The sequence below is a fragment of the Trujillonella endophytica genome (genome assembly GCF_900110555.1).
In the GTDB taxonomy this organism is placed as follows: Bacteria; Actinomycetota; Actinomycetes; order Mycobacteriales; family Geodermatophilaceae; genus Trujillonella; species Trujillonella endophytica.
In genome coordinates this window covers 1-56368 of the sequence record NZ_FOEE01000021.1, presented here as the reverse complement: position 1 = coordinate 56368, position 56368 = coordinate 1, and the positions used below count along the sequence as shown (strand labels likewise).

Annotated in this window: 49 protein-coding genes, 1 tRNA gene, 1 pseudogene and 1 riboswitch; of the genes and pseudogenes, 23 read left to right on the top strand and 28 right to left on the bottom strand. The window is 76.2% G+C overall.

Going from position 1 to position 56368, the window contains the following annotated elements; all coding sequences use genetic code 11:
- From BMY88_RS22180 to tmk, 5 genes are all read right to left on the bottom strand, one after another.
- Positions 1-959 (bottom strand): amidohydrolase family protein (locus BMY88_RS22180; protein WP_091949182.1); only part of this gene is annotated, 959 nt, incomplete at its 3' end.
- A 73-nt stretch (positions 960-1032) separates the two neighbouring features.
- On the bottom strand, positions 1033-1902 hold the full coding sequence (locus BMY88_RS22175) for a TIGR03560 family F420-dependent LLM class oxidoreductase (RefSeq protein WP_091949179.1): 870 nt from the start codon (positions 1900-1902) through the stop codon (positions 1033-1035).
- Positions 1903-2141: 239 nt separating this feature from the next.
- Positions 2142-2214: transfer RNA gene (locus BMY88_RS22170), tRNA-Thr, on the bottom strand.
- A gap of 50 nt (positions 2215-2264) precedes the next feature.
- A complete protein-coding gene (locus BMY88_RS22165; RefSeq protein WP_091949176.1) occupies positions 2265-3440 on the bottom strand; it encodes a DNA polymerase III subunit delta' in 1176 nt (391 codons plus the stop codon).
- Positions 3437-4087, bottom strand: coding sequence for a dTMP kinase (tmk, locus tag BMY88_RS22160; RefSeq protein WP_244524861.1), 651 nt, complete (start codon positions 4085-4087; stop codon positions 3437-3439). Before tmk ends, BMY88_RS22165 begins: the two co-directional genes overlap by 4 nt.
- A 114-nt stretch (positions 4088-4201) precedes the next feature.
- Between tmk and BMY88_RS22155 the strand changes: the two genes are divergently transcribed.
- Positions 4202-5005 carry a methyltransferase domain-containing protein gene (locus BMY88_RS22155; RefSeq protein WP_244524860.1) on the top strand — a complete coding sequence of 268 codons (804 nt, stop codon included), beginning with the start codon at positions 4202-4204 and terminating at the stop codon, positions 5003-5005.
- Between the two features lie 15 nt (positions 5006-5020).
- Here the strand turns inward: BMY88_RS22155 and BMY88_RS22150 are convergent, their stop codons facing one another.
- The 5 genes from BMY88_RS22150 to BMY88_RS22135 all read right to left on the bottom strand — a co-directional run bounded on the left by BMY88_RS22150 (position 5021) and on the right by BMY88_RS22135 (position 13149).
- On the bottom strand, positions 5021-5782 hold the full coding sequence (locus BMY88_RS22150) for a class I SAM-dependent methyltransferase (RefSeq protein ID WP_244524859.1): 762 nt from the start codon (positions 5780-5782) through the stop codon (positions 5021-5023).
- Positions 5783-5789: 7 nt separating this feature from the next.
- On the bottom strand, positions 5790-8678 hold the full coding sequence (topA, locus tag BMY88_RS22145; RefSeq protein WP_091949170.1) for a type I DNA topoisomerase: 2889 nt from the start codon (positions 8676-8678) through the stop codon (positions 5790-5792).
- Positions 8679-8865: 187 nt separating this feature from the next.
- Positions 8866-10401, bottom strand: a complete 1536-nt coding sequence (locus tag BMY88_RS22140; RefSeq protein ID WP_170861243.1) for an alpha/beta hydrolase — start codon at positions 10399-10401, stop codon at positions 8866-8868.
- A complete protein-coding gene (locus BMY88_RS24010; protein ID WP_170861242.1) occupies positions 10398-10715 on the bottom strand; it encodes a hypothetical protein in 318 nt (105 codons plus the stop codon). Before BMY88_RS24010 ends, BMY88_RS22140 begins: the two co-directional genes overlap by 4 nt.
- A gap of 169 nt (positions 10716-10884) precedes the next feature.
- On the bottom strand, positions 10885-13149 hold the full coding sequence (locus BMY88_RS22135; protein ID WP_091949164.1) for a sodium-translocating pyrophosphatase: 2265 nt from the start codon (positions 13147-13149) through the stop codon (positions 10885-10887).
- Positions 13150-13370: 221 nt separating this feature from the next.
- Between BMY88_RS22135 and BMY88_RS22130 the strand changes: the two genes are divergently transcribed.
- Positions 13371-15932: a DEAD/DEAH box helicase gene (locus BMY88_RS22130; protein ID WP_091949160.1), complete on the top strand. Its 2562-nt coding sequence runs from the start codon at positions 13371-13373 to the stop codon at positions 15930-15932.
- Positions 15933-15970: 38 nt separating this feature from the next.
- Here the strand turns inward: BMY88_RS22130 and BMY88_RS24885 are convergent.
- The 7 genes and pseudogenes from BMY88_RS24885 to ssd form a co-directional block, all read right to left on the bottom strand.
- Positions 15971-16318, bottom strand: a pseudogene (locus BMY88_RS24885) (Rv3654c family TadE-like protein); the annotation flags it as partial.
- Positions 16315-16653 carry a TadE family type IV pilus minor pilin gene (locus BMY88_RS22120; protein WP_091949157.1) on the bottom strand — a complete coding sequence of 113 codons (339 nt, stop codon included), beginning with the start codon at positions 16651-16653 and terminating at the stop codon, positions 16315-16317. The pseudogene BMY88_RS24885 and the gene BMY88_RS22120, both read right to left, overlap by 4 nt.
- A gap of 68 nt (positions 16654-16721) precedes the next feature.
- Positions 16722-16982, bottom strand: a complete 261-nt coding sequence (locus BMY88_RS22115) for a DUF4244 domain-containing protein (protein ID WP_091949153.1) — start codon at positions 16980-16982, stop codon at positions 16722-16724.
- A 133-nt stretch (positions 16983-17115) separates the two neighbouring features.
- Positions 17116-17856, bottom strand: a complete 741-nt coding sequence (locus BMY88_RS24215) for a type II secretion system F family protein (RefSeq protein ID WP_244524858.1) — start codon at positions 17854-17856, stop codon at positions 17116-17118.
- Entirely contained in the window at positions 17853-18617 is a 765-nt protein-coding gene (locus BMY88_RS24210; protein WP_091949150.1) for a type II secretion system F family protein, read from the bottom strand. The genes BMY88_RS24215 and BMY88_RS24210 overlap by 4 nt, the downstream gene beginning before the upstream one ends.
- Positions 18618-18634: 17 nt before the next feature.
- Entirely contained in the window at positions 18635-19777 is a 1143-nt protein-coding gene (locus tag BMY88_RS22100) for a TadA family conjugal transfer-associated ATPase (protein WP_091949206.1), read from the bottom strand.
- On the bottom strand, positions 19774-20835 hold the full coding sequence (gene ssd, locus BMY88_RS22095; protein WP_244524857.1) for a septum site-determining protein Ssd: 1062 nt from the start codon (positions 20833-20835) through the stop codon (positions 19774-19776). The genes BMY88_RS22100 and ssd overlap by 4 nt, the downstream gene beginning before the upstream one ends.
- A 158-nt stretch (positions 20836-20993) precedes the next feature.
- On the opposite strand from ssd, the gene BMY88_RS22090 reads away from it, so the two are divergent.
- Positions 20994-21839: an HAD family hydrolase gene (locus tag BMY88_RS22090; RefSeq protein ID WP_091949145.1), complete on the top strand. Its 846-nt coding sequence runs from the start codon at positions 20994-20996 to the stop codon at positions 21837-21839.
- Between the two features lie 63 nt (positions 21840-21902).
- Entirely contained in the window at positions 21903-22181 is a 279-nt protein-coding gene (locus tag BMY88_RS22085; RefSeq protein ID WP_091949144.1) for a hypothetical protein, read from the top strand.
- A 28-nt stretch (positions 22182-22209) separates the two neighbouring features.
- Here BMY88_RS22085 and BMY88_RS22080 read toward each other — a convergent pair whose 3' ends face one another.
- Positions 22210-22995, bottom strand: coding sequence for a Fic family protein (locus tag BMY88_RS22080; RefSeq protein ID WP_091949141.1), 786 nt, complete (start codon positions 22993-22995; stop codon positions 22210-22212).
- A 122-nt stretch (positions 22996-23117) separates the two neighbouring features.
- Between BMY88_RS22080 and BMY88_RS22075 the strand changes: the two genes are divergently transcribed.
- Genes BMY88_RS22075 through BMY88_RS22065 form a run of 3 tightly spaced genes read left to right on the top strand, consistent with a single transcriptional unit; the run spans position 23118 to position 25023 of the window.
- Positions 23118-23669 carry a histidine phosphatase family protein gene (locus tag BMY88_RS22075; RefSeq protein WP_091949139.1) on the top strand — a complete coding sequence of 184 codons (552 nt, stop codon included), beginning with the start codon at positions 23118-23120 and terminating at the stop codon, positions 23667-23669.
- Entirely contained in the window at positions 23666-24187 is a 522-nt protein-coding gene (cobU, locus tag BMY88_RS22070) for a bifunctional adenosylcobinamide kinase/adenosylcobinamide-phosphate guanylyltransferase (RefSeq protein ID WP_091949136.1), read from the top strand. The genes BMY88_RS22075 and cobU overlap by 4 nt, the downstream gene beginning before the upstream one ends.
- Before the next feature lie 2 nt (positions 24188-24189).
- The gene (locus tag BMY88_RS22065) at positions 24190-25023 is read left to right on the top strand and encodes an adenosylcobinamide-GDP ribazoletransferase (RefSeq protein ID WP_342009673.1); all 834 of its coding nucleotides are present in this window, start codon (positions 24190-24192) and stop codon (positions 25021-25023) included.
- Positions 25024-25308: 285 nt separating this feature from the next.
- On the opposite strand, the gene cobN is transcribed toward BMY88_RS22065, so the two are convergent.
- Positions 25309-28953, bottom strand: a complete 3645-nt coding sequence (cobN, locus tag BMY88_RS22055; RefSeq protein ID WP_244524855.1) for a cobaltochelatase subunit CobN — start codon at positions 28951-28953, stop codon at positions 25309-25311.
- Positions 28954-28990: 37 nt separating this feature from the next.
- Positions 28991-29057, bottom strand: a riboswitch (cobalamin riboswitch).
- Between the two features lie 191 nt (positions 29058-29248).
- On the opposite strand from cobN, the gene BMY88_RS23595 reads away from it, so the two are divergent.
- Genes BMY88_RS23595 through BMY88_RS22035 form a run of 6 tightly spaced genes read left to right on the top strand, consistent with a single transcriptional unit; the run spans position 29249 to position 37205 of the window.
- Positions 29249-30730, top strand: coding sequence for a pyridoxal phosphate-dependent decarboxylase family protein (locus BMY88_RS23595; protein ID WP_280138757.1), 1482 nt, complete (start codon positions 29249-29251; stop codon positions 30728-30730).
- Positions 30727-32088 carry a lysine N(6)-hydroxylase/L-ornithine N(5)-oxygenase family protein gene (locus BMY88_RS23590; protein ID WP_139220557.1) on the top strand — a complete coding sequence of 454 codons (1362 nt, stop codon included), beginning with the start codon at positions 30727-30729 and terminating at the stop codon, positions 32086-32088. The genes BMY88_RS23595 and BMY88_RS23590 overlap by 4 nt, the downstream gene beginning before the upstream one ends.
- Positions 32085-32672 (top strand): GNAT family N-acetyltransferase, encoded by a 588-nt coding sequence (locus tag BMY88_RS23585; protein ID WP_139220556.1) that lies wholly within the window; start codon positions 32085-32087, stop codon positions 32670-32672. Before BMY88_RS23590 ends, BMY88_RS23585 begins: the two co-directional genes overlap by 4 nt.
- A complete protein-coding gene (locus tag BMY88_RS22045; RefSeq protein ID WP_244524854.1) occupies positions 32669-34489 on the top strand; it encodes an IucA/IucC family protein in 1821 nt (606 codons plus the stop codon). The genes BMY88_RS23585 and BMY88_RS22045 overlap by 4 nt, the downstream gene beginning before the upstream one ends.
- Positions 34486-36609: a penicillin acylase family protein gene (locus BMY88_RS22040; protein ID WP_091949127.1), complete on the top strand. Its 2124-nt coding sequence runs from the start codon at positions 34486-34488 to the stop codon at positions 36607-36609. The genes BMY88_RS22045 and BMY88_RS22040 overlap by 4 nt, the downstream gene beginning before the upstream one ends.
- A complete protein-coding gene (locus tag BMY88_RS22035) occupies positions 36606-37205 on the top strand; it encodes a GNAT family N-acetyltransferase (RefSeq protein ID WP_211435779.1) in 600 nt (199 codons plus the stop codon). The genes BMY88_RS22040 and BMY88_RS22035 overlap by 4 nt, the downstream gene beginning before the upstream one ends.
- Positions 37206-37246: 41 nt before the next feature.
- On the opposite strand, the gene BMY88_RS22030 is transcribed toward BMY88_RS22035, so the two are convergent.
- Positions 37247-37813, bottom strand: a complete 567-nt coding sequence (locus tag BMY88_RS22030) for a helix-turn-helix domain-containing protein (RefSeq protein ID WP_170861241.1) — start codon at positions 37811-37813, stop codon at positions 37247-37249.
- A gap of 124 nt (positions 37814-37937) precedes the next feature.
- Here BMY88_RS22030 and BMY88_RS22025 point away from each other — a divergent pair, with 124 nt between their 5' ends.
- Together BMY88_RS22025 and BMY88_RS22020 are read left to right on the top strand one after the other, a co-directional pair.
- The gene (locus tag BMY88_RS22025) at positions 37938-38642 is read left to right on the top strand and encodes a hemerythrin domain-containing protein (RefSeq protein ID WP_091949121.1); all 705 of its coding nucleotides are present in this window, start codon (positions 37938-37940) and stop codon (positions 38640-38642) included.
- Entirely contained in the window at positions 38639-39133 is a 495-nt protein-coding gene (locus tag BMY88_RS22020; RefSeq protein WP_170861240.1) for a nitroreductase/quinone reductase family protein, read from the top strand. Before BMY88_RS22025 ends, BMY88_RS22020 begins: the two co-directional genes overlap by 4 nt.
- On the opposite strand, the gene BMY88_RS22015 is transcribed toward BMY88_RS22020, so the two are convergent.
- Together BMY88_RS22015 and BMY88_RS22010 are read right to left on the bottom strand one after the other, a co-directional pair.
- A complete protein-coding gene (locus BMY88_RS22015) occupies positions 39082-40968 on the bottom strand; it encodes an ABC transporter ATP-binding protein (protein WP_091949118.1) in 1887 nt (628 codons plus the stop codon). The two genes, BMY88_RS22020 and BMY88_RS22015, sit on opposite strands and share 52 nt — an antisense overlap.
- 243 nt (positions 40969-41211) lie before the next feature.
- Positions 41212-41541: a tetratricopeptide repeat protein gene (locus tag BMY88_RS22010; RefSeq protein ID WP_091949116.1), complete on the bottom strand. Its 330-nt coding sequence runs from the start codon at positions 41539-41541 to the stop codon at positions 41212-41214.
- Positions 41542-41665: 124 nt separating this feature from the next.
- Between BMY88_RS22010 and BMY88_RS22005 the strand changes: the two genes are divergently transcribed.
- A complete protein-coding gene (locus BMY88_RS22005; protein WP_091949111.1) occupies positions 41666-42343 on the top strand; it encodes a DUF4383 domain-containing protein in 678 nt (225 codons plus the stop codon).
- Positions 42344-42381: 38 nt separating this feature from the next.
- Positions 42382-43545, top strand: coding sequence for a precorrin-3B synthase (gene cobG / locus BMY88_RS22000; RefSeq protein ID WP_091949108.1), 1164 nt, complete (start codon positions 42382-42384; stop codon positions 43543-43545).
- Between the two features lie 11 nt (positions 43546-43556).
- Here the strand turns inward: cobG and BMY88_RS21995 are convergent, their stop codons facing one another.
- Positions 43557-44738 carry a glucose-1-phosphate adenylyltransferase family protein gene (locus BMY88_RS21995; protein ID WP_091949105.1) on the bottom strand — a complete coding sequence of 394 codons (1182 nt, stop codon included), beginning with the start codon at positions 44736-44738 and terminating at the stop codon, positions 43557-43559.
- 59 nt (positions 44739-44797) lie between these two features.
- Between BMY88_RS21995 and BMY88_RS21990 the strand changes: the two genes are divergently transcribed.
- From BMY88_RS21990 to BMY88_RS21980, 3 genes are all read left to right on the top strand, one after another.
- Complete coding sequence (locus BMY88_RS21990; RefSeq protein WP_091949102.1) at positions 44798-45418, top strand: precorrin-8X methylmutase; 621 nt, start codon at positions 44798-44800, stop codon at positions 45416-45418.
- A complete protein-coding gene (locus BMY88_RS21985) occupies positions 45415-46905 on the top strand; it encodes a precorrin-2 C(20)-methyltransferase (RefSeq protein ID WP_091949097.1) in 1491 nt (496 codons plus the stop codon). Before BMY88_RS21990 ends, BMY88_RS21985 begins: the two co-directional genes overlap by 4 nt.
- 147 nt (positions 46906-47052) lie before the next feature.
- Positions 47053-48282: an MFS transporter gene (locus BMY88_RS21980; protein WP_244524853.1), complete on the top strand. Its 1230-nt coding sequence runs from the start codon at positions 47053-47055 to the stop codon at positions 48280-48282.
- Between the two features lie 4 nt (positions 48283-48286).
- Here the strand turns inward: BMY88_RS21980 and BMY88_RS21975 are convergent, their stop codons facing one another.
- Together BMY88_RS21975 and BMY88_RS21970 are read right to left on the bottom strand one after the other, a co-directional pair.
- The gene (locus BMY88_RS21975) at positions 48287-48964 is read right to left on the bottom strand and encodes an HAD hydrolase-like protein (protein ID WP_091949089.1); all 678 of its coding nucleotides are present in this window, start codon (positions 48962-48964) and stop codon (positions 48287-48289) included.
- Positions 48951-49706, bottom strand: coding sequence for a cobalt-precorrin-6A reductase (locus BMY88_RS21970; RefSeq protein ID WP_244524852.1), 756 nt, complete (start codon positions 49704-49706; stop codon positions 48951-48953). Before BMY88_RS21970 ends, BMY88_RS21975 begins: the two co-directional genes overlap by 14 nt.
- A gap of 224 nt (positions 49707-49930) precedes the next feature.
- Here BMY88_RS21970 and BMY88_RS21965 point away from each other — a divergent pair, with 224 nt between their 5' ends.
- Complete coding sequence (locus tag BMY88_RS21965; protein ID WP_091949083.1) at positions 49931-51013, top strand: cobalt-precorrin-5B (C(1))-methyltransferase; 1083 nt, start codon at positions 49931-49933, stop codon at positions 51011-51013.
- A 44-nt stretch (positions 51014-51057) separates the two neighbouring features.
- On the opposite strand, the gene cobM is transcribed toward BMY88_RS21965, so the two are convergent.
- The 3 genes from cobM to def form a co-directional block, all read right to left on the bottom strand.
- Positions 51058-51798, bottom strand: coding sequence for a precorrin-4 C(11)-methyltransferase (gene cobM, locus BMY88_RS21960; protein ID WP_091949080.1), 741 nt, complete (start codon positions 51796-51798; stop codon positions 51058-51060).
- A 91-nt stretch (positions 51799-51889) separates the two neighbouring features.
- Positions 51890-53116: a precorrin-6y C5,15-methyltransferase (decarboxylating) subunit CbiE gene (gene cbiE, locus BMY88_RS21955; RefSeq protein WP_211435778.1), complete on the bottom strand. Its 1227-nt coding sequence runs from the start codon at positions 53114-53116 to the stop codon at positions 51890-51892.
- On the bottom strand, positions 53113-53661 hold the full coding sequence (def, locus tag BMY88_RS21950; RefSeq protein WP_091949078.1) for a peptide deformylase: 549 nt from the start codon (positions 53659-53661) through the stop codon (positions 53113-53115). The genes cbiE and def overlap by 4 nt, the downstream gene beginning before the upstream one ends.
- Positions 53662-53701: 40 nt before the next feature.
- Between def and BMY88_RS21945 the strand changes: the two genes are divergently transcribed.
- Together BMY88_RS21945 and BMY88_RS21940 are read left to right on the top strand one after the other, a co-directional pair.
- The gene (locus BMY88_RS21945) at positions 53702-54658 is read left to right on the top strand and encodes a cobalamin biosynthesis protein (RefSeq protein ID WP_091949185.1); all 957 of its coding nucleotides are present in this window, start codon (positions 53702-53704) and stop codon (positions 54656-54658) included.
- 130 nt (positions 54659-54788) lie between these two features.
- Complete coding sequence (locus tag BMY88_RS21940; RefSeq protein WP_244524851.1) at positions 54789-56153, top strand: DUF222 domain-containing protein; 1365 nt, start codon at positions 54789-54791, stop codon at positions 56151-56153.
- Positions 56154-56368 lie beyond the last annotated feature (215 nt).

Genomic DNA, 56368 nt, shown 5'->3' with positions numbered 1-56368 from the left:
CGGACCTTGAGCGCGGTCGGGTCGGTGACGTAGCAGGCCAGCGAGTGCTCGCGGAAGATCTCGCTGGGCAGCTTCCCGCCGAAGTCGTGGCCGAGCCAGCGCTGGTTGGTGTAGTGCCGGTCGCAGCGGTCCAGGTAGAACGGGATCCAGCCGATGCCGGCCTCGGACCAGGCGATCTTCAGGTCCGGGTACCTGGTCATCGCGCCGCCCCACAGGAGGTCCTGCGCGGCGAAGGTGGAGACCTGGGTGGCCAGGATGATGATGTTGTCGATGGGTGCGTCGGGGGCGCCGTTGATCGCGCCGAAGCCCTGGCCGATGTGCAGGCACATGACGACCTCGAGCTCCGAGATGGTCTCGAAGAACGGGCCCCAGTAGTCCAGGTTGTGGTAGCTGGGCAGGCCCTGCAGGTGGGGCAGCTCCGGCATCGTGACGGCCTTGACGCCCTTGGCCGCGACGCGCTTGACCTCCTCGACGAGGGCCTGCGAGTCCCACACGGGCAGGATCGCGCAGGGGATCATGCGGCCCGGGTAGGCCGTGCACCACTCGTCGATGTGCCAGTCGTTGTAGGCCTTCAGCATGATGAGGGCGAGGTCCTTGTCCTTCGCCTCCTGGAAGTACCGCGCGCTGAAGCCGGCGAAGGACGGGAAGCACATCGAGGACAGGATCCCGTTGCGGTTCATGTCCTTGATCCGCTCGTGGATGTCGTAGGCACCCGGGCGCATCTCGGCGAACGTGGCGGGGTTCAGGCCCCACTCCTCGTTGGGCCAGCCGACGACGGCGTTGAGGCCGACGGTCCCCATCGAGTTGCCCTGGAACCACCACTTCTCGTAGCCGTTCTCGTCCGGGATGGACTTGGGCGCCTCGTCCTTGTACTTCTCGGGGACGTGGTTCTTGAACATGTCGGGCGGCTCGACGACGTGGTCGTCGATACTGATCATGATCATGTCTTCGACGTTCATGCCCGTACCTCTCTCTTCTGCGACATCTCTGGAAATCCTGCTCGGGAGCTGACGTGCGACGGTGCCGGGCCGGTCACCAGGAGCCGACCTCGGGGATCACCTTGGAGCCGATGAGCTCCAGCTGGGCCTCGGACCCGAGGTCGGGGACCCATCCGTAGACGGTGGTGAAACCGGCGTCGTGCAGGCGGCGGAGCTCCCGGAGGACCCCGTCGACCCCGTCGGGGCCCTCGACGTCGAACGTGAAGAGCGCCGTCTTCTCGATCTCGTCGGGGTTGCGGCCGACCTCCGCGCACCGCTCGCGCAGGCGCGTGATCTTCTGGCCGGCCTCCTCGCCGCCCCACACGTTCATGGCGTCGGCGTACTGGGCGACGAGCTTCAGCGTGCGCAGCTCTCCGCCGCCGCCGATCATGATCCGGGGACGCGGCCGCGAGACCGGCCGCGGCTCGTTGAGCGTCTGGCCCAGCTGGAAGTGCTCGGTCACGATCGGGTCGTCGCTGTCGCTCCACATCTGCGTGCAGATGCGGACCGTCTCCTCCAGCCGCTGGTAGCGGCCGTCGTGGTGGTCGTAGGGCAGCCCCAGGCCGGTGGCCTCCTGCTCGTTCCACCCCTGACCGAGGGCCAGCCAGGTGCGGCCGCCGGAGAGCACGTCGAGGGTGGTGACCATCTTCGCGAGCAGGCCGGGCGCCCGGTAGGTGGCGGCCGTGACGAGGGGCTGCAGCTCGATCGTGGAGGTGTGGCCGGCGAGGTACGCCAGCGTCGTGTACGCCTCCAGCATCGGCTCGTTCTCCTCGCCGATGAGGCTGATCTGCCAGAGGTGGTCGGTGACGCTGAGCCGGGCGAAGCCGACGTCCTCCGCGGCGCGGGCGATGCGGGCGAGGGCCGGCCCCATGTCCTGCGGCTCGCCGAGGTGGGAGTAGTCGTTCAGGTGGAGACCGAGCTTCATGCAGCGCTCCTCGACACCCGGCGGACCTTGCGGATGATTCGACGTGTTGACATCGGTCACATCATCGCGTGCCGACGCTCGGAAGGCAATCGTACGGCTTGCGATAGCGGAGTGTGACCCAGTTCATCCGATGGCGGCAAGGATGTCCGCCGGGAGACGCCGTGTCCATGCCGGCGGCCGACCGTCGCGGGGAGGCGCCGCGGGCCTCGTCGCGGTGGACGACGGTCGAGGAGGAGGAGAGCCGCCTGTCGGAATCGAACCGACGACCTTCTCATTACGAGTGAGATGCTCTACCGACTGAGCTAAGGCGGCGGACGTGCTGGACAAGCCTACGACACCGCCTCCGCGGAGCCGCGCACCGGTCAGCGGCGATCGACGGGGAGTCGCAGCGCCACGGTGAGCGCCTCCACGGCGAACTGCGGCTTCACGTTCTGGTCCAGCGCCGTCCGGCAGGCCAGCACCGCGTCGATCCGCCGCAGCGCGCCCTCGGCGCCGACGCGGGCGGCGAGCTCCTCGGCGTCCGCCCGCCGGTCGGGGTGGGCCAGCGCCGGCGGTCCGATGTCGGAACCGCGGGCGGCCGCGAGCACGAGCGCATCGCGGTAGAGCGCGGCGAGGTCGACCAGCGCGCGGTCGAGGGAGTCCCGGCCCATCCGGGTGGCCCGCGACTTCTGCCGCTTCTCCAGCTCCTTGAGCTGGCCGGCGCCCCGGCTGGCGGCCGCGACCCCCGGGCCGCGGGCGCCCACCCCGAGGCTGGCCTTCACGGCCTCGGTCTCCACCCCGTCGAGGGCCGCGGTGGCCTGGTCGGACTCCTCCTTGGCCGCGGCCACGAGGTCGTCGGCGGCGGTGAGGCAGGCCGCGAGGGACACCAGCGACAGCGGCACGTCGAGCACGGCCTTGCGCGACAGCCGCGCGCCCTCGTCGCGCGCCAGGCGCCGGGCCCGGCCGACGTGCCCGCCCGAGGCCGCCGCGGCCCACGCCGCCATCGCCGGGTCCACCCCGTCGCGACGGGCCAGCACGTCGGCGATGGCCTCCGCCCGCGGGGTGCGCAGCGCGACGACGCGGCACCGCGAGCGGATCGTCACCATGATGTCGTCGGGGTGCAGGCTGGGCGTGCAGAGCATGAAGACCGTCCGCGGCGGCGGCTCCTCGAGCATCTTCAGCACGGTGTTGGCCGCGCGCTCGGGCATGCGGTCGGCGTCCTCGATGATGATCACCTGCCAGCGCCCCTGGGACGGCGCGCGCCCGGCGATCCGGACGATCTCCCGGACGTCGGCGACGCCGAGCGACAGGCCCTCGGGGATGACCGTCTGCACGTCGGCGTGGGTGCCGGCCAGGACCGTGCGGCAGGCGTGGCAGGTGCCGTCGCCGCCCTCGGGGCACTGCAGGGCGGCGGCGAACGCGCGGGCGGCGACCGACCGCCCGGACCCCGGCGGCCCGGTGAACAGCCACGCGTGGGTCATGGCCGTCGGGTCCTCGACGGCCCCGCGCAGGATCGCGACGACGTCGTCCTGGCCGACCAGGCCGTCCCAGACGGTCACCGCGGCAGCGCCGGGTCGAGCAGCGCCGCGACGCGGGCGCGGATGGCGGCGGCCAGGTCGTCGGCGGGGAGGGTCGCGTCCAGCACCAGGTAGCGGTGCGGCTCGGCGGCCGCCAGCTCGCGGAACGTCGCCCGGACGCGCTCGTGGAACTCCAGCGACTCGGCCTCCATCCGGTCGGCGGCGGCCCGGCCCCGGGCCCGGGCCAGCCCGGTCACCGGCGGGAGGTCCAGCAGCACGGTCAGATCGGGCACCAGCCCCCCGGTCGCCCACCGGGACAGCGCGGCCACCTCCTCGCGCGGGATCGCCCGCCCCGCGCCCTGGTAGGCCAGCGAGCTGTCCACGTAGCGGTCGGTGACCACCACCTCGCCGGCGGCCAGGGCCGGACGCAGCACCGCGTCGACGTGCTGCGCGCGGTCGGCGGCGTAGAGCAGCGCCTCCGCGCGCGGGCTCAGCGCCAGGTCGGCCCGGTCCAGCAGCAGCTGCCGGACCACCGTGCCGGCCGGGGTGTCGCCGGGCTCGAAGGTGGCGCGCACGGCGCGACCGCGCCCGGCGAGCTCCTCGGTGAGGAGCCGCACCTGCGTGGACTTGCCCGCGCCCTCCCCGCCCTCGAAGGCGAGGAAGAGCCCGCGGTGGGCGGCGTCGGACACGGGGATGGCGGGCTCCCGGGGAGGCGTGCGGCGGGTCGGGTGCGCCGGTGGGCGCGCGGGCGCCACGGTACCGGCCGGGAGCGACGGTCCCGGTCCGCTCGTAGGGTCGGCGTCGTGGCCGGCCCCGACGTGCCCGCGGGCCGCTGGGACCCGGGGCAGTACCTCCGCTTCGGCGACGAGCGGGCCCGGCCGTTCGCCGACCTCCTCGCCCGGGTGACCGTGGCCGGCCCCCGGGTCGTGGTCGACCTCGGCTGCGGCGAGGGCGGGGCGACCGCGTCGCTGGCCCGGCGCTGGCCCGGGGCGCGGGTCACCGGCGTCGACTCCTCCGCCGAGATGCTCGCCGCCGCGGCCGCGCACGCCGTCCCGGGTCGGGTGTCGTTCGTCGCCGGCGACGTCCGCGGGTGGCGACCGGACGAGCCCGTCGACGTGCTCGTCACCAACGCCGTCCTGCACTGGGTGCCCGGCCACGCGGACCTCCTGCGCCGCTGGGCCGGGGGGCTGGCCCCCGGTGGGCAGCTGGCGCTGCAGGTCCCCGGCAACGCCGGCGCGCCCACGCACCGGCTGCTCGCCGAGCTCTGCGCCTCGGGCCGGTGGGGGGCCCGGGCGGCAGCGGCCGCTCCCCCGCCCCGGCCGGTGCTGGACCCGGCCGGCTACCTGGAGGTGCTCGAGGCGGCCGGGCTGCGCGCCGAGGCCTGGGAGACGACCTACCTGCACGTGCTCACCGGCCCGGACCCGGTGCTCGGCTGGGTCGCCGGAACGGTGCTCCGGCCGGTCCTCGCCGTCCTGGACGACGCCGCGGCCGCCGACCTCACCGCGGCCTACGCGGCGGCCCTGCGAGCGGCCTACCCGCCCCGCCCGGACGGGACGACGGTGCTGCCCTTCCGCCGCGTGTTCGCCGTCGGCACCCGGGCGGCGTAGCCCGGAGCCGTCGGGTCAGCGCGGGTCGAGGCGGTAGGCGTCCGTCCGGTACGGCAGCTCGAGCTCGGCGCGGCCGCGGGTGTCGGGGTGGCGCGCCAGCAGGTCCCGCAGGCCGTCGAGGAACGCCGTCCGCGCGGCGTCGTCCATCGTGGCGACGTAGCTGCGCGTACCGATGCCGCCGACCACCTGCTCCGGGGTCACCCGCTGCACCACCGACGACCGGGCGTGGGTGACGCGGGCCGGGAGCGCGCGCGCGATCGCGTCGACGACGGTCCGGTCGGCCTCGTGCCCGCGGGCCTCGGCGGCGAGCGCCTCCCCCAGGGCCCGCACCCACGCCACCCGCTCGTCCCGGCTGTTCCAGACGAGGCCGACGACCCCGGCCGGCCGCAGCACCCGCCGCAGCTCGGCGGCGGCCCGCGCGGGGTCGAACCAGTGCGCCGCCTGGCCGGCGACCACCGCGTCGACGGAGGCCCCGGCCAGGGGGATCGCCTCGGCCGCGCCGGTGGCCGCCGCCGCCCGCGGCAGGCGCGACCGCAGCTGGGCGAGCATCGGCGGTGCGGGATCGACGGCCACCACCCGGTGGCCTGCGGCCAGCAGCGCCTCGGTCAGCAGCCCGGTGCCGGCGCCGAGGTCCAGCACCCGCCGCGGCCGCGCGCCCAGGAGGTGGCCCACCGCGTCGGCCGGATAGCCCGGCCGGAGCGCGGCGTAGTCGGCCGCGACCGACCCGAAGGACGTGCGGCGCGCCTGCCAGGCGGCCGGGTCCAGCGAGCCGGTCACGGCCGGCTCAGGCCAGCGGCACGGCGTCCGCGGAGGAGGCGGCCTTCTTCGCGGCCGGGGCCTTCTTCGCGGTCGTCTTCTTCGCGGTCGTCTTCTTGGCGGGGGTCTTCTTGGCGGGGGTCTTCTTCGCCGTCGTCTTCCTGGCGGGCTTCTTCGGGGCGCTGCGCCGGTCGGCGAGGAGCTCCGCGGCCCGCTCCAGGGTGATCGACTCGACGTCGTCGCCCTTGCGGAGGCTGGCGTTGGTCTCGCCGTCTGTCACGTAGGGGCCGAAGCGGCCCTCGCGCACCGTGATCGCGCCCTCGGTCACCGGGTCGGGACCCAGCTCCTTCAGCGGCGCCTTCGCCGCGGCCCGGCCCCGCTGCTTGGGCTGGGCGAAGATCGCCAGCGCCTCCTCGAGGGTGACGCTGAACAGCTTGTCCTCGCCCTCGATCGAGCGGGAGTCGGTGCCCTTCTTCAGGTACGGCCCGTACCGGCCGTTGAGCGCCTGGATCTCCTCGCCGTCGGGCGCCGAGCCCACGGTGCGCGGCAGGCTGAGCAGCTTGAGCGCGTCGTCGAGGGTCAGCGTCTCCGGGGACATCGAGGCGAACAGGCTCCCGGTGCGCGGCGCGTCCTTGCTGCCCTCGGGCACCACGGTGGTCACGTACGGCCCGTAGCGCCCGGCCTTGACGACGACGGGATGCCCGGACTCCGGGTCGGTGCCCAGCTCGCGGTCGCTGGACGGGGCGGCGAGCAGCTCGGTGACCTTCTCGGCGGTCAGCTCGTCGGGCGCCAGCTCCTCGGGGATGCTGACGCGCCCGCCGTCCTCACCGGCCTGCAGGTAGGGGCCGTAGCGGCCGACGCGGACGACCACGGGCTCGCCGGCGGGGCCGGTCGCCCGCAGCGGGATGGAGTTGACCCCGCGCGCGTCGATCTCCTCCAGCCGCTGCCCGATGACCTGCTTCAGCCCGCCCGACCGGGCGATCGCGCCGGCGTGCCCGCCCTCGCCGCCGAAGTAGAACTCGGTCAGCCAGGTGACCCGCTGGAGGGTGCCCCCGGCGATCTCGTCCAGCTCCTCCTCGAGGGAGGCGGTGAAGTCGTAGTCGACGAGCTGGGCGAAGTGCTGCTCCAGCAGGTTGACCACGGCGAACGCGACGAAGGAGGGCACCAGGGCGGCGCCCTTCTTCCAGACGTACCCGCGGTCCTGGATGGTCTGCATGATCGACGCGTAGGTCGACGGGCGGCCGATGCCGAGCTCCTCCAGCCGCGCGACGAGGCTCGGCTCGGTGTAGCGGGACGGCGGCGAGGTGGTGTGGCCCTTGGCGTCGAGCTGGCGGGTGTCCAGTTGCTGGCCCCGCTCGACGCGAGGCAGCCGGCGCTCGGCGTCGTCGCTGCCCTGGTCGTCGTCCGTGCTGGCGCCGTTGCCCTCGTCGCGGGACTCGACGTAGGCCCGCAGGAAGCCGGGGAAGGTGATCGTGCGGCCGCTGGCGGTGAACTCGACGGCCTCGTCGGTGGCGCTGCGGCCGGCCAGCCGGATGCTCACCGTCTGCCCGACGGCGTCGGCCATCTGCGAGGCGACCGTGCGCTGCCAGATCAGCTCGTAGAGCCGGAACTCGTCGCGGGCGAGCTGGCCGGCGAGCTGACCGGGCGTGCGGAAGCTGTCGCCGGCGGGGCGGATCGCCTCGTGGGCCTCCTGCGCGCCCTTGGCCTTCTTGGCGTAGCGCCGCGCCTCGGCCGGCACGTAGGCGTCGCCGTAGAGCTCGCGGGCCTGGGTGCGCGCGGCGTTGATCGCCTCGTTCGACAGGTTCGTCGAGTCGGTGCGCATGTAGGTGATGTGACCGTTCTCGTACAGCCGCTGCGCCACCCGCATGACCTGCGCCGAGGACCAGCCGAGCTTGCGGCCGGCGTCCATCTGCAGGCTCGAGGTGGTGAACGGCGCGTACGGCCGGCGGCGGTAGGGCTTCTCGTCGACCCGGCTGACGCCGACCTGGCGGCCCTCGAGGCGGGCTGCCAGCCCGCGGGCGCCGGCCTCGTCGAGGTGGACGACCTCGCCGGTGACCCGGCCGGTGGCCGGGTCGAAGTCGCGGCCGGTGGCGACGCGGCTGTCGTCGACGCTGACGAGCTTGGCGCGCAGCGTCGTCGGCTCGCCCTCGTCGGTACCTGCGGCCTTGCCGGGGACGGCGAAGGTGCCCTCCAGCGACCAGTAGCCGGCGGCGTGGAAGGCCATCCGCTCCCGCTCGCGCTCGACCACGATCCGGGTGGCCACGGACTGCACGCGGCCCGCCGACAGCCTCGGCAGGACCTTCTTCCACAGCACCGGGCTGACCTCGTAGCCGTAGAGGCGGTCGAGGATGCGGCGGGTCTCCTGCGCGTCGACCAGCGCGGTGTCCAGCTCGCGCGGGTTGGCGACGGCGCGGGCGATCGCCTCGGGGGTGATCTCGTGGAAGACCATGCGCCGCACGGGGACCCGCGGCTTGAGCGTGTCCACCAGGTGCCAGGCGATGGCCTCGCCCTCGCGGTCCTCATCGGTGGCGAGGTAGACCTCGCTCGCCTCCTTCACCAGCTGCTTGAGCCGGCTGACCTGCTGCCTGCGGTCGGGGCTGACCACGTAGAGCGGCTCGAAGCCGTTGTCGACGTCCACGCCGAGCCGCGCCCACGCAGCGCCCTTGTGCTCGGCCGGGACGTCCGCGGCGTTGCGCGGCAGGTCACGGATGTGCCCGACGCTGGCCTCGACCATGTACCCGGCGCCCAGGAACTTGCCGATCATCTCGGCCTTCTTGGGCGACTCCACGATGACCAGCGGCCGCCCCCCGGCCGCCGCGGTGCGGCGGCGGGACGGCGCGCGGGTCCCGCCGGCGGTCTCGGCGGCGGGCTCGATGCCGGTATCGGTGCCGGTCGTCGCGGTCTTCGTGGGGGGCACGGTGCTCCTGTCGGTGGTGCTCTGGCTGCGGGTTCCGGCGTCACGACGCCGCGGTACGCCGGATCGCTCGTCCGCCCTCGGCGACGCCACGGTAGGCCACGACCCCGCTACGGCACCGCGTGGCGACCGTGAGCGGGCGTGCCGACACCCGCTCCAATGACCGGCGCGGGCGCCGTGTTCCCGGACCTCACCCCTCATGGGGACCGGCCACCACCACACCGATCGCGGCCAGTGTCGGGCGGTCGGCGGCGAAGTAGTCGCCGTGCCCCATGGTCGCCTCGGTCGGCAGCGTCCTCGCGTCGAGCGGGGAGTCGGGGTCTGCGGGCTGCTCGCCGTGGATCTCCAGCCAGGTGACGGGGTCGAACGGAGCCGAGGCCTCGTACACGTCGTCCACCTCGATGCCGTCGGCGTCGTTGTCGATCCCCGGGCTGCCGGCGAGGACGAGCGCGTCGGCCGCGAGGTGCCCCGCGGCGTCGGCCGCCCGGTCGCTGACCACCGTGCCGTAGCTGTGGGCCACGACCGTCACCCGCGCCGGGTCGTGCGCGCGGGTGGCGGCCACCCCGTCGAGGGTGCGGTCCAGCGCCGCGCCGCCGATCCGCGCCTGGTCGTCGCGCCAGCCCTGCGCGAGGTTCACCGGCGGCCGGTAGCCGAACCAGGCCACCGTGGCGACGGCCAGACCCGGTGCGGCGGCGACGGCCGCGTCCGCGACGGCGGCCGCGTCGTCCGCGACGTCGTCGAGCTCCTGGATCGGGTCGTTGCCGACGCCGGGGACCACCAGCGCGACGGCATCGGCGGTGTCGAGGTTCCCGATGGCGAGCGCGACGAGCTCGTACCCGGGGTCGAACTGGTACAGCTGCACGACCTCGCCGGCCTCCTCCCGGGCGCGGATCTCGTTCGCCGTGGCCGTCGCCACCGCGAAGCCGGGGTCACCCGGCACCACGTCCGCCAGCAGCAGCCGGTTCGCGCGGTCCCGCGCCCATGCCGGGACGCCGTCGAGCAGCCCGATGAGCCCCGGCGAGCCCTCGATCCAGCCGAGTCGCTGCTCCTCCGACATCGCCGACCACCAGGCGGCCACCTCGGCCGGAGCCAGCGGTGGTCGTGCCGGTGGCGCGACCCCGGACAGCCCGACGCGGGCGACCAGCTCCGGGAAGTCGGCCGCCGCCGTGCGGCCGTCGAAGCCCACGCCCGCCAGCACCGCGACCGCGTCGGCGGCCGCGAGGGCGGCCCGGTCCGCGGACAGCAGGGCCTCTCCGGCCAGCTCCCCCGCCCACTGCGCCGCGGCGGCCTGCTCGGCGATCTCGGCGTACTGGCGTTCCAGCGCCTGGGCGGGGTCGAGGGCGGGATCGAGGGGCACCGGCGGCAGCGCGCCCGGTCGGCCGGCCTCGTCCAGGGCGACCGGGATCGCCGCGGCGGCCGCCAGGGCCTCGCCGGCGAGCTCGGTCGCGGTGCGGGCGGCGGCCACCATCCGGTCGGCGTCCTCGAGCGACCGGACCAGCGCGGCGGTGGTCTCGGTGACGACCGTCGAGACCCGCCGCAGGCTGCCGGCGGCCGCGGCACCGGCCGGCCCCTGCCAGCACTCGGTGGTCTCCAGGGTCCGGCCCACGCCCTCCATCCGGCCCCGCCAGGACACCAGGCGCTCCCCGACCGACCCCAGGGTCGCGACCGCGTTGCCCAGGAGTGCGACCTCCCACCGCGCGACGGCGGACACCCCCGAGCTGCTCACGGCGCCGCCACCCCGCCGAGCACGTACAGGTGCCGGTCGGACAGCTGCGCCTCCTGCAGCCGGTAGGAGCGGACGGCGGCGCGGAGGGAGCCGGCGACCGCATCGGTGCCCTCCGCCAGCAGCGCGACCAGCTCCGCCCAGCCGGTGCCGAGTTGCGCGGCGGCGCCCGCGACCTCGCCGTCGGCCGCCGTGCCGAACGTGTAGACCGCCGAGCGGCAGAGGTCGGCCTCGCTCGCGAGCTCGGCGGACAGCGCGGCCAGTTCGTCGGCCAGCCCCTCCAGCGTCTCGAACTGGACGACGATGCTGTCGGACACGACACGACCTCCCGGTGGACGGAACCGGCCCTTCCGGACCGGTGCCGCGGCACGTTAGGGAGCGGCGCCGTTCCCGGGCGTTCGTCGTCCACATCCCGCGGCTGCGTCCACAGCCGCCCACCCCGGACCCCGCGCCGGCCTCCGCCGCCGCAGGATCCGGGGCATGGACTCAGGGAGCGGTCGCGGTGAGCTGCTCGCCGGAGGTCGGGGCCTCCGCGCCACCGACCACGACCGACCGCCGCTTGGAGACGACGATGCCCGCGACGATCACCGCGGCGGCGACCAGCGCGATCAGCACCCGCATGCCGGTGTTCTCGTCCTCGCCGAGCGACAGGCTCACCACGGCCGGGGCGATGATCAGCGCCACCAGGTTCATCACCTTGAGCAGCGGGTTGATCGCCGGGCCGGCGGTGTCCTTGAACGGGTCGCCGACGGTGTCGCCGATGACCGTGGCGGCGTGGGCCTCGCTGCCCTTCCCGCCGTGGGCCCCGTCCTCCACCATCTTCTTGGCGTTGTCCCAGGCTCCACCGGAGTTGGCGAGGAAGACCGCCATCAGCGTGCCAGTCGCGATGGCCCCCACGAGGAAGGCCGCCAGCGGGCCGACGCCGAGGCCGAAGCCGACGGCGACCGGCGCCAGCACGGCCATGAGCCCGGGCGTGGCCAGCTCCCGCAGCGAGTCCTTGGTGCAGATGTCGACCACGCGGCTGTAGTCGGGCCGCTCGCTGAAGTCCATGATCCCGGGGTGGGTGCGGAACTGCTCCCGCACCTCGAACACGACCCGGCCGGCGGCCCGGGAGACCGCGCTGATCAGCAGGCCGCTGAACAGGAACACCACCGATGCGCCCAGCAGGGCGCCGACGATGTTGTTCGGGTTCACCAGGCTGAACGCGTCGCCGAGCGTGGCCTCAGCCTCCTCCAGCGCGACCCCGACCTGGGCGTTGTACGAGCCGAACAGCGCCGTCGCGGCGAGGACGGCCGTCGCGATGGCGATCCCCTTGGTGATGGCCTTGGTCGTGTTGCCGACCGCGTCGAGGTCGGTCAGGACCCGGGCGCCCTCCTCGTCGATGTCGCCGGACATCTCCGCGATGCCCTGGGCGTTGTCGCTCACCGGGCCGAAGGTGTCCATCGCGACGATGACGCCGGCGGTCGTGAGCAGCCCGCACCCGGCGAGGGCCACGGCGTAGAGGGCCGCACCGCCGCCGATGAGGAAGGCCAGGTACACGGCGCCGCCGATGAGCAGGGCCGCGTAGACCGCGCTCTCCAGGCCGAGCGAGATGCCGGAGAGGATGACCGTCGCCGGGCCCGTGAGCGAGCTGCGGCCGACGTCCTTGACCGGCTTGCGCGAGGTCTCGGTGAAGTAGCCGGTGAGCTGCTGGATGGCCGCGGCCAGCACGATGCCCACGAGGACGGACAGGAAGCCCAGCACCTGCGGGCTGACCACCGTGTCCTCGAGGTCGGCGACGCTGGGCAGCACCGTGAACGACGCCGCGGCCACGAGCACCAGCGAGACGACCGCCGAGGTGAAGAAGCCCCGGTTGATCGGCGCCAACCCGCTGGAGTCGTTGCGCCCCGGGTTGCTGGCGAGGACCCCGACGACCGACGCGATCACGCCGACGGCGGCCACGACCAGCGGGAACACCATCCCGTCGGCCCCCAGGAACACCTGGCCGAGGATGAGCGCCGCCACGAGCGTGACCGCGTAGGACTCGAAGAGGTCCGCGGCCATGCCGGCGCAGTCACCCACGTTGTCGCCCACGTTGTCGGCGATCGTCGCGGCGTTGCGGGGGTCGTCCTCGGGGATGCCCGCCTCGACCTTGCCGACCAGGTCGGCACCGACGTCGGCGGCCTTGGTGAAGATGCCGCCGCCGACGCGCATGAACATGGCCAGCAGCGCCCCGCCGAAGCCGAAGCCCTCCAGGACGACCGGCGCGGTCTCGTCGAACAGCAGCAGCGCCAGCGAGGCCCCGAACAGGCCCAGGCCGATCGTGATCATCCCGACGACCCCGCCGGTGCGGTACGCGATGCGGAACGCGGGCACGTACCCGCCGCCGCGCGCGGCCGCCGCGACCCGGACGTTGCCCCGGGTCGCGAGCGTCATGCCGATGAAGCCGACCGACGCCGAGAACAGGGCGCCGACGAGGAAGAAGACCGCCCGCCCCAGCTTGGTGCCCCAGCCGCCCTCGGCGACGGGGAGCACGAGGAGCAGCAGGAACACGACGACGGCGAACAGCCCGAGGGTGCGGAACTGTCTGCGCAGGTAGGCCGCCGCGCCTTCCTGCACCGCCCGGGCGATGTCACGCATCGTCGTCGTCCCCTGGTCGGCGGCCATGACGGCCCGCACCAGGTACGCGGCGAACGCGAGGGCGGCGAGGGAGATGGCGAGGACGACGACGACGAGCGCCACGTCCCCGCTCGACAGAGCGGTCTCCGGCATGTGGTTCCTCCCAGCGGTCAGCGACTGCCGGGACACACGCGCCCCGGACGGCGGAGGTCACGTCCGCTCGGACGGGCTCGCCGGGCCGGACGCCGCGTGAGTGTAAGCGGGATCACACCCGATTCCGGTAGTCCCCCATCGAGACCGTTACGCGACCGGGCCCCGGACGCCGTGCGGTCGGCGCTCTCCCGTGCGTTGCGGGCAGGTGTGACAGTGGAGGGGTGACGACGCTCCAGTCGGTCCGGTCGGCTCCCCCTCCCGACCGCGGCCCCGGCCCCGGTTCCGGGGCCGGCCCCGAGGGGGGCGCAGCGCCGGCGGGGGTCCTGCCCGGGGCCGATCTGCTCGAGGACCTGCTGTCCGGAACGCCGACCGACGAGCAGCCTGTCACCCACGTGCACCGGCTGCCCGTCCGCGAGAGCCGCACCCTGCCCTGGCCGGAGTGGGTGGCCCCGGACCTGCGGCAACGCCTGGAGGACCACGGCGTGCGCGCCCCGTACCGGCACCAGGTCGAGGCCGCCCAGCTCGCGCACGACGGGACGTCGGTGGTGGTGGCGACCGGTACCGCGTCGGGCAAGTCGCTGGCCTACCAGCTGCCCGCGCTGAGCCGGCTGGCCGAGGACGACCGCGCGTGCGTCCTCTACCTGGCGCCCACCAAGGCCCTGGCCCGGGACCAGCTGGCCGCGGTCGCCGCGCTGGCCGACCCGTCGGTACGCCCGGCCGCCTATGACGGCGACACCCCCATGGAGGAGCGGGACTGGGTCCGCCGGCACTCGCGCTGGATCGTGACCAACCCGGACATGCTGCACCGCGGCGTGCTGCCGGCCCACCAGAAGTGGTCCTCGACGCTGCGCCGGGTGGCCTACGTGGTCATCGACGAGTGCCACGCCTATCGCGGGGTGTTCGGCTCGCACGTGGGCCACGTGCTGCGCCGGCTGCGCCGGATCTGCCGCCGCTACGGCGCCGAGCCGGTGTTCGTGCTGGCCTCGGCCACGGTGAGCGACCCCGCCGGAGCCGCCGGCCGGCTGGTCGGCGCCCCCGTCGTGGCCGTGACCGACGACGGCTCGCCCCGCCCCGGGGCCACGTTCGCGCTGTGGGAGCCACCGCTGACCGAGCGCACCGGGGAGCACGGCGCCCCGCTGCGCCGCTCGGCGGCGAACGACACCGCGTCGCTGCTCGCGGACCTGGTGGAGCGGCAGGCGCGCACGCTGGCCTTCGTGCGGTCGCGGCGCAGCGCCGAGTCCGTCGCCGACCAGGCCCGGCGGGTCCTCGTCGAGCGGGGGCGCGCGGACCTGGCCGGACGGGTCGACTCCTACCGCGGCGGCTACCTGCCCGAGGAGCGCCGCGAGTTGGAGCGCGCCCTCTCCTCGGGCGAGCTGCTCGGCGTCGCGACGACCAACGCGCTCGAGCTCGGCATCGACATCGCCGGCCTGGACGCCGTGGTGCTGGCCGGTTACCCCGGCACGCTGGCGTCGCTGTGGCAGCAGGCGGGCCGCGCCGGCCGGGCGCAGCGCGAGTCGCTGGTCGTCTTCGTGGCCCGCGACGACCCGCTGGACCACTACCTCGCCCACCACCCCCGCGCGGTCTTCGGCCGGCCGGTGGAGGCGACCGTCACCGATCCGAGCAACCCCTACGTGCTCGGCCCCCAGTTGTGCTGCGCGGCGGCCGAGCTGCCGCTGGTCCCGGCGGACCTCGCGGAGTTCGGCGGCCCCGTCGCCGAGGCCCGGGTCGAGGAACTGGTCGCCGAGGGCCTGCTCCGGCGGCGGCCGACCGGCTGGTACTGGGCGGGCCGCGGGCGGCCGGACGTGGACATCCGCGGGGACGGCGCCGCTCCGGTGTCGATCATCGAGGGGGCCACCGGCCGGCTCCTGGGCACCGTCGACGGCGGCGCCGCGCACTCGACGGTGCACACCGGCGCGCTGTACGTGCACCGCGGCGAGACGTTCGTCGTCGACGAGTACGACGTCGAGGACGCGTGCGCGGTCGTGCACCCCGAGTCCCCGGAGTGGACGACGGTGGCCCGCGACGTCACCGACCTCTCCGTGGTCGACGTCGACCGGTCGCGCCGGCTGCGCACCGTCACCGCGCACACCGGCGTCGTCGACGTGGTCAACCAGGTGGTGGCCTACCAGCGCCGGCGGCAGGGCTCGGGCGAGGTGCTCGCCGAGTTCCCGCTGGACCTCCCGCCGCGCCAGCTGCGCACCCGCGCGGTCTGGCTGACGCTGGACGAGCGGGCCGTCGACCGCGCCGAGGTCGACGACGCGACGCTGCCGGGCGCCCTGCACGCCGCCGAGCACGCCGCGATCGGCCTGCTGCCGCTGCTGGCGACGTGCGACCGCTGGGACCTGGGCGGGCTCTCCACCGCGGTGCACCCGGACACCGGCGCGGCGACGATCTTCGTCTACGACGGGCACCCGGGCGGCGCGGGATTCGCCGAGCGCGGGTACGCCACGCTCCGCCGGTGGCTGCAGGCCACCCGGGCGACCATCGCCAGCTGCGAGTGCGAGAGCGGCTGCCCCTCGTGCGTGCAGTCGCCCAAGTGCGGCAACGGCAACGACCCGCTGGACAAGGCCGGCGCCGTGCGGGTCCTCGACGTCGTCCTCGACGAGCTCGCGGCCGCCGACGAGCGGCAGGGCGGTGACCTCCAGGACGAGGATCTGCAGGACGGGGACCTGCAGGACGGGGATCTCGGGGACGCCGGGGCGGCTCGCGAGGCCGACGCCGGGGCGGCTTCCGACGCCGATGCCGGGGTGGCTCCCGGGGCCGAGGACGACCTCGTCTTCTGAGCGAGCCCCTCGGCGGCGGTGGTCACCGGACCGGCGCGGGCGCGGGCCTGCGCGGGCCGGACGCCCACGGGGCCCAGCCGCACGGGGACCTCGACGGTCACGGTGACGACCGCACCGTCGTCCACCGCGCAGCTGCGCAGCACCCCTCCGTTCGCCCGTGCCACCTCGCCCGCGACGGCGCAGGCGGCGGGATCACCGACGACCGCCCGGCCCGCACCGGCGAGCGCCGCGAGATCGGCCGCCGCGGCGGCCCGGTGCCGCGCCACCACGGCCGCGCCGACCAGGAAGGCCGCGGCGCCGACCAGCGCCAGCACGGCGGCGACCGCGATGGTCCACACGGTGGCCGACCCGCGCTCCGGGCCGCCGCCCTCCGCGCCGGCGGTCACGGAGCCGCCCCGGCGGCCGGCTCGCGCACGCCGGTCGCGGTGGCGGACACCTCGACCCGCCACGGCAGGGGTCCCAGCGGCGAGATCGTGGCGGAGACGGTGACGCGCACCTGCTCCTCCCCGCCCCCGATCTCGATCCGCGCTCCGGGCGGCGCCGCCCGGCCCGCCAGCTCCGTGACCACGCCGCCTTGCTCGCCGCGAGCCGCCGCCCGGGCGCCCTCCCGGGCGGCGTCGACGCAGCGCAGCTGGGCACCGACCACGACGACCGCGGCGACCGAACCGGCCAGGACCAGCAGCAGCACGGGCAGCACGACCGCCGTTTCGGCCGTGACCATGCCGGCCTCCCCGTGCAGCCTCCGCGGCGCCCGCCACCCCACCGCCCGCCGACGCAGCAACAGCACGGTCAGCCCAGGGTGGAGAGCGCGGAGGCGACCAGGTCGCCGAGCGCGGTGACGATCGACCCGCCCGTGACCACCTTGTAGAGCACCGCGGCGAAGGCGCAGGCGGCGATGGTCCCGACCGCGTACTCAGCGGTGCTCATCCCCGCCTCCGGCTCGTCGACCAGCCTCGCCCACCGGTCGGCCAGCCGCTCGGCCGCGGGCCGATCCGCGGCGCCGCCGTCCCCGGCCCGTTCCGGCGCTGTGGCCTGGTGCTGTTCGGTCATGGGTCCTCCTCGCTCAGGGGCCCGCCGTCCGGGCCGCTGTACCGACCCTCGTGCTGCCCCGGCACCGGGACCACGGGCCGGCGCCGTCTGTGGAGACGGCCCGGGGCTGTGGACGGCGGGACCTCCGGACGGTTCAGGGCAGCACGTCGGCCGCGATGCCCAGCACCATGGGCGCGACCCCGAGGCAGACGAAGGCCGGGAGGAAGCACGCCCCCAGCGGGGCCAGCACCCAGACCCCGGCGGCCCGCACCCGGGCCTCCGTGCGCGCCCGCAGCTCGGCCCGGGAGTCGGTCGCCAGGGCCCGCAGCGCGGGGACGACCGACGAGCCCGACTCGCCGGCCCGCGCCATGACCCGGCCCAGCCCGGCCACGGGACCGGGCACGCCCGCCCAGGCGGCGAGCGCCGCCGAGCCCAGGCGGTAGCGGCCGCCGACCGCCGCGAGCTCGGTGCCGAGCGGGCCAGTCAGCGCGGCGGCCACCGACTCGAGGGCGCCGCCCACCGGCAGGCCCGCCGACAGGCACACGGCCAGGAGGTCGCAGGCGATGGGCAGCTCGTCCTCCAGCCCCGCGTGCACCCGGCGGGCGTCGACCTCCTCCGACCGGCGGAGCAGCCGGTCCACGCCGACCGCGACGGCCACGCCCACCACCAGCCCGAGCACTCCCCCGGCGACCAGCGCGGTCCCGCTGCCGCTTCCCGCCGCCAGCAGCAGCCGCCGCCGCGTGCGGCCCGCGAGGTCGTCGGCGGCGGTCCGCGCGGCCTCCGCCGGCCCGCGGGCCAGCGCACGCGCGCGGGCCGGCCCCGGCGACGGCGCCCAGAGCACGAGCGCCGCGGCCGCGGCGGCGCATCCGGCCGCCAGAGACGCACCGACGCTCACCGCGCCGCCCGGCGCACCAGCCACCCGGTCCAGAGCAGACCCGCCCCCTCGAGCGCGACGCCCACGACCAGCAGCACCTGGCCGGAGCCGGTGGTCGTCAGCACGCCCCAGGGATCGGCGCCCACTCCGCTGCCCATGAGCAGGGCGAGCACCGGCAGCCCGGCCAGCAGCGCCGCGCTGGCCCGCGGACCGGCCAGGGCCGTCCGCAGTTCCAGCCGGTGCCGGCGCCGCGCCCGCAGGTCGTCCTCGACCGCACCGGTCACCGCCGCCAGGGAGCAGCCGGTCCGGACGCTCAGCCGGACCGCGGACGCCAGCCGGGCCACCGCGACCTCCCCGGCCCCGGCGTCCGGCCCGGCCGCCGGGACCGAGGCGGGCGCCCGCACCGCCCGGACGAGCGCGTCGGCACCGGCGGGGTCCGCGCACGCGGCGCCGGCCGCGGCGGCCGCGTCCGCCATCGCGCGCCCGCTGCGCAGCTCGGCGGCCAGCGCGCCCAGTGCCTCGGTGAGGGCATCGACGCGCTGCTCCTCCACCTCCTCGCGGCGGCTCCGCTGCCGGGCCAGCACGGCGCCGCCCACGCAGGCGGCCGCCAGCACCGCGACCAGCGGCGTGCTCGTCGTCGCCGCGGCCAGCGCCGCCGCGGCGGCCGCGACCGCGGGCAGCCGACTCCCCCATGCCACCGGTCGCCGGACCGCCGGCAGCCGGCCGCGGCTGCGCCCGGCCGGCCACAGCAGCAGGGCGCCGGCGGCCAGCAGCAGCGGCACGCCGGGCCCTCCTCCGGTCACGGCCGGCCACCGGTCAGCAGCTGCTCGAGCCGGCCGCGCCCGGGGCAGGCGGCTCCGTCGGCCCGCCAGGCCGGCTCCACCCCGACCAGATCCCCGGCCCGGCGGACGACGCCGATCTCGGACACCCGCCGCACGCCCGCGGTCCGCCGCAGGTGCACCACCACGGCCAGCGCCGCCGCGGTCTGGCTGTGCACCGCGGCACGGTCCAGTCCGGCCGCGACGCCGAGCGCCTCGAGCCGGGCGGGCACCTCGGCTGGCCGGTTGGCGTGCAGCGTGCCGCAGCCGCCGTCGTGCCCGGTGTTCAGTGCGGCGAGGAGGTCGGTGACCTCGGCACCGCGCACCTCCCCGACCACCAGCCGGTCCGGGCGCATCCGCAGGGCCTGGCGGACCAGGTCGCGCAGCCCCACCGCGCCCACGCCCTCGACGTTAGGTGGGCGGGTGACGAGGCCGACCACGTGCGGATGGTCGGGGGTCAGCTCGGGCGCGTCCTCGCACAGCACGATCCGCTCGCCGCGGTCGACCAGCCCGAGCAGCGCCGACAGCAGCGTGGTCTTGCCCGACCCGGTGCCGCCGGTGACCAGGAAGGCCGGCCGCGCGGCGACCAGCGCCCGCAGCAGCGCCGCCGACTCCCCCGGCAGCGTGCCGCGGGCGGCCAGGTCGTCGAGGCCCAGCGAGCAGCGGCGCAGCACCCGCAGCGAGAGGCAGGTACCCCGGGCGGACACCGGCGACAGGACCGCGTGCAGCCGCGTGCCGTCGGGCAGGCCCGCGTCCACCCACGGCGCGGCGTCGTCGAGGCGGCGCCCGGCTGCCGCGGCCAGGCGGACCGCCAGCCGGCGCACCGCGTCGTCGTCGGGAAACCGGACGGCGGCGCGCTCCAGCCCGGCACCGCGGTCCACCCAGACCTCGTCCGGCCCGTTGACCAGCACGTCGCTGGTGCCGGGCGCGCGCAGCAGTTCCTCCAGCGGACCGGCGCCGGCGAGCTCGTCGACCGCCGCCCGGACGGCGGAGAGCACGGTCGCGTCGCCGGCCAGGCTGCCGGCCTCCTCGCGCACCAGGGCTGCCACGGCCGACCGGCTGGGCGACGCCGGTCCGGTGGCCAGCCGGGCCCGGACCCGCTCGACGAGCGGCGGCCCGGTCACGAACGGCTCCCGACCGGCGCCGGCAGCGCCCCGAGCACCGCCCGCGCGACCGCGCCCCACGGTGACCGGTGCCCGACCGGTGGCGGCTCGCCCCGCTCTCCCCGGGCCGGCGCCCAGCGGTCGTGCGCCAGCTCGGCGAGCACCGGCCGCCCCAGCACCCGGGCCACCTCGGGCACGTCGAGGCCGCCCGGCACGCGGCGGACCACCGGACGGGCGGCGGTCCACGGCGTGCGGCCGCCGGCATCGGCGTCCAGGAGCGAGGCCGCGGCGCACGCGGCGCGCACCCGGCCGGGCACGACGAGCACCGCGAGGTCCGCCTCGGCGAGGACGGCCTCGGCGAGGGAGTCCCCTGCCGGCCCCGCGCTGCGGGGCAGGTCGACCACGACGGGCCAGCCGCCCGAGCGGCCCGCCTCGACGACGGCCGCCACGGCCTCGGGCGCCGGCGGCGCGGGCGCCGCCCGGGAGGCGGCGAGGACGCCGACCCCGCCGACGGTGGGGAGGGCCGCCAGGACCGCCTCCCCCGAGACGCGGCCGCGGAGCCCGGCGAGCTCGGGCCAGCGCAACCCGTCGGCGGACTCGGCCCCCAGCAGCAGGTCCAGGCCGCCGCCGAAGCCGTCCCCGTCGACCAGCAGCGCGCCGTGCCCCGCCGCCGCGGCCAGCGCGACCGCGGCCGCGAGGGTGCTGGCTCCCGCGCCTCCGCAGGCGCCCCCCACCACGATCAGCCGGCCCCGCTCCACCGGCTCCCGCAGCGCGGCCCCGGCACGCTGAAGCACCCACGCCTCGTCGGCCGGCAGCACCGCCACCCGCTCCACGCCCAGCTCCACCGCGGCCGCCCAGCCGAGCGGAGGCAGCTCGCCCCGCGCGAGCACCACGACGCCCGGCCGGCGCGGCAGGGCGCGGACCGGCCCGGAGGCCAGGGCGTCGGCGCCGAGGAGCACCAGCGGCGCCTCGCGGTGCGCCCGCCGCAGCGCCGGCCCCGCCGTGGCCACCTCCGGCTCGGCACCGGCGGCGGCGAGCAGCCGCAGCGCCTCGTCGAGGAGTTCCTCGTCGGCGCTCACGAGAAGGGGGCGGACGCGATCGGCTGCGGGCACCCGGCCAGCCCACGACGCGACCGGCGGGAACGCGAGGGATCCGTGGGACCTGTGGACGACCCGATCGGGTGTGGACGGCGGAGGAGCCCCGTTCCACCCCGGGCGTGCCCTTACAGTCGTGAACCGTGACCCGCGCAGCGGCGTTCTTCGACCTGGACAAGACGATCATCGCCAAGTCCAGCACCCTGGCCTTCGGCCGGCCGTTCTTCGACGGTGGGCTGATCAACCGCCGCACCGTGCTCAAGGGCGCCTACGCCCAGTTCGTCTTCTCCCTGGCCGGTGCCGACGCCGACCAGATGGAGCGGATGCGCTCGCAGATCACCCGGATGTGCACCGGGTGGGACGTCGCGACCGTGCACGACATCGTGCGGGAGACGCTGCACGAGATCGTCGACCCGCTGGTCTACGCCGAGGCGGCGGACCTGATCGAGGAGCACCGGGCGGCGGGGCGGGAGATCGTCATCGTCTCCAGCAGCGGCGCCGAGATGGTGGAGCCCATCGGCGAGATGCTGGGCGCCGACCGGGTCGTCGCGACGCGGATGGTGACCGAGGACGGCCGGTACACCGGCGAGATCGACTTCTACGCCTACGGCGAGAACAAGGCGTCAGCGATGCGCGAGGTGGCCGCCCGGAGCGGCTACGACCTGTCCGACTGCTACGCCTACAGCGACTCGATCACCGACCTGCCGATGCTCTCGGCCGTCGGTCATCCCACCGCGGTCAACCCCGACCGCGGCCTGCGCCGGGCGGCCGCCGAGCGCGGCTGGCCGGTCCTGGAGTTCAGCCGCCCCGTGTCGATGCGCTCGCGGTTCGCCGTGCCGGCGGCGCCGGTGGTGACCGGCGCGGCGATGGGCGTCGGCGCGGCCGTCGTGGGCCTGGCCTGGTACGCCCGCCGGCGCGCGCTGCGGGAGACCGCGGGGCCGCCCACCCCGGCGCCGGTGCCCGGGCGGCGTCGCGGCCGCGGCGCCTGAGCCGCACCCTCGTCCCGGCGGGTCACCGCCACTCGCCTCCCCCGCTGGGCCATCCTGCGGGTCGTGCTGACCGTTGCGCTGGCCTGGACGGCGGTCCTCGCCTCCGTCGTCGCCGCCGCGCTGTTCGGCCAGACCGCGCGCGGCGGCGCACCGCGGCGCCGGCGGCGGTCGGTCGCCCGCACCCGCGCGGGGTTGGCGGTCGCCATGTCCGGACCGTGGCTGGTGCTGGTCCTCGGAGTCGCGGCCGGTGCGGTCACCGGGGCGTGGCTCGCCGCGGCGGCGGGCACGGTGGCCGGCGTCGTGGCCGTGGCGACGGCCGGGCTGGTCCTCGTCCCGCGCTGACGCCCCGAGCCGAGTGCTCCCGCGCCGGTCAGCCGCGCACGATCGCCTCGGCGATGGCCAGCCCCTCGACGGCGCCGTGCTCGGTGGCCCGGCAGCAGTGCACCAGCCAGCCGGCCACGCCGTCCGGCTCGCCCGACGCGTAGCCGGCCAGCGCCGCCGCGTAGGCCTCGCGACCCAGCTCGGCGAACCCCATCTCGGGGACGGAGACCGCCTTGGGGTCCAGCCCGCGGTCGATGCCGGTCAGCCGCCCGGCGGCCCGGGCCACCACGCCGTCCGCCGTGCCGAACGGCGCGAGGGCCGCGAGCTCGCCGTGCACCAGCCCGGCCACCAGGACGGCGGGCACCGTGCTGGTGGCGGTGACGAGGGTGAACAGCCCGGACAGCCGCGGGCCCGCGTGCGGCCGCGGCCGGCCGAGCTCCGCGCTGTCGACGAGGTCTGCGGCGGCGAGCACGTGCAGGCGGGCGAGCACCTGGCCCGGCGCGCGCGACCACGTCTCCACGAGCGAGCCCAGCGCCACGGAGGCGCGCAGCGCGCCCTGCACCACCGGGTCCTCCACCGAGCCGGCCCGGATGTCGGCCAGCGGGACGTCGACGCCCTCCAGCGCCGCGGAGGCCCGGGCGCCGCGCAACGCGGACTCGGCGCTGACCTCGGCGGAGCGGTTGCGCATCAGCCGGTGCCGCAGCAGCCGGTCGATCGCCGCCCGGGCCGCCTCGGCGGCGTCGCGCACCCCCGTCAGCTCCAGGAGCGGAGCCAGCGGGTCGGGTGCGGGCGGGCGGGGAGCGGCGGCGGCGCCCGGTCGGAGGGGGATGGTCACGGCGTCGACGGTACGAGGCCTCGCGGGCGGCGGGCCGGGCCCCTCGCCCGGGCCCCCGCCCGGGGCCCCGGCCACGACGGCGGCGGCGCGCCGGCCGCGGGCCCGACTACGCTCCGCCTGCCATGTCGCGTCCGCTCACCCTCCTGCTGGTCCGCCACGGGCAGAGCGAGTGGAACGCCGCCGGGCGGCTGCAGGGCCAGACGGCCGGGATCCCGCTGACCGATCTCGGCCACGCCCAGGCGGCGGCCGCAGCGCGCGAGCTCGCCGGTCTCCGCCCCGGGGTCCTGGTCTCCAGCGACCTGCACAGGGCGCTGCAGACGGCCGAGCACTGCGCGCGCGCCACGGGCCTGCCGGTGAGCACCACCCCGGCGCTGCGCGAGCAGGGGTACGGCGTGCTCGAGGGCCGCCCGTCGCGGGAGCTGTGGGATGTCGTCGACTGGACCGACCCGCACTGGGCGGCCGAGGGCGGGGAGAGCCTGGCAGAACTGCACGGGCGGGTGGCCGCCTACCTGGAGCACCTGTGCGCCGAGCGCCCCGCCGACGTCGTCGCGCTGGTGACCCACGGCGACACGATCCGTGCCGCGCAGGCCGTGGCCGGCGGCCTGGGTCCCGACGCCCTGCCGGCGGTCACCCCGCACAACGGCACGGTGACCCGGCTGGAGATCTGCCGGTGAGCCGGGTGCTGGTTCTCGGCGGGTCCCGGTCGGGAAAGTCCGCGCACGCGGAGGCGCTCGTCGCCGACGCCCCCGACGTCGTCTACCTGGCGGCCGGCGCTCCGGTTCCCGGCGACGCCGAGTGGGCGGCGCGGGTGGCCGCCCACCGCGCCCGGCGCCCCGCCTCCTGGACGACGCTGGAGACCACCGCTCCCAGCGAGCTGCTGCGCCGGGGCACCGTCCTGGTCGACAGCGTGACCACGTGGGTCGCGGCCCTCCTGGACGAGAGCGGCGTGTGGGCCGACGAGTCGGGGGCGACGGAGCGCCTGGCCCGCCGCTGCGACGCCCTCGTGGAGGCGTGGACGATGACGCCCGCGCACGTCGTCGCCGTGAGCGACGAGGTCGGTCTGGGCGTGGTGCCGGAGACGCGGTCCGGGCGGCTGTTCCGGGACACGCTCGGCACGGTCAACCAGCGACTGGCGGGCACCGCCGACGAGGTGTGGTTCGTGGTCGCCGGACTGCCCCAGCGCCTGCGGTGACCGTGCCGGACGACGCTGCGCCGGACGGCACCGGGCGGGGCGATGCTGTGCCAAGACGGCGCAGACCGTGGGCCGGGCCGCTGGAGTCCGCGGCACTGCTCACCGTGCTGCGGGTGCCGGCCGGCGCGGCGGCCTCGACCCGCGGGGTGCTGCCCTGGGCGCCGCTGGTCGGGCTCGTGCTCGGCGGCCTGGCCGCGGGTGCCGGGGAGGCGGGCGCCGCGCTCGTCTCGCCGCTGACCGGCGCGGTGCTCGCCGTCGCGCTGACGGCCGCGCTCACCCGGGGCCTGCACCTGGACGGGCTGGCCGACACCGCCGACGGGCTCGGCCCGCTGCGCGGGCGGGAGCGTGCCCTGGAGGTGATGCGGCAGGGCGATGTGGGGCCGTTCGGGGTCCTGACGCTGGTCCTCACGCTGCTGCTGCAGGTCGCCGCCGGCGCCGCGCTGCTGGGCACGGACGGCGGCTGGGTCGCGGTGGCGACCGCGGTCGTCGTCGCCCGCCTGGCGATGACGCGGTGCGGGCTGCGCGGCGTGCCCACGGCCCAGGGGTCGTCACTGGGCCGGGCAGTGGCCGGCACGGTCTCGGCGCCGTGGCTGGCCGGTGCGCTCGTCGTCGCCGCCGCCGTGATCGCGGGTGTGGCGGCCCTGGTCGCGGGACCGGGCGCGGTCTGGCGACTGCTCGTCGCCGCGGCGGCGGGGCTGCTCGCCGCCGAGCTGCTGCGGGCGCGCGCGAGTGCCCGCCTCGGCGGGGTCAACGGGGACGTGATGGGGGCGATGGGCGAGGCGGCGGCGACCGTGGTCCTGCTGGTCGCCGCCGCCCTCGCCCAGCCGGTCGGCTAGCGCCGGCGCAGCAGTCCGCTCACCAGTCCGCCGAGGCCGCCCGCGGCCGGTGCTGCGGCCCGCCCGCGACCCGCCCGGCCACCGGTGCCCATGCCGGTCGAGCGGCCCACACCCCGTGCGGGGCGCGCGCCGGTGCGCCCGCCGCGGGCGGCTCCCCGTGCGGCGCTCTCTGCAGTGCCCATCAGTCGGTTCAGGATGCTCATGGGGAGGGGATGCCCGGAGTAACCGGGTGCTACCCCTCGGACCGCCCGGTTCCGGCGTGTCGTGACGCTGTGCGAGCGGCGCTCAGGCCGGGGCTCCCGACGGCGCCGGGGTCTCCCCGCCCTCCAGGTCGCCCTCCGTGTCGAGGTAGGCCTGGCGCAGCGCCCCCAGCAGCGCCGGGTCGGGCTCCGCCCACATCCCGCGGTCCACGGCCTCCAGCAGCCGCTCGGCGATGCCGTGCAGGGCCCACGGGTTGGACCGCTCGAAGAACTCGCGCTGCTCGGCGTCGAGCACATAGGTCTGCGTGAGCTTCTCGTACATCCAGTCGTCGACGACGCCGGTCGTGGCGTCGTAGCCGAAGAGGTAGTCCACCGTCGCGGCCAGCTCGAACGCCCCCTTGTAGCCGTGCCGCCGCATCGCCGCGAGCCACTTGGGGTTCACCACCCGGGCGCGGAAGACGCGGGCGGTCTCCTCGCCCAGCGAGCGCGTCCGGACCGCCTCCGGCCGGGTCGAGTCGCCGATGTAGGCACGGGGCGCCCGGCCGGTCAGCGCGCGGACCGTGGCCACCATCCCGCCGTGGTACTGGAAGTAGTCGTCGGAGTCGGCGATGTCGTGCTCGCGGGTGTCGACGTTCTTGGCCGCCACCGCGATCCGCCGGTACGCCGCCTCCATGTCCGGCCGGGCCTGGACGCCGTCCAGCCCGCGGCCGTAGGCGTAGCCGCCCCACACCGCGTAGACCTCGGCCAGGTCGGCGTCGCCGCGCCAGTTCCGGCTGTCGATGAGCGGCAGCAGCCCGGCCCCGTACGCGCCGGGCTTGGAGCCGAAGACCCGGGTGGTGGCCCGGCGGCGGTCGCCGTGCGCGGCCACGTCGGCGTCCACGTGGGCGCGCACGAAGTTCTCGTCGTCGGACTCCGAGGACAGCTCCGCCACCAGGGTCACCGCGTCGTCGAGCATGGTCACCACGTGCGGGAAGGCGTCCCGGAAGAAGCCGCTGATCCGCACCGTGACGTCGATCCGCGGCCGGCCCAGCTCGGACAGCGGGATCGGCTCGAGACCGGTCACCCGGCGGGAGGCGTCGTCCCACACCGGCCGGACCCCGAGCAGCGCGAGCACCTCGGCCACGTCGTCGCCGGAGGTGCGCATGGCCGACGTCCCCCACACCGACAGCCCCACCGACCGCGGGTGCTCCCCCGTGTCGGCCAGGTAGCGCGCGACCAGCGACTCGGCCATCGCCTGGCCGGTCTCCCAGGCCAGCCGCGACGGCACCGCGCGGGGGTCGACGGAGTAGAAGTTGCGGCCGGTCGGCAGCACGTTGACCAGCCCGCGCAGCGGCGAGCCCGACGGGCCGGCGGGCACGTACCCGCCGTCGAGGGCGTGCAGCGTGGCGTCCAGCTCGTCGGTGGTGCGGGCCAGCCGCGGCACCACCTCGGCGACGGCGAACCCCAGCACCGCGGCGACGGCCTCGTCGTCGCGCCCCAGCACCGACCGCACCACGCCGGGGACCGCGGACGCCGTCCACCCCGCCGACTCCATGCCGGCCACCAGCGCGTGCGCCTGCTCCTCCACCGCGTCGGTCGCGCGCAGGCCGGCGCTGCCGTCCTCGGCCAGGCCGAGCGCCTCGCGCAGCCCGGGCAGCGCCACCGCACCGCCCCAGATCTGCCGGGCGCGCAGCATCGCGAGCACCAGGCCGACCCGGTCGTCGCCCTCCGGCGGGGAGCCGAGCACGTGCAGGCCGTCGCGGATCTGGGAGTCCTTGATCTCGCAGAGCCACCCGTCGACGTGCAGGATCATCTCGTCGAAGTGGTCGTCCTCCGGCCGCTCGTTCAGCCCCAGGTCCGAGTCGAGCTTCGCGGCCTGCAGCAGCGTCCAGATCTGCGCGCGGACGGCGGGCAGCTTCGCCGGGTCCATCGCGGCAACGTTGGCGTGCTCGTCGAGCAACTGCTCCAGCCGCGCGATGTCGCCGTAGGTCTCGGCGCGGGCCATCGGCGGCACCATGTGGTCGATCAGGGTGGCGTGCGCCCGCCGCTTGGCCTGCGAGCCCTCCCCCGGGTCGTTGACCAGGAACGGGTAGACCAGGGGCAGGTCGCCGATCGCGGCGTCCGGCGCGCACGAGGCCGACAGGCCCACGGTCTTGCCGGGCAGCCACTCCATGTTGCCGTGCTTGCCGACGTGCACCAGAGCGTGCGCGCCGAACTCCGACCGCAGCCACCAGTAGGCGGCCAGGTAGTGGTGGCTGGGCGGCAGGTCGGGGTCGTGGTAGATCGCGATGGGGTTCTCGCCGAAGCCGCGCGGCGGCTGCACCATGACGACGACGTTGCCGGCGCGCAGGGCGGCGAACACGATGTCGCCCCGGTCCACGAACAGCGAGCCCGGCGGCCGGCCCCAGTGCTCGACCATCGCCGCCCGCAGGTCCTCGGGCAGCGTCTGGAAGAAGGCCCGGTACCGCGCCGCGGGGATGCGCACCGGCTGACCCGACAGCTGCTCCTCGGTCAGCCAGTCCGCGTCCTGCCCGCCGGCCGCGATCAGCGCGTGCACCAGCGCGTCGCCGTCCAGGTCGGCGACGCCGGGCAGCGCGCCCGGCCCGTCGAACGGGCCGATGTCGTAGCCCGCGCCGGCCAGCGCGGCGAGCAGCCGCACCACCGACGCCGGGGTGTCCAGCCCGACGGCGTTGCCGATCCGCGAGTGCTTGGTCGGATAGGCCGACAGCATCACCACGATCCGCCGGTCGGCCGGGGCGGTGTGCCTCAGGCGGGCGTGCGCCACCGCGGTGCCCGCCACCCGGGCCGCGCGCTCGGGATCGGCGACGTAGGAGGTCAGCCCGTCGTCGTCGGTCTCCTTGAACGAGAACGGCACGCTGATCAGCCGGCCGTCGAACTCCGGGATCGCCACCTGGTTGCCGACGTCGAGCGGGGAGAGCCCGTCGTCGTCGGCCAGCCACTCCGCGCGCGAGCGGGTCAGGCACAGTCCCTGGATCACCGGCACGTCCAGCGCGGCGAGGGCGCCGACGTCCCAGGCGCCGTCGTCCCCACCGGCCTGCGCCGTCGCCGGGCGGGCGCCACCGGCGGCGAGCACGGTGACCACCAGGGCGTCGGCGCCGCGCAGCGTCTCCAGCAGCCCGGCGTCGACCGACCGCAGGCTGGAGGTGAACACCGGCAGCGCGGACCCGCCGGCCGCCTCGATCGCGGCGCAGAGGTCCTCGACGAAAGCCGTGTTGCCGGCCAGGTGGTGGGCCCGGTAGTAGAGGACGGCGATCCGGGGGGCGGGGGCGGGTGGCGCCTCGGTGGTCGCCGGCCGCTCCAGCACGCCCCAGTCCGGGGCCACCGACGGCGGCTCGAACCCCTCGCCCGTCAGCAGCACGGTGTCGGAGAGGAACCGGTGCAGCTGGACGAGGTTGTCCGGCCCGCCCTGGGCGAGGTAGCCGTGCGCCTCGGTCGCGACCCCCATGGGCACGGTCGAGAGCTCCATCAGCTCGGCGTCGGGCACCTGCTCGCCGCCCAGGACGACGACCGGCGCGGGCCCGGCGAGCAGCGGGGCGAGCACGTCCTCGTACTGCCGGCGCACCCCGAGGATGCGGACGACGACGAGGTCGGCGCCGGCGACCAGCTCCGCCATGCCGTCGTCGCCGAGCCGGACCGGGTTGCCCGGGCGCCAGGCGGCGCCGCTGGCCCGGGCCGAGAGGAGGTCGGTGTCACTGGTGGAGAGCAGGACGAACACGCAGCGGTCCCTCACTCGGGGTCCGCGCCCCGGGTCGTCGCGACGGCAGCCGTGGTGTCTGGCTCCCCCCGGAGGGGGTCACAGTGGCGGGACCGCGCCGGACTCGCACCGGCTTCCCACGTGCACTGCCGTGATGTGCGGGGGACGCTACCGCCCCGCCCCGCGCAGGCCCGTCGGCCGCTCTGCGCCCAGCCCTCCTCCCCCGTGCCGGACCACCGGCTCCTCCCGCAGCCCCCCTGCCCATCCGGCCCGGGCATGTGTACTGTCCCGCCCCAGTTAGGTGAGGCTAACCTAGATTGGGAGTCGATTGGTGACGGAGCACACGCCGAGTTCGCACTTGTTCTCCGGAGGGACGGTCGACCACTACGCCGCGGTGATCACCGCGGCGCTCGGTGCGCTCACCGACCGCGTCCGGGTCGTCCGGCGGCCCCGGTCGGGCGCCGCGCAGGAGGACCTGGAGGACCTCGTCGCCGGCGTGGACCTGGACGCCCCGCTCGGGAACACCTTCTCCGCGCTCAAGGAGACCTCCCGGCTCTACCTGGAGCACGCGGTGTGGTTCCACGAGCCCGGCTACGTCGCCCACCTGAACTGCCCGGTGGCGATCCCGGCCCTCGCGGCCGACCTGCTCGCGTCGGCGGTCAACACCTCGGTCGACACCTACGACCAGTCGACGACCGCCACGCTCATGGAGCGCCGGCTCGTCGCCTGGACCGCCGCCCGCGCCGGCCTCGGCCCCGCCGCGGACGGGATCTTCACCAGCGGCGGCACCCAGTCCAACCTGCACGCGCTGCTCCTGGCCCGGGACGAGACGCTCGCCCGGCTGCCCGGCGGCACCCTCCCCGCGGGTGCCCGGCTGCGCATCCTCGCCACCGGCCAGTCGCACTTCAGCGTCGCCAAGTCCGCCCGGCTGCTCGGGCTCGGCGCCGACGCGGTCGTGCCGGTCCCGACCGACGAGCGGCACCGGATGGACCCGGTGGCGCTCGCGGAGGCCGCCGCGCGCGTCCGCGCCACCGGCGACGTCGTCATGGCGGTGGTCGCCACCGCCGGCACCACCGACCTCGGCCGGATCGACCCGCTGCCGGCGATCGCCGACGTCGCCCGCGACCTCGGCGCCTGGCTGCACGTCGACGCCGCGTACGGGGGCGCGCTGCTGGTGTCCCGCCGGCGGCGGCACCTGCTCGACGGGATCGAGCGCGCCGACTCGGTGACCGTGGACTTCCACAAGGGGTTCTTCCAGCCGGTCGCCTCCTCGGCGGTGCTGGTGCGCGACGGCGCCACGATGCGGCACGTCACCCACCACGCGGCCTACCTCAACCCGCGCGGCGAGCGGGCGCCCAACCAGGTCGACCGCAGCCTGCAGACCACCCGCCGCTTCGACGCGCTCAAGCTGTGGGTGACGCTCCGCGCGATGGGCGCCGACGCGATCGGCGACGCCTTCGACGCGTGCCTGGACCTGGCCACGCAGGTCGCCGAGGACCTCGGCGCCGCACCGGACGTCGAGGTGCACAGCGCGCCGACGCTGAGCACGGTGCTGTTCCGCTGGACCCCCGCGGCCCTGGACCCCGCGGTCGCCGACGGCCTGGTCGCCGGGATCCGCGAGCGGCTGTTCGACGAGGGCGAGGCGCTGGTGGCCCGGACCGTCGTCGACGGGCGGCCGTGGCTGAAGTTCACGCTGCTGGACCCGGGGACCACCCGCGACGACGTCCGCGCCGTGCTCGACCTCGTCCGCGCGGCGGGCGCGGAACTGCTCGAGGGCACGCCGGCCCTCGTGCGCGAGGAGGTGCTGGCGTGAGCGCCGCGCCCGGCGCGCCGGTGCACGACTTCGTCGCCGTCGGCATCGGGCCGTTCAACCTCGGCCTCGCCGCGCTGACCGCCCCCCTGCCCGACCTGTCGGGCGTCTTCCTCGACGAGCACGAGGAGTTCGCCTGGCACCCCGGGATGATGATCCCGGGCACGACCGTGCAGGTCCCGTTCCTGGCCGACCTGGTCACCATGGCCGACCCCACGTCGCCGTACTCGTTCCTGGCCTACCTCAAGGCCACCGGGCGGCTCTACCCGTTCTACATCCGCGAGGACTTCCACCCGCTGCGCGCGGAGTACGACGCGTACTGCCGCTGGGTCGCCGGGCGCCTGCCGGGGCTGCGATGGGGCCGGCGCGTGGAGCGCGTCGAGCACGACGCGGCGCGGGGCGTCTACGCGGTGCACGCCCGCGACGTGCGGTCCGGCGCGGCGGAGGTGCACCTGGGCCGGCGGCTGGTCCTCGGCGTGGGGACGGCGCCGGACGTGCCGGGACCGCTGCGCGACCTGCCCGGCCCGGCCTGGCACACGTCGTCCTACCTGCAGCACAAGGAGGAGCTGCAGACGCTCGGGCACGTGACGGTCGTGGGCAGCGGGCAGAGCGCGGCCGAGGTCTACCTCGACCTGCTCACCGACGCCGAGCGGCTGGGCTACCGGGTCGACTGGATCACCCGCTCGCCCCGGTTCTTCCCGATGGAGTACACGAAGCTGACCCTGGAGATGACCTCTCCGGAGTACGCCCGCTACCACCACGGCCTGCCGATGGCCCGGCGCGACGCCCTGGCCCGCGAGCAGCGCTCCCTCTACAAGGGCATCAGCGGCGACCTCGTCGACGCCGTCTACGACACGCTGTACCGCTCCGGCCGCCGCGGCGAGGTCCCGACGTCGCTGCTGACCGGCGTCGAGGTGCGCGGCGCCCGGTGGGACGCCGAGCAGCGGCGGTACGAGCTGCACCTGCACCACGCCGAGCAGGGCCGCACCGCCACGCGGACGACGCGGGGGCTGGTGCTCGCGACCGGCTACCGCGCCTCCGTGCCGGCCTTCCTCGACCCGGTCCGCGACCGCATCCGGTGGGACGCCCGCGGCCGCTACGACGTGGCCCTCGACTACGCCGTCGACGTCACCGGCCGCGAGGTCTTCGTGCAGAACGCCGAGGAGCACACCCACAGCCTCACCGCGCCGGACCTCGGCATGGGGGCCCACCGCAACTCGGTGATCGTCAACGCGATGTGCGGCCGCGAGGTCTACGCCGTCGAGACGCACATCGCCTACCAGGACTTCGGCCTAGGGGACGACGCCGACTCCGCGGCACCGGACGGGGCGGCGCTCACCGCGGCGGGGGCCGCCCGATGAGCGCCCTCGCCACCCCGTGGGCCGCCGGCACCCCGGTCGGGGTGCTCACGCTCGAGCCGCTGGACGTCGACCGCGACCTCGACCCGCTGCACGCCTGGGTCACGCACCCGCGGTCGGTCTACTGGCTGATGCAGGGCGCGAGCCGCGCCGACGTCCGGTCCGCGTACGCCGCGATCGCGGCGGATCCGCACCACGACGCCTGGCTGGGGCGCGTCGACGGCGTCCCCGCGTTCCTCGCCGAGACCTACGACCCGCGGCACCGCGAGCTGGTCGGCGTGTGGGCCGCCGGACCCGGTGACGTCGGGATGCACGTGCTCGTCGCGCCCCCGGCCGACGGGAGCGCCCCGGTCCCCGGGTTCACCTCCGCGGTGATGGCCGCGGTGGTGCGGTTCGCGCTGGACCGCCCGGGCGCGCGCCGCGTGGTCGTGGAACCCGACGCCCGCAACGCCGCGATCCGGGCCAAGAACCGGGCGGCCGGCTTCGTCGAGCACGAGCCGATCGACCTCGGGCACAAGACGGCGATGCTGAGCACCTGCACCGCCGCGGCGTTCGCGGCGAGCGAGCTCGGCGGGGTGCTGTCGTGACCGCCGGCGTGGCCGAGCGGGACGACCTGACCGCCGACCTCGGCGCCGCGCACCTGGAGCCTGCGGCGATGGCCCAAGCGCACCGGCACGTCGTCACCAAGGCGATCTCCGAGTTCGGCCACGAGCGGCTGGTCTCCCCCGAGCCGACCGACGGGCCCGCGGACGCGCTCGGCCGCACCCGGTGGTCGCTGACCACCGCGCCCGGGGTCCGGTACCGGTTCGCCGCTCGGGTGCTGCCCCTGGAGCACTGGGACGTCGTCCCCGCCTCGGTGAGCCGCAGCATCGACGGCGCCGACGCCCCGCTGGACGCCCTCGCGCTCGTCGACGAGCTGCAGGCCGACCTCGGGATCCCCGACCCGCTGCTGGGCACCTACCTGGAGGAGGTCAGCGCGACCCTCGCGGGCGCCGCCTGGAAGCTGCACCACCGCCGGGCCGACGCCCGGGAGCTGGCGCGCGCCGACCTGCAGACCGTCGAGCGGTCCATGACCGAGGGCCATCCCGCCTTCGTCGCCAACAACGGGCGGATCGGCTTCGGGCTGGCCGACTCCGCCGCGTACGCCCCCGAGGCCGGCAGCCCGGTGCGGCTGGTCTGGGTCGCGGCGCGGCGGGAGTCCACGCACCTGGCCTGCGGCGCCGGCGTCGACGAGGAGCGGCTCTACGCGGGTCAGCTCGGCGCGGAGCAGCTCGCCCGGTTCGCCGGCCGGCTGCGGGCGCTGGGCCTCGATCCGGCCGACTACCTGTACGTGCCGGTGCACCCGTGGCAGTGGGACCACCGGCTGGCCGTCACCTTCGCCGCCGATCTCGGCCGGCGCGACCTCGTGCCCGTGGGCCTCGGCGAGGACCGCTACCAGGCCCAGCAGTCGATCCGGACGTTCTTCGACCTCGACCGCCCCGACCGGCACTACGTGAAGGTGGCGCTGGCGATCCAGAACATGGGCTTCCTGCGCGGGCTCTCGCCGGCCTACATGCGCCCGACCCCCGCCATCAACGACTGGGTCGCCGGCGTCGTCGACGGCGACCCGGAGCTCGCCGGGTTCGGCATCCTGCGCGAGCTGGCCTCGATCGGCTACACCGGCGACGCCTACCACCGGATGGCCGCGCGCGGGGTGCGGGGCCCCCACCAGAAGATGGTCGCCGCGCTCTGGCGGGAGAGCCCGGTGCCGCGGCTGGCGCCCGGCGAGCGGGCCATGACGATGGCGGCGCTCCTGCACCGCGACGCCGAGGGCCGCTCGCTGGCCGGCGGGCTGATCGCCGACTCGGGGCTGGACCCGGCCGAGTGGCTGCGGCGCTACCTCGACGCCTACCTCCGCCCGGTCCTGCACTGCCTGCTCGCCCACGACCTCGCGTTCATGCCGCACGGGGAGAACGTGATCCTCGTGCTGCGCGGCTCGACGCCCTCCGGCGCCTTCATGAAGGACATCGGCGAGGAGGTCGCGGTGTTCGGCGACCGGCCGCTGCCCGCCGACGTCGAGCGGGTGCGCGTGGACCTGCCCGACGACGTCCGGCTGCTGTCGGTGTTCACCGACGTCTTCGACGGGTTCCTGCGCTACCTGGCCGGGATCCTGGACGCCGACGGGCTGCTGCCGGCGGGCGAGTTCTGGCGCGGCGTCGCCGGGTGCCTGCTGGACCACCGGGCGGCGCATCCGGACCTGCACCGGCGCTTCGACCTGTTCGCGCCGGAGTTCGCGCACTCCTGCCTGAACCGGCTGCAGCTGCGCAACACCCTGCAGATGGTCGACCTGGCCGACCAGGCGTCGTCCCTGCAGTACGCGGGGACCCTGGCCAACCCCGTCGCCCCGTACGGCCCGCCCCGGTGACGCGGCACGACGTCGTCCGCGACGCGTGGGGCGTGCCGACCGTCCGGGCCGGGTCGCTCGACGACCTGGCCTGGGCGCAGGGCCGGACCACCGCCGTCGACCGGGCGTGGCAGCTGGAGGTCGAGCGCTGGCGCAGCGAGGCGACCCTGGCCGCGCACGTCGGCGCGAGCGAGCTCGCCTGGGACACCTTCGCCGCCCGCGCCCGCCTCGACGACACCGCCCGCCGCTGCTTCGACACCCTCGACCCGGCGACCCGTCGCTGGGTCACCGCCTACGTCGAGGGCGTGCGCGAGGGACTCGCCGAGGGCGCGGCCCGCTCCCCCGAGCTGCAGGCGCTCGGATGGGCGGGCGGTGGGCGCGGCGGCTGGCGGCCGTGGACGCCCCTCGGGATCTTCTCGGTGCACCACGTCCTGTTCGGATCGATCGGGACGACGGTGTGGCGCGGCCACCTGCTGCGCTCCTTCGGACCAGGGCTCGGGCGCGATCTCGCCCGGGCCCTCGGGCTGGGCCCGCCCGACGGCAGCAACGCCGTCGCGGTGACCGGGGCCCGGACGGCGTCGGGGCTGCCGCTCGTGGCCGGCGATCCGCACCGGGTCCTCGAGCGCCCGGGCGTCTACCAGCAGGTGCACCTGGTGGCGGACGGGCCGGACGGCGTCGACGTCGTCGGGCTGGCCTTCCCCGGCGTCCCGGGCGTCGCGCACTTCGGTCACACCGGGACCGTCGCGTGGGCCGTGACCAACGCGATGGCCGACTACCAGGACCTCTACCGGGAGCGGCTGCGCCGGGACGGGGACCGGCTGCTGGCACTGGGGCCCGACGGCGAGGAGCCGGTGGACGTCGCGACGGTCCGCCTGGACGTCCGCGACGGCGAGCCGGTGACCGTGGAGACGGTCGAGACCGCCCGGGGCCCGGTGATCGTCCCGGACTGGGCCTCCCCCGACGGGGGCGGACCAGAGGCGCTGAGCCTGCGGGCACCCGGCCGGGTCGACGCCGCGCTCGGGTTCGAGGCCCTGCCGCTGCTGCTGCGGGCCCGCACCTCGGCCGACGTCGAGGCCGCGCTGGCCTCGTGGGTGGAGCCGGTCAACAGCGTGCTGGTCGCCGACACCACCGGCGACGTCCGCCAGCTCCTCGCCGGCCGGGTGCCCGACCGGGCGACCGCGAACCGCTGGCACCCGGTGCCGGCGTGGGAGCGGGAGTACGCCTGGCGCGGCGCCCACCCGGTCCCGCCGGGGCTGCGGATCACCGATGCGGAGCCCTGGGACGGCGTCGCGGTGACGGCCAACGACGAGCGTCCCGACACCGCCGCGCACGGCACGGTGTTCGCCCCGCCGCACCGCGCGGCCCGCATCCGGGCGCTGGTCGGCGACCGCACCGGCCTGACCTCCACCGACCTCGCCGCCGTCCTCCTGGACACCGCCACGCCGGCGACCGGGCTGCTGGACCTCCTCCGCGCGACCGCCGTCCCCGAGGCCGGCACCCCCGGCGCCGGGCTGCGCGAGCAGGTGCTGGCCTGGGACGGCCGGATGGACGCCGCCGGCCCGGGCGCCGGGGCGTTCGCCGCGTGGCGGACGGCGCTCGTGCGCCGCGTCGTCGGCCTGCCACTGCTCGAGCCGCTGCACGCCCCCGCGGGTGCCCCCGAGATCCTGGCGCCGTGGCTGTCGCCGGTCGAGCGGGTCGGCTCGGCGCTGGAGCCGCTGCTGGCGGTGCTCCCCCGGCACGGCGTCGACGTCGGCGCCCTCGTCGCGGCGGCCCTGGCCGACGCCGCCGCCGTCCCCGCGCCGGAGTGGGGGGCCACGCACCGGCTGCGGACCATCCACTCCCTCGACGGCACCCCGTGGGAGGGCGCCGTCGTCCGCCCCGCCGACGGCACCCCGCTGGACGGCGACACCGACTGCGTCCGGGCCACGGTGAGCCTGCCCGGGCTCACCGACCTGTGCCTGCGCGGCCCGGTCGCCCGCTACGTCTGGGACCTCGCCGACCGCGACGCCAGCCGCTGGGTGGTCCCGCTGGGCGCCGACGGCGTCCCCGGACCGCACGCGGAGGACCAGACCCCCCTGTGGACCCGCGGGGACCTCGTCCCCGTCCCGAGCACCGCACCGACCCCGAGGAGACGACCGTGACCGACGCCCGCATCGCCGAGGGCCGCCACCCGTTCGGCGACGGCCGCACCCTGGAGGTGCGCCGGCTCGACCCCGACCGCGACGCGCCGCTCGTGCACTCCTGGGTGCGCGACGAGCGCGCCCGCTTCTGGGGGATGACCGACTCCACCGAGGAGCAGGTGCGCGAGATCTACGGGTTCGTCGACTCCCTCGACACCCACCACGCCTACCTGGTGTCGGTCGAGGGCGCCGCGGTCGCGCTGCTGCAGACCTACGAGCCCGCCGCCGACCCGGTCGCCGAGGTCTACCCGGTGCGCGACGGCGACCTCGGCATCCACCTGCTGCTGGCGCCCAGCGACGCCCCGGAGCCGGGCTTCACGGAACGCTTCGTCGCAGCGGCCGGCGCCGTGGTGCTGCAGAACGCGGACGTGCGGCGCGTCGTCGTCGAGCCCGACGCGGCCAACGACCGCGCCCTGGATCGGGCGCGCCGCACCGGCTTCGACGTCGGCCCGCAGGTCGACCTCGAGCACAAGCGCGCGCAGCTGGCCTTCCTCGACCGGGCCACCCTCGAGGCGATGGCGGCCGGGATCGGAGCGGTCGGCGCCGGGCGGTCCTAGCTCTCCGTACACCGAGCCCGGTCGGTCACCGCTGCCGGCGCTCAGCGCAGCAGCAGCCGGTCGACGGCGTCGGCGAACCACTCCGCGTACCGCGGCGCCGACCATCCCCGGTCGCGGAGCAGCCGCTCGGCCGTCTCCAGCCCGAACGTCGCCCACGCGATGTCGGCCGCGGCGTCGGCGTCCAGGCCGGGGCGCAACCAGGGGGCGAGCATCCCCGCGATCGCCCGCATGTCCGCGTACCGGCGCCCCTCGTACTCCGTCCAGGCCGCAGCCAACTCAGGATCGGCTGCCGCGGCGGCCTCGAACGCCCGCAGCATCGGGGTGGTGGCCGGGCCACGGTCGATCGCGATGGCCTGCAGGGCGGCGAGCTTGCCCGCCTTGTCGGGCGCCTCGGCGAGCTGCACGAACAGCTCGCGGGCCAGCAGTGGGGCGTCCTCGTCGTCGCCGACCAGGGCCCGGTCCACGCACGCCAGCAGCAGGGCCGCCTTGCCGCCCTGCGCGAAGACCGTCGGCACGGAGACGCCGGCCGCCGCGGCGACGTCCTTCATCGTCGTCGCCGCGTAGCCGCGCTCCAGGAAGCAGCGTCCCGCCGCGTCGAGCACGGCCACCCGGGTATGCCGCGCCTGCTCCGTCCGCAGGGTCGAGCGATAGACCCTCTTGCCCTCCGTCACATTTCTACCTTACCTTGCCGCTATTCATTTGACCCAGGCTATCCTCAATAAGGAGGACCGCATGCCCGCCACCGCCCCCGTGCCGCAGTTGCTGCTGCCGGGACAGGTCGCCGCTGCCCCCGGCCCCATCGACCTGGCCCCGATGTTCCTCATGCACCGGGCGTTCCGCCGGGATCTCGACGCGTTCGCGGGCGTCGTGCCGACCGTCGCCGTGGACGACCGCGAGCGGTGGGGCCGACTGGCCCGCCGGTTCCGGCTGTTCGCGACCGTCCTGCACAAGCACCACTCCGGCGAGGACCGCGCGATGTGGCCACTGCTGGCCGACCGGGGCGCCGACGCCGCCGTGCTGGAGTCGCTCGAGGCCCAGCACGCCGGCATCGACCCGCTGCTGACCGCCGTCCGCGAGGACCTGGGCGCCCTGGCGGCCGGCACCGGCGACGCCGCGACCCGCGAGCGGCTGACTGCCGGAACGGCCCGGCTGCGCGACGACCTCGCGGCACACCTGGCGAACGAGGAGAGCACTGGCATGCCCCTCGTGCAGGAGTACCTCAGCCCCGAGGACTGGGACCGGCTGGACCGCGAGGTCTTCGCGAAGGACTACACCGCTCGGGAGGTCCCCGCCGTCCTCGGCTGGGTCGCCGCCGGCCTCACCGACGACCAGCTCCGCCGCCTGCCCGGCGCCAACCGGATCTTCCTGGCCTTCGCCCGGTTCATGGCCCGCCGCTTCGAGCGGGGCGAGGCCCGCACCTTCGGCGGCGCGCGGTGAGCGTCCGGTCCGACCGCGTGCTGACCGTCGTCACCCGGCACGTGGGACGCCTGCACACCCGCGTGCTGCGCCGGACGAAGGGCCGGGTGGGCTCGCGGTGGATGGGCGGCGACGTCGTGCTGCTCACCCACCGCGGGCGCACCTCGGGACGGACGTACACCACCCCGCTGCTGTACGTCCGCGACGGCGTCGACGTCGTGGTCGCCGCCTCCAACGGCGGCATCGACCGCGAGCCGCAGTGGTGGCTGAACCTCCGGGCCGACCCGCGCGGCGCCGTCGAGGTCGGCGGACGGCGGTGCGACGTGGTCGCGAGCCAGGTCGCCGAGGCCGACCGGCAGCGACTCTGGGACGCGCTCATGGCCAACTGCGCGAAGTACGACGGGTACCAGGCCACGGTGTCCCGGCGGATCTCGCTCGTGCGCCTGTCGCCGGGCCGGGATCAGCCGGCGGTGAGCACCGGCTCCTCCGGCTCGGCGAACTGCGTCCGGTAGAGCTCGGCGTAGCGCCCGCCGGCCGCGAGCAGCTCCGCGTGCCGCCCGCGCTCGACGATCCGGCCGGCCTCCAGCACGAGGATGCAGTCCGCGGCCCGCACCGTGGAGAGCCGGTGGGCGATGACGATCGCCGTCCGCCCGGCCAGTGCCTCGTCCAGCGCCGCCTGCACCGCCGCCTCCGACGTCGAGTCCAGGTGCGCGGTGGCCTCGTCGAGCAGCACGACGCGCGGGCGGGCCAGCAGCAGCCGGGCGATGGTCAGCCGCTGGCGCTCCCCGCCCGAGAGCCGGTAGCCGCGCTCACCGACGACCGTGTCCAGCCCGTCGGGCAGGGCGGCCACCAGGTCGGCCAGCCGGGCGCGGGTCAGGGCGGCCCACAGCTCCTCGTCGGTGGCCTCGGGGGCGGCGAGCAGCAGGTTGGACCGCAGCGACTCGTGGAACAGGTGCCCGTCCTGGGTGACCAGCCCCAGCGTCCGGCGGATCGCGGCGAACGACAGGTCGCGGACGTCGACGCCGGCCAGCCGCACGGCGCCTGCGTCGACGTCGTACAGCCGCGGCAGCAGCGACGCGATCGTGGACTTCCCGGCGCCCGATGAGCCGACGATCGCCACGACCTGGCCCGGCTGCACGGTGAACGACACGTCGTGCAGCACGTCGACGCCGCCGCGGTTGTCGAGCTGGGCGACGTCCTCCAGGGACGCCAGCGACACCTTGTCGGCCGACGGGTAGCCGAAGGTGACGCCGTCGAACTCGACCGACACCGGGCCCTCGGGCACGTCGCGGGCGTCGGGGCGCTCGCGGACCAGCGGCACCAGGTCGAGCACCTCGAAGACCCGCTCGAAGCTCACCATCGCCGAGGAGATGTCGACCCGGGCGTTGGCCAGCGCGGTGAGCGGCGCGTAGAGGCGGGTGAGCAGCAGGGCCAGGGCGACGACCGAGCCGGGGTCCAGCGAGCCGCGCAGGGCGTAGAAGCCGCCGAGGCCGTAGACCAGCGCCAGCGCGAGCGCGGAGACGAGCATCAGCGCGCTGACGAAGGCCCACTGCACCATCGCCGTCCGGACGCCGATGTCGCGCACCCGGCGGGCCCGGGCGGCGAACTCCGCGGACTCCCGGCCGGGGCGGCCGAAGAGCTTGATCAGCGTCGCGCCGGGCGCGGAGAACCGCTCGGTCGTCTGGTCGGTCATCGCGGCGTTGTGGTCGGCCGCGGCGCGCCCGAGCGCGGCCAGCCGGGAGCCGATCCGCCGCGCGGGCAGGAGGAAGGCCGGCAGCAGGAGCAGCGACAGCAGGGTGACCTGCCACGACAGCGTCAGCATGACGGCGCCGGTGAGCAGCAGGGTCACCGTGTTGCTGACGACGCCGGCGAGGGTGTCGCTGAACGCCCGCTGCGCGCCGATGACGTCGTTGTTGAGGCGGGAGACCAGCGCCCCGGTGCGGGTGCGGGTGAAGAACGCGACCGGCATCCGCTGCACGTGGTCGAAGACGGCGGTGCGCAGGTCGAGGATCAGGTCCTCGCCGAGGCTCGCCGACAGGTACCGGCCGAGCAGCGACAGGCCCGTGCCGGCCACGGCGATCACCGCGATGAGCACCGCGAGCCAGATCACGACCGCGACGTCGCTGCCGTCGACGATCTCGTTCACGACCTGCCCGGCCAGCAGCGGGGTGGCAACCGTGAGCACCGCCTCGACCACACCCACCGCGACGAAGGCGGCGATGCGGCGCCGGTGCGGCCGGGCGAACTCCGCCACCCGCCGCACGGTCGCCCGCGAGAACGGCCGCCGCTCGGTCCGGCCGTGCATCGCGTTCGACATCGCCGACCACGCCGACATCTCCATGCTCATGCGGCGGACGCTAGGCGTTCCAGTGGACTCGAGGTCAAGGCAGTTCTTGCCCACCTGCCCGCCCACCTGCCGCGCGGGGCAATTCCGCGCTCCTACCCCGAGGCAACTTCGCGCTTCTGCCCCGGGGCAATTCCGCGCTCCTGCCCCGGGGCAATTCCGCGCTCCTGCCCCGGGGCAACTTCGCCCTTCTGCCCCGGGGCAACTTCGCACAATTGCCCCGGGACGGGGGCGGGGGTCAGCGGGTCAGCGGGCGGCGCCCATCGCGTCGGCCAGCCGGTGGTGGGCCGCGGCCTCGGCGCCGCGGCTCTGCCGCTCCAGGGTGCGGGCCAGCGCGCGGCGGGCCCAGCCGTTGGCGGGGGCGAGGTCGACGAGCCGGCCGAGCGCCTCCTCGGCGCGGGTCAGCTGGGCGGAGGCGAAGTAGCTGCGCGCGAGCAGCTCCAGCGCCGCCTCGTTGGTGGGCTCGGCCTCGACGACCGGGCCCAGGATCCGCGCGGCCTCGGTGGGCTGCCCCATGGAGAGGAACAGGTCGGCGCGCAGGTACTCCGAGTGCAGATCGATCTCGAACCGGGTCATGCCCGCAGAACGCGGAGACGGGCGCCGGGCTTCCCGCCGGTCGCGCACGACCGGATGGCGCATCCGGGGAGGCCGGCCGCGGCGAAGAGCGACCGTCAGCCGCGTTCCACCCCAGGAGACCGCCATGACCCGCCACCTCTCCCGCCCGCACCGGACGCCGCGCGCCGGCGCCCCCTCCCTCACCCCCGGCCAGCGCGTGCCGGTGGTGCACCGGATCGGCGCGCTGGTCGTCGCCGCCGCGATCGCCGCATTCGGCGTCCTGGGCCTGCTCGACGGCCTGCCCTTCTTCTCCACCGGCGGCAACCGGGTGCTCGGCCTGAGCTCCAACGGCCTGCTGTCGACCATCTCGCTGGTCACCGCGGCCGTGCTGGTCGCCGCCGTGCTCCGCGGCCCGCGGATCACCTCGACGGTGATGATCGTCGTCGGCTCGCTGTTCCTGCTGTCGGCGCTGGCCAACCTCGCCGTCCTGCGGACCGACTGGAACGTGCTCGCGTTCCGCTTCTCCAACGTCGTCTTCTCGGTGGTCGCCGGGCTGACGCTGCTGCTGCTCGGCAGCTACGGCCGGGTGACCGGCAACCTCCCGCCCGACAGCCCCTACGCGCACCCGGACGACGACGCCGCGCCCCCGGTCGACGAGTCGCCGTCCACCCCGCAGGAGTACGCGGCCGAGCGGGCGATGCGCGACGCCGAGGTCGCCGTCGTCCAGCACACCGCCACCGCCGACCAGCAGCGCCGGGTCGCGGCAATGGCGCAGGTCAGCTCCCGGACCGACCGCCGCCGGGTGTGGATGTCCTACGACTGATCCCCGGCGGCCACGGGCGACGTAGCCTCGCGGGCGCCATGAGCTCCCCGATCCGCGACCGTGCCGACGCCTGCCCCGGCGCGCTGCAGACCCACGCCGCCGCCGACGGCGCGCTGGCGCGGGTGCGCGTGCCGGGCGGGCTCCTGACCGCCGCCCGGCTGCGGGTCCTCGCCGCGGCGGCCCGCGACCTGGGCGACGGCGCCCTGGAGCTGACCAGCCGCGGCAACGTGCAGCTGCGCGGGCTGGGACCCGGCGCCGAGGTGGCACTGGGCGACCGGCTGGCCGCGGCGGGGCTGCTGCCCAGCGCCACCCACGAGCGGGTGCGCAACGTGCTGGCCAGCACGCTGTCGGGCCGCACCGCGGGCGGGTTCCTCGACGTCACGCCGTGGGTCGCCGCACTGGACGCCGGCCTGTGCGCCGACCCGGCCCTCGCCGACCTGCCGGGCCGCTACCTGGCCACGCTCGACGACGGCCGCGGCGACGTCTCCGGTCTCGGTGGGGACGTCGGCCTGGTGGCGCTCGACCCCGGCACCGTCGCGCTCACCCTCGCCGGCGCCGACAGCGGGCTGCGCGCCGCCCCGGGGGACGCCGTCGACCTCGCGCTCGCCGCGACCCGCGCGTTCCTGGCCGAGCGCACCGCGCAGGGCAGCAGCGCCTGGCGCCTCGCGGAGCTCGACGACGGCCCCGCGCGGGTGGCGGCCCGGCTCACTGCGGAGGGCATGTCGCGCGCGAGAGTCTTTCGGGCGGTGAGCATCTCGCGCGCGAAAGTCCTCTCCGCCGGTGCGGTCGGTCAGCTGGACGGGCGGACGGCGCTCGTGGTCGTCGTCCCGCTGGGCCGGCTGACGGCGGGGCAGGCCGAGCTCCTGGCGGCCACCTCGACCGGTCCGCTGCAGGTCACGCCGTGGCGCGCCGTCGCCGTCCCCGACCTGCCGGACGCCTCGGCGGCCACCGCGCTCGCCGCCGCCGGGCTGGTGCTCGAACCGGACAGCCCCTGGCTGCGGGTGACCGCGTGCGCCGGCCGGCCGGGCTGCGCGAAGGCGCTCGCCGACGTCCGGGCCGATGCCGCGCACGCCGTCGCCGGCGGCACCCTCCCGGCCGGCGGCGCCCGCCAGCACTGGGCCGGGTGCGCGCGCCGCTGCGGCCGGCCGCGCGGCGAGGTGGTGGACGTCGTCGCGACGCCGGCGGGCTACGCGATCGGCTGAGCCGGGGGCCCTCAGTCGTCGTCCGGGTCCGGGAAGCGGGCGCCCGCGGGCACCTCGGTGCCGTCAGGCACCCGCACGCCCCGGCCGAGCAGGGTGATGTCGCCGTCCCCGCCGACCGAGCAGCCCGCCCCGACGTCGACGCCGTCGTCGACCACCGCCCGTGTCACCGTCGCGCCGGCCCGCACCCGGACGCCGGGCAGCAGCACCGAGTCGACCACGGTCGCGCCGGCCTCCACGATCACGCCGGGGGACAGCACGGAACCGCGCACCGCCCCGGCCACCCGGGTGCCGCCCGACAGCAGGCTGCCGTCGACCGAGGCCCCGTCCAGCACCCGCGCGGCGCTGTGCCGGCCGCCGCGGGTGTGCAGCGGCCAGGTGCGCTCGTCGAGGTCGATGGGCGGGTCCTCCGCGAGGAAGTCCTGGTGCGCCTCCCAGTAGGCCGGCACGGTGCCCACGTCCCGCCAGTAGCCCGCCAGCGGGAAGGCGCGGGCGACGCCGTCCCGGGTCTGCGCGGGCAGCAGGTGCGAGCCGAGGTCCTCCAGGCCCTCCTCCCCGACCTCGTCGGCCAGCGCCTCGAGCCGGTCGAGGGTCTCGGCGGGGCTGAACACGAACACCTCGTTGGTGGCGGTCGTCGTCGCCGGCTCGTCGGGCTTGTACGCGTAGTCCTCGACCGCCCCGCCCTTCCCGACCCGGACGATGCCGTAGCGCGCGGCGTCGTCCGCGGCGACCTCGGTGGTCACCATCGTGACCTCCGCGCCGCTGCCCAGGTGGGCGTCGACGACCTCGCGGTAGTCCAGCTTGTAGACCGCGTCGGAGCTGACGACGACGAGCGCGTCGGGATCGAAGCCGCGCACGAGCTCCGCCTGCCGCCACAACCCGTCGGCGGTGCCCTCGGTCCAGCCGCCGCGCTCGCTGCCCTGGAACGGCGGCAGCATCATCAGCCCGCCGGTGGTGCGGTCCAGGTCCCAGGGGCGGCCGTTGGCCAGGTGCTCCGACACCGACTGGGGCTGGTACTGCACCGACACCCACACGTCGGCGATCGCGGAGTGCTGGCAGTTGGACAGCGGGAAGTCGATGAGCCGGTACACCCCGGCGAACGGGACGGCGGGCTTGGCCCGGGTCTCGGTGAGCAGTTCGAGGCGGTTGCCCTTGCCACCGGCGAGGACGAGGACGAGGACCCGGGGCAGTGGCATGACCGCCCGCTACCCGCTGCCGCCGGGAGCTACCTGTGGGGGACGTAGCCTCCTCGCCGATGTACGCCTACGAGAAGGACGGCGCCGAGATCTACCGGCGCTCGTTCGCCACCATCCGCGCCGAGGCCGACCTCGGCGGCCTGCCCGAGGACGTCGCCCGGGTGGTGGTGCGGATGATCCACGCGTGCGGCCAGGTCGACCTGGTGGACGACGTCGCCGCCTCCCCGGGGGTCGTGGCCCGGGCCCGCGCCGCCCTCGACGCGGGAGCGCCCGTGCTGTGCGACGCGCAGATGGTGGCCTCCGGGATCACCCGCGGCCGGCTGCCCGCCGACAACGACGTCCTCTGCACGCTGGGCGACCCGCGGGTGCCGGCGCTGGCCGCCGCCCTGGACACCACCCGCACCGCGGCCGCCCTGGAGCTGTGGCGCGACCGGCTCGACGGCGCCGTGGTGGCGATCGGCAACGCGCCGACGGCGCTGTTCCACCTGCTCGAGATGATCGAGGCGGGAGCGCCGCGGCCGGCCGCCGTCCTCGGCATCCCCGTCGGCTTCATCGGCGCCGCCGAGTCCAAGGACGCCCTGGCCGCCTCCGACCTGGACTTCCTCGTGGTGCGCGGGCGGCGCGGCGGCAGCGCGATCACCGCGGCCGCCGTGAACGCGATCGCGAGTGATCAGGAGTGAGCGGGCGGCTGTACGGCGTCGGGCTGGGCCCCGGCGACCCCGAGCTCGTGACGGTCAAGGCCGCCCGGCTGATCGGCGCCGCCGACGTCGTCGCCTTCCACGCGGCGCAGCACGGCCGGTCGGTGGCGCGGGCGCTCGCCGCGCCCTACCTGCGCGCGGGGCAGGTCGAGGAGCTGCTGGTCTACCCGGTCACGACCGAGACGACCGACCACCCCGGCGGCTACCAGGGGGCGATCGACGAGTTCTACGAGGCCGCCGCCGCCCGCCTCGCCGCGCACCTGGACGCCGGCCGCGACGTCGTCGTCCTGGCCGAGGGCGACCCGTTCTTCTACGGGTCCTACATGCACATGCACAAGCGACTGGCGCACCGCTACCCCACCGAGGTGGTGCCCGGCGTGACCAGCGTCAGCGGCGCCGCGGCGGTCGTCGGCCGGCCGCTGGTGGAGCGCGACGAGGTGCTCACCGTGCTGCCGGGCACGCTGCCGGCCGAGGAGCTCGCCGAGTGGCTGGCGACCACGGACTCGGCGGCGGTGATGAAGCTCGGCCGCACGTTCTCCTCGGTGCGCGACGCGTTCGAGATGGCCGGGGTGCTGGACCGGGCCATCTACGTCGAGCGGGCGACCACCGAGCGCCAGCGGACGATGCCGCTGGCCGAGGTCGACCCGGAGACCGTTCCGTACTTCTCCCTCGCGCTGCTGCCCAGCGAGCTGACCGGCCCGACCCCCGGGCCCGAGCAGTACGACGAGGCCGGCCCGCGCACCGGCGAGGTCGTGGTGGTCGGGCTGGGCCCGGGGCAGCGCTCCTGGACGACCCCCGAGGCCGCCGCCGCGCTCGCGGCCGCCGACGACCTGGTCGGCTACGGCCCCTACCTGGACCGGGTCGAGGTCAACCCGCGGCAGACGCGCCACCCCAGTGACAACCGGGTGGAGGCCGAGCGCGCCGCGCACGCGCTGGAGCTGGCCCGCGCCGGCCGCCGGGTGGCGGTCGTCTCCAGCGGCGACCCCGGCGTCTTCGCGATGGCCGCCGCGGTGCTCGAGGTCGCCGACCGCCCCGGGTACGCCGGGATCGCCGTCCGGGTGCTGCCCGGTCTCACCGCGGCGCAGGCGGTGGCCAGCCGGGTCGGCGCGCCGCTGGGCCACGACTTCGCCGTGCTCAGCCTCTCGGACGTGCTCAAGCCGTGGGACGTCGTCCTCGACCGGCTCCGGCACGCCGCGCAGGCCGACCTCGTGCTCGCCCTCTACAACCCGCGGTCGAAGGCCCGGCCGCACCAGCTGGGCGAGGCGCAGAAGATCCTGCTGGAGGTGCGCGACGTCGAGACGGTCGTGGTGGTGGGGCGCGACGTCGGCGGGCCGGCCGAGGAGGTGCGCGTGACGACGCTGGGCGAGCTGGACCCCGAGACCGTCGACATGCGCTGCCTGGTGCTGGTCGGCTCCTCCCGCACCCGGGTCGGTCCGGGCGGCGCGGTCTACACCCCGCGCAGCTACTGACCCGGGGCAGTTCCGCACCCCTGCCCCGGCGCATCTCCGCACTTCTGCACGAACGGTCCCGCGCTCCCGCGCCGGGAGCGGGGAGCGGGGAGGGCCGACACGCCCGGGGCGGGAATGCGGGCGAGATCGTTGCCCTTGCGAAGGGTCGTGCCCTCCCCGACGCTCTCGCGCACCCCGGCGTTCTGGACCGCGACGGGTCTGCTGCTGCTGGCGCTGGCCGCCTCCGGGGTCCCGACGCCGCTGTACCGCGTCTACTCCGAGCAGTTCGGCTTCGGGTCGGGCACGCTGACCGTCGTCTTCGGCATCTACGCCTTCGCCCTCCTGATCGCGCTGCTGGTGGTGGGCGGGCTGAGCGACCACGTCGGCCGGCGGCCCGTGCTCGCCGGCGGGCTGCTGCTGATGGCCTCGGCGATGGGCGTGTTCCTCGCCGCCGACGGCGTGGGCTGGCTGCTGGTCGCGCGGGTGGTGCAGGGCGTCTCGATGGGGGCGCTGACCGGCACGCTGGGCGCGCTCGTGCTCGACACCGAGCGGCGCGAACGGCCGCTCGGGTCACTGGTCAACAGCGCGGCACCAGGCCTGGGGCTGTCGGTGGGCGTGGTGGGGGCCGGCCTGGTCGTGGAGTACGTCGCCGAGCCGACCCGCTGGGTGTTCGCCTTCCTCGCCGTCGCCCTCGTCCTCGGCGCCGCCGCGGTCTGGCTGCTGCCGGAGACCTCCCCGCGCGTGCCCGGCGCGGTCGCGTCGCTGCGGCCCTCGGTGCGGGTGCCGCACTCGCAGCGGCCGGGCTTCCTGCTGGCGCTGCCGGTGCTGGTCGCCGCCTGGGCGCTGGGCGGCCTCTACCTCTCCCTCGGCCCGTCGCTGGCGGCCACGGTGTTCGGCCTGGAGGACCACCTGGTCGGCAGCCTGCTGGTCCTGGCCATGCAGGGCTCCGCCGCCCTCGGGTCCGTGCTGGGCCGCGGCGTGGAGCCGCAGCGGGCCATGGTCGGCGGCGCGCTGGTGTTCGTCGCCGGCGTGCTCGCCACGATCGCCGCGCTGCTGACCGGCGCCGTGCCGCTGCTGTTCGTGTCGGCGGTGGTCTCGGGCCTGGGCTTCGGCCTGGCCGTGCTCGGCGCAATCTCCACGACGACGGACGGCGTCGCCCCCGCCGACCGGGCGGCCCTGCTGTCGGCAGCGTTCGTGGTCGGCTACCTCAGCTTCAGCGTGCCGGCCATCGTCGCCGGCACGACGGCGACCGCGGTGGGGCTGGAGGCGGTGGCCGAGGTGTACGCCGCCGTCTGCGTGGTGCTGGCCCTGGTCGCCGTGGTCGGGGTCCGCCGGCGCCGGCGCAGCGTGCGGATCGCCGCCGACGTCCGGGAGCCGGCGCAGCCGATCGCCGCCTGATCCGTCACACGTCGGCGAGCAGGGCCAGCGCCTCCGCCGGGGTGCGGGCCACGGCCGCCGCCCCGGCCGCGCGCAGTTCCCCGGGCGCCGGGCCCCACCCCGCGCCGAGGCACGGCAGCCCGTGCGCGGCGGCCCCCCGGACGTCGTGCTCGCGGTCGCCGATCAGCACCGCGTCCCGCCCGCCGGGATGGGTCGCCAGCGCCGCGGCGACCACCTGCTCCTTGTGCCGGACGGCGCCGTCCAGCGTCGCCCCGTGCACCGACGCGAACGCCCCCAGCAGCCCGGTGTGCTCCAGCACGCGGACGGCGAAGGGCTCGGGCTTGCTGGTGGCGACCGCGAGGAGGGCCCCGGCGCCGGCCAGCGCCGCCAGCAGCTCCGGAACGCCGTCGTAGACCGCGACGTCCAGCAGCGCACCCGCGGCGTAGTGCGCCCGGTACGCGGTCACGGCCCGCGGCACGTCGTCCGGAGGCACCCCGAGGACGAGGGCGAACCCGTCCTGCAGCGGCGGACCCACCATGTTCCGCAGCTGGGCCGCAGTCGGCTCCGGCAGTCCCAGCTCCGCCGCCGCGACCGCCACCGAGGCCCAGATGCCGGGCGTCGAGTCGACCAGCGTGCCGTCGAGGTCGAACAGCACCAGGCGGCCCCGCAGGCCGCGCGACGACCGTCCGTCAGGACCCGGCATCGCCCGGCCGACTCCCCTGCAGCCACCCCACCGCCTCGGCCACCGTCGCGACGACCGGGACGCCGGCCGGCAGCGGCGGGCGGCGGACCAGCACCACGGGGATCCGCAGCTCGCGGGCGGCGGTGAGCTTGGCCGAGGTCATCCCCCCGCCGCTGTCCTTGGTGACCAGCACGTCGACGGCGTGCTCCCGCATCAGCGCCGCCTCCTCGGGGACGGTGAACGGCCCGCGGCCGAGGACGACGGTGCACCGCGCTGGCAACGGGGGCTCGGGCGGATCGACCGAGCGCACGAGGACCGCGCCCGTCAGGCCGGCGAACGCGGCGAGCCCCTGCCGGCCGGTGGTGACGAACACCGACGCGCACGCCGAGACCTCGTCGGCGGCCTCGACCAGCGAGTCCACCCAGCGCCAGTCGTCGCCGGGGCCCGCCGTCCAGCCGGGCCGCTGCAGGCGCAGCAGCGGGGTTCCGGTCGCCGTGGCCGCGGCCGCCGCGTGGGCGGTCATGCCCGCCGCGAAGGGATGGGTCGCGTCGACGACGACGTCGACCCCCGCGAGCGCCTGCGCCAGCCCCTCGACTCCGCCGAACCCGCCGACCCGCACCCGGCCCTCCGGCAGCACGGGCTCGGCCACCCGCCCGGCGAGGGAGCTGAGCACGTCCACGCCCGCGGCGACGAGTTCCGCGGCCAGCCGCCGGGCCTCGCCGGTGCCGCCGAGCACGAGCACCCGTCCGGTCACGCTGCTCACGGTTCGCTCCCGCGGGCCGCTCCCGCGGGCCGCTCTGCTCCTCGCTCGTTCCTCGCTGCGATGCTCACGCCCCTGTCCGCTCACGCCGCGCACCCAGCCCGTCCGCCCGGGACCCGCCGTTCGCCGCGATGCGGATGGTGGCGCCTTCCCAGGGCGCGGAAGCCGCCACCATCGGCATCCGGGCGGTTCCGCGTCGCCGGCGCCGCGCCAGGCATGCTGTCGACGTGAGCGGGGAGGGCACCGGGCTGCGGCACGGCTGGACGACCGGCGCCTGCGCGACCGCCGCGGCCACCGCGGCCTACACCGCGCTCCTGACCGGGGAGTTCCCGGATCCGGTGACCATCGACCTCCCCAACGACCGGCACCCGTCGTTCGCGCTGGCCCGGGAGGCGCTCGTGCCCGGCGTCGAGGCGACCGTCGGCGTCGTCAAGGACGCCGGCGACGACCCGGACGTCACCCACGGCGCGCTCGTCTCCTCGCGGGTGCTGCTGGCCCCGCCGGGCACGGGGGTCACCTTCCGCGCCGGTCCCGGCGTCGGCACGGTGACCAAGCCGGGGCTGCCGCTGGCGGTGGGCGAGCCGGCGATCAACCCGATGCCCCGACGCTTCATCGGCGAGCACGTGGCCGCGGTCGCCGCCCGGCACGGCGGCACCGGCGACGTCGTCGTCGAGGTGTCGGTGGCCGACGGCGAGGAGCTGGCCCGGCGCACCTGGAACCCGCGGCTGGGGATCCTCGGCGGGCTGTCGATCCTCGGCACGACCGGCGTCGTCGTCCCCTACTCGTGCTCGTCGTGGATCGACTCGATCCGCCGCGGCATCGACGTCGCCCGGGCGGCCGGGCGCACCCACGTCGCCGGATGCACCGGCTCCACCAGCGAGCGGGTCGCCCAGCGGCTGCACGACCTCCCCGAGGACGCGCTGCTGGACATGGGCGACTTCGCCGGCGCGGTGCTCAAGTACCTGCGCCGGCACCCGGTGCCGCGGCTGACCGTGGCCGGCGGCATCGGCAAGCTGGCCAAGCTCGCCGAGGGCCACCTGGACCTGCACTCCGGGCGCTCGCAGGTGTCGTTCGAGGCGCTGGCCGCGCTGGTCCGCGACGGCGGGGGCGCGCCGGGGCTGGTCGAGGGCGTGCGCGGCGCGAACACCGCGCTCGACGCGCTGCAGCAGTGCGCCGCCGCCGGGTTCCCGCTGGGCGACCTGGTGGCGGCCGGCGCCCGCGCCACCGCGCTCGGGGTGCTGCGCGGGGCGCCGGTCGAGGTCGACGTCGTGGTCATCGACCGCGCGGGCACGATCGTCGGCCGCTCCTAGCCGGAGTGTGAGAGCGCAGGTTTCCTGCGCTGTCGCACTCCGCATCAGCGGGGGCGGGTCGTCGAGTACAGGTGGCTGTCGGGGAACTGCTCCGCGGCCAGCGCCGGCCCGACGACCACGATCGCCGTCCGGCGGATGCCCGCCTCCTCGACCTGCGCCGCGATGTCGGCCAGCGTGCCGCGCAGCACCACCTCGTCGTCCCGGCTGGCGAAGGCGACGACCGCGGCCGGGCAGTCCGCGCCGTAGTGCCCGGCCAGCTCCGGGGCCAGCTCGCCCAGCCGCTGCACGGCCAGGTGCAGCACGAGCGTCGCGCCGGTCGCCGCGTACGCGGCGAGGGTCTCCCCCGGCGGCATCGGCGTGGAGCGGGCGGAGGTCCGGGTGAGGACGACGGTCTGCGCCACCCCGGGCACGGTCAGCTCCCGCTTGAGCGCGGCGGCGGCCGCGGCGAACGACGGCACCCCCGGCACCACCTCGTAGGGCACCCCGGCGGCGTCGAGGCGGCGCATCTGCTCGGCCATGGCGCTGTAGACCGAGGGGTCTCCCGAGTGCAGCCGGGCGACGTCGAGGCCCGCCTCGTGCGCGATCACCAGCTCGGCGGTGATCGCGTCCAGGTCGAGGTCGGCGGTGTCGACCAGGCGGGCGCCGATGGGGGCCGTCGCCAGCAGCTCGCGCGGCACCAGCGCGCCCGCGTACAGGCACACCGGGCAGGAGGCGATCAGCCGGGCCGCGCGCAGGGTGACGAGGTCCGCGGCCCCCGGCCCGGCCCCGATGAAGTGGACGGTCACGCGGCGGTTCCCCCGTTGATCATCGGCAGGTGGCTGTGCGCGCCCGGCGTGGCGGCAGCCACCCGCCGATGATCGACGGGGATCTGCACCATCACCGCGTGACGCTCCAGATGGTCACCGGCATCGCGGCCTTCCAGCCGGTGAAGGAGCCGACCGGCTCGGCGCGCTGCACCGACACCCGCACCAGCTCGCCGCCGACCCGGCCGTGCCAGGTGCCGAGCACCGCCTCGCTCTCCACCGTCACCGCGTTGGCCACCAGGCGGCCGCCGGGCGGCAGCGCGTCCCAGCAGCTCTCCAGCAGCAGCGGGGTGGTCAGCCCGCCGCCGATGAAGATGGCGTCCGGGGAGCCCAGCCGGCCCAGCACGTCGGGCGCGTGCCCGTGCACCACGCGCAGGTACGGCACCCCGAGGCGGGCGGCGTTGCGGGCGATCCGCGCAGCACGCTCCTCGTCGGCCTCGACGGCGACCGCGCGGCAGTTCGGGTGCGCGCGCATCCACTCGATGCCGACCGAGCCGGCGCCGGCGCCGATGTCCCAGAGGAGCTGACCGGGGACGGCGGCCAGCCGCGACAGCGTGACGGCGCGGACCTCGGACTTGGTGAGCTGGCCGTCGGACTCGTAGGCGCCGTCGGGCAGCCCGGGCGTGGTCGGCAGCGGCATCGTGCCCCGCTCGGCCCGGCACTCGACCGCCGTGACCACCAGCGCAGGCGCCGGCTGCGACCAGGTGGCCGCGGTGCCCGTGCGCACCGTCTCGTCCGGCCCGCCGAGCCCGGCCAGCACCGTGATCAGGCTCTGCCCGTAGCCGCGGTCCGACAGCAGCCGCGCCACCTCTGCCGGGGTGTCGCCGTCGGAACCGAGCACCAGCAGCCGGGCGCCGGGCTGCACGTGCGGGTGCAGCAGCTCGACCGGCCGCCCGACCAGGCTGACGACGCAGGTGTCCTCGACCGCCCAGCCCAGCCGGGCGCAGGCCAGCGACACCGACGACGGCGCCGGGAGCACCCGCACCCGCTCGGCCCCCAGCAGCTTCGTGAGGGTGGTGCCGATCCCGGACAGCATCGGGTCGCCGCTGGCCAGGACGACGACGGCCTTGCCGGCGTGCTCCTCGACGAGGCCGGGCAGCGCCTCGGTCAGCGGCGAGGGCCAGGGAACCCGCTGCGCGGTCACCGACTCGGGCACCAGCCCGAGCTGCCGCGCACTGCCCATCAGCACCTCGGCCCGCTCCACCTCGGCGCGGGAGGTCGGCGCCAGCCCCTCCCAGCCGTCGGCACCGACGCCGACGACGACGATCGGCGTGCCCGCGCCCACCGGCGTCCCGCTCACGACCGGACCCCCGTCCGTGACTCGGCGAGCAGCTGCTCGCGCAGTTCCTCGGGCAGCCGGTCGACGTAGACCGTGCCGTCCAGGTGGTCGACCTCGTGCTGCAGGCAACGGGCCGCCATGCCGGTCGCCTCGATGCGCACCGGGTTGCCGTCGGCGTCGACGCCGTCCACCCGTGCCCGGAACGCCCGCGGCAGCTCGGCGTACGGCCCGGGGACCGACAGGCAGCCCTCCTCGGTGACCTCCTCGGCGGGCTCCTCGTCGACGGGTTCCAGGATCGTCAGCACCGGGTTGACCACGTAGCCGACGACGTCCTCCCCCGCCGCGTCCGGGCAGTCGATGACGAACAGCCGCGCGTCGACGCCGATCTGGTTGGCGGCCAGGCCGACGCCGTCGGCGGCCTCCATGCTGGCGAACATGTCGAGGACCAGGCGGCGCAGGTCCCGGCCGAACTCGGTCACCGGCGCGCACGGCCGGTGCAGCACCGGGTTGCTGCCGTAGGTGACGATCGGCTTCGCGACGCCGTCGTAACGGCCGGGCAGACGCATGCCGGCGATAGTAGGGACGGCGGTTGGCACGATGGGCGACATGCGCGCCGACCGGGACCTGGCGACGGCGGCCGGCCTGGCCCTGGGCGCGGCGGCCGACCTCCTGCTGGCCGACCCCCGGCGACTGCACCCCGTGGCCGGGTTCGGCACGGTGGCGGCGGCGCTGGAGCGGGGGATCTGGCACGACTCCCGGGCGGCCGGCGCGGGGTACGCCGCGCTCCTGGTCGGGGGCGTCGGGGCGGGCGGCGCGCTGCTCGACCGGGCCACCCGCGGCCGGCCGGTTCCGCGGGCCCTGGTCACCGCGGCGGTCACCTGGACCGTGCTGGGCGGGACGTCCCTGGGCCGGGCCGCCCGCGACATGTACGTGGCGCTCGGCACCGGCGACCTCGCGGCGGCCCGAGAGCTGCTGCCCGCCCTGGCCGGCCGCGACCCGTCGGCGCTCGACGCCGGCGAGCTCGCCCGCGCCACGGTCGAGTCGGTCGCCGAGAACACCTCCGACGCCGCGGTCGCGCCGCTGTTCTGGGGCGCCGTGGCCGGGCTGCCCGGGCTCGCCGCCTACCGCGCGGTCAACACCCTCGACGCGATGGTGGGACACCGGTCCGCGCGGTACGCCCGGTTCGGCTGGGCGGCGGCCCGCGCGGACGACGTCGCCAACTGGGTGCCGGCGCGGCTGACCGCGGCGCTCACCGTGGCGGTGGCCCCGGCGACGGGTGGGTCGCCGTCCGGTGCGCTGCGCGCCTGGCTGCGCGACGGGTCGGCCCACCCCAGCCCCAACTCCGGCCGCTGCGAGGCCGCCCTCGCCGGGGCGCTGGGCCTGCGGCTGGGCGGCCGCAACGTCTACGGCGACCGGGTGGAGGTGCGCCCCGGCCTGGGCAGCGGCCGGCCGCCGCTGGCGGGCGACGTCCCGCGGGCGGTGCGGCTGTCCCGCGCGGTGTGGACGGCGTCGGCGGCGCTGGCGGTCGCGGCGCGGTTGGCGGGGCGGTCCTCCCCGCGTTGAGACGTCGAGCCGGCCTCGTCAAGAGGCTCTTCGGATCTGTGGATACATCGTCTGACCTGCGGATTCGCGTTGCTCCGGGGCCTCCCCACCGCTAGAATCGAACACATATTCGAAGCGGTGGGGAGGCGTCATGGGCAAGCTGCAGTCGGCGCTGGACGCGCTCGCGACGCTGGACCTCGACGAGCTGCCCGACGGCCTGCTGCTGGAGCACACCCGTGAGCTGGTGACGGCTTCGCATCGGATCGCCGCCGCGCTGACCCGGGTGGCGCGGCGGGTGGACGTGCGGGGTGCCGCGGAGTGCGACGGAGCGAAGAACGCGACGCTGTGGCTGCGCGGGCACGCCCGCGTCTCCGGCGCCTCCGCGTCCCGGGTCGTGGCCCAGGGCCGGGTGCTGGAACTACTGCCGGCCACCGCGCGGGCGTTCACCGATGGGGTGCTGGGCGCCGACCAGGTCACGGTGATCGCCAAGATCGCCACCCCGGTCCACCTCGACCTGGCCGCGACCCGGGGCATCGACGTCGCCGCCGTCGAAACCGCCCTGGTGCAGCTGGCCAGCCGCGGCACCCACCGCGACCTGGAACTCGCGGTCGCCGACTACCTGGCCAAGCTCGACCCCGACGGACCCGAACCCGACCCCACCGAAGAACGCTCGGTGACCCTGGTCCAGCATCCCGACGGAACCTGGACCATCCGCGGCGAACTCGATGCCGTCGGCGGGCAGAAGGTCGCCACCGCCCTGGAAGCCATCGCCGCCGCGAGCCGCTGCGCCGACGACCAGCGCACCCGCGCCCAGCGCACCGGTGACGCCCTTGTCCAGCTCGCCGACACCGCCCTCGCCGCCGGAAAGCTCCCCGTGCTGCGCACCGTCAGACCGCACGTCATCGCCACCATCGGTGTGGAGGACCTGGTCGACCCCGCCACCGGCCCGGGCGCGGCCACCACCGGCACCGGCACCCGCCTCTCGGCCGCCCGCACCCGCTGGCTGGCCTGCGACGCCACCCTCACCCGCCTCCTGCTCGACCCCGACGGACTCCCCCTCGACGTCGGCCGCGACCAACGCGTCGTCCCACCCCACATCCGCAGAGCCGTCGAACACCGCGACCAGCACTGCGTGTTCGCCGGCTGCGAAGCCCCCCGCTGGTACTGCGATAAAAGGACCCCTGCGCCCCCCACCGCTCGCAAGCTCGCGGCGGGACCCTGCACAGGGGCCGACTCGAGCCAGGCGAACGCCACCACGCCAAGGTCCACCACGGCTTCCGCGTCGACCGCGACGACACCGCCCCACCCCAAGCCCGATGGCGCACCTACCGCCCCGACGGCACCCAGATCCTCATCGGCACCCCCGCCCACGCCTGACAGTGAGGATGGAGAGGACGGGGTCACCCCTGGTGGTCTGACTCTCCGCCTGACCGACGCCTTGCTGTCCTGCTGTGGGATGTGTCGGCCGTGTGGGGGTGGCCCCGTCCCTGCACGTCACCGGGCGGGACGTCCGTGACCTCATAGGAGCCTGTGCAAGAGGCGCCCATCACTGTCCTGTCCGCCTCGTCCGGCTCGGTGCGTGCCGTCTCATCGGTGCGAGCGACAAGGACGGCGATGACCATCATGGCGAGTACGGGGCTGGATGTCTTCGGCGGCGTGGACACCCACGGCCGGACCCACCACGCGGCTGCGATCGACGGCACCGGCAGGCTGCTGGGCGATGCGGAGTTC

Excerpts from the sequence above, each read along its gene's own strand:
- BMY88_RS22175 (WP_091949179.1), bottom strand. The coding sequence starts at position 1,902 with ATGAAGCTCGGTCTCCACCTGAACGACTACTCCCACCTCGGCGAGCCG.
- BMY88_RS22135 (WP_091949164.1), bottom strand. The coding sequence starts at position 13,149 with ATGCCGGAGACCGCTCTGTCGAGCGGGGACGTGGCGCTCGTCGTCGTC.
- BMY88_RS22120 (WP_091949157.1), bottom strand. The coding sequence starts at position 16,653 with ATGGTCACGGCCGAAACGGCGGTCGTGCTGCCCGTGCTGCTGCTGGTC.
- BMY88_RS22115 (WP_091949153.1), bottom strand. The coding sequence starts at position 16,982 with ATGACCGAACAGCACCAGGCCACAGCGCCGGAACGGGCCGGGGACGGC.
- BMY88_RS22075 (WP_091949139.1), top strand. The coding sequence starts at position 23,118 with ATGTCGCGTCCGCTCACCCTCCTGCTGGTCCGCCACGGGCAGAGCGAG.
- BMY88_RS23585 (WP_139220556.1), top strand. The coding sequence starts at position 32,085 with ATGAGCGCCCTCGCCACCCCGTGGGCCGCCGGCACCCCGGTCGGGGTG.
- BMY88_RS22025 (WP_091949121.1), top strand. The coding sequence starts at position 37,938 with ATGCCCGCCACCGCCCCCGTGCCGCAGTTGCTGCTGCCGGGACAGGTC.
- BMY88_RS22015 (WP_091949118.1), bottom strand. The coding sequence starts at position 40,968 with ATGAGCATGGAGATGTCGGCGTGGTCGGCGATGTCGAACGCGATGCAC.
- BMY88_RS22010 (WP_091949116.1), bottom strand. The coding sequence starts at position 41,541 with ATGACCCGGTTCGAGATCGATCTGCACTCGGAGTACCTGCGCGCCGAC.
- BMY88_RS22005 (WP_091949111.1), top strand. The coding sequence starts at position 41,666 with ATGACCCGCCACCTCTCCCGCCCGCACCGGACGCCGCGCGCCGGCGCC.
- cobG (WP_091949108.1), top strand. The coding sequence starts at position 42,382 with ATGAGCTCCCCGATCCGCGACCGTGCCGACGCCTGCCCCGGCGCGCTG.
- BMY88_RS21995 (WP_091949105.1), bottom strand. The coding sequence starts at position 44,738 with ATGCCACTGCCCCGGGTCCTCGTCCTCGTCCTCGCCGGTGGCAAGGGC.
- BMY88_RS21990 (WP_091949102.1), top strand. The coding sequence starts at position 44,798 with ATGTACGCCTACGAGAAGGACGGCGCCGAGATCTACCGGCGCTCGTTC.
- BMY88_RS21975 (WP_091949089.1), bottom strand. The coding sequence starts at position 48,964 with ATGCCGGGTCCTGACGGACGGTCGTCGCGCGGCCTGCGGGGCCGCCTG.
- def (WP_091949078.1), bottom strand. The coding sequence starts at position 53,661 with ATGCGTCTGCCCGGCCGTTACGACGGCGTCGCGAAGCCGATCGTCACC.
- BMY88_RS21945 (WP_091949185.1), top strand. The coding sequence starts at position 53,702 with ATGCGCGCCGACCGGGACCTGGCGACGGCGGCCGGCCTGGCCCTGGGC.
- BMY88_RS21940 (WP_244524851.1), top strand. The coding sequence starts at position 54,789 with ATGGGCAAGCTGCAGTCGGCGCTGGACGCGCTCGCGACGCTGGACCTC.